Raw genomic sequence first — 56,040 nt, forward strand, 5'->3', positions numbered from 1 at the left:
AGGAGTCTGCACGAGCCCGACATCATCGACGCCAAACGTAGTGCCGCCCAACAGTTGTTGGATACGGTGCCGGCCAACGGCGGTCGCCTGGAGCTCACCGAAGAGAGCGCCAACGCATGGGTCTCGGCTGTCAACGACCTGCGGTTGACCCTCGGGGTCATGCTCGAGATCGGTCCGCAGGGCCCCGAACGGCTGCCGGCCGACCATCCGCTGGCGGCGCATTTCGATGTCTACCAATGGCTGACGGTCTTGCAGGAGTACCTGGTCCTGGTGCTGATGGGGTCCAGATGACCTTGTTGGCCGCGCAATGAACTCCATCACCGATGTCGGTGGCATCCGCGTCGGACACCACCACCGGCTGGACCCCGATGCCTCGCTGGGTGCCGGGTGGGCGTGCGGCACGACGGTGGTGTTGCCGCCGCCGGGCACCGTCGGAGCCGTCGATTGCCGGGGCGGTGCGCCGGGGACGCGGGAGACCGATCTGCTCGACCCGATCAACAGCGTGCGCTACGTGGACGCGGTGCTGTTGACCGGTGGCAGCGCCTACGGGCTGGCCGCCGCCGACGGCGTGATGCGCTGGCTGGAGGAACAGCAGCGTGGCGTCGCCATGGAGGGCGGCGTCGTGCCGATCGTGCCGGGCGCGGTGATCTTCGACCTGCCGGTGGGCGGTTGGGGGTGCCGACCGACAGCCGAATTCGGTTATGCCGCATGCGAAGCCGCCTCGGACGAGGTGCCGGTCGGGACGGTCGGTGCCGGGGTGGGCGCACGGGCGGGCGTGCTCAAAGGCGGCGTGGGAACCGCGTCGCTCACCTTGCCGTCCGGTGTGACGGTCGGTGCGCTGGTGGTGGTCAACGCCGCCGGCGACGCCGTCGACCCGAGCACCGGTCTGCCCTGGATGGCCGAGCTGATCGGCGAGTTCGGTCTGACGCCCCCGCCGCCCGCAGAGATCGACGCGCTGGCGCAGCTGCCGTCGCCGTTGAGCGACCTGAACACGACGATCGCCGTCGTCGCAACCGACGCGGCACTGAGCCCGGCCGCGTGCCGGCGGATGGCGATCGCGGCGCACGACGGCCTGGCACGCGCCCTGCGTCCGGCGCATACCCCACTGGACGGCGACACGGTCTTCGCGCTGGCCACCGGCGCCATCGAGGTGCCGCCGTCGGCCAATACCCCCGCCGCGATGTCTCCGGAGACCGGGCTACTCACCGCGGTGGGTGCCGCGGCGGCCGACTGCCTGGCGCGTGCGGTGCTCAGCGGGGTGCTCGCCGCCCGGTCGGTGGCCGGAATACCGGCTTACCGTGACGTGGTGCCCGGGGCGTTCGGGAAGTGATCGGTGTCGGCAGAATCCCGATCGGCGACCGCCCCGGTAGCCTGGTTGATGCCGAAAACGCTCCGGAAGGGCAGCCATGGGCTTGAGGTCACGCACACCTGCGACGCAGGAGAAAAAGCCCCGATGGGTGGTCGGGGGAGCCACAATCCTCACCTTCGTCGCGTTGCTCTGGCTCATCGAGCTCTGGGACAGCCTGAGCAATCATCGCCTCGACTCCAACGGCATCCGGCCGCTCGAGGCTGACGGGTTGCGAGGCATCCTCGTCGCGCCCCTACTCCATTCGAACTGGGATCACCTGATCGCCAACACCATTCCGGCGCTGGTGCTCGGTTTCCTGATGACGCTGGCGGGCCTGTCGCGGTTCATCTTCGCCACGGCCATCATCTGGATCCTCGGTGGCTTCGGCACGTGGCTGATCGGCAATGTGGGCGCGCACTGCCCGTATGTCGGTGTGCGGTGCGAGACCAACCACATCGGCGCGTCGGGCCTCATCTTCGGCTGGCTGGCGTTCCTGATCCTGTTCGGGTTCTTCACGCGCAAGGTGTGGGAGATCGTCGTCGGCATCATCGTGATGTTCATCTACGGCGGCGTCCTGCTCGGCGTGCTGCCCGGCACCCCCGGCGTCTCGTGGCAGGGACACCTGTGCGGCGCCATCGCCGGGGTGGTCGCGGCGTACCTGTTGTCGTCTCCGGAGCGCAGAGCCCGCGAGCGCAAGCGAACGCCGCACGTCAAGCCATGAGTTCACCGCTGTCACCCGTCGGGATCTTCGACTCCGGCGTGGGCGGACTGACCGTCGCCCGCGCGATCATCGACCAATTGCCCGACGAGGACATCGTCTACGTCGGTGACACCGGCAACGGTCCCTACGGGCCGCTGGCCATCCCCGAGATCCGCGCGCACGCGCTGGCCATCGGGGACGACTTGGTCAGCCGCGGCGTCAAGGTTCTGGTCATCGCCTGCAACTCCGCGTCGGCGGCATGCCTGCGCGACGCGCGGGAACGCTACGACGTGCCCGTCGTCGAAGTGATCCTTCCCGCGGTGCGGCGCGCGGTCGCCGCAACCCGCAACGGCCGCATCGGGGTGATCGGCACCCGGGCAACCATCGCGTCGCACGCCTATCAGGATGCGTTCGCCGCGGCCCGCGACACCGAGATCACCGCGGTGGCCTGCCCGCGGTTCGTCGACTTCGTCGAGCGCGGGGTCACCAGCGGACGTCAGGTACTCGGCCTTGCCGAGGGTTATCTGGAACCGCTGCAGCGCGCCGGGGTCGACACGCTAGTACTCGGGTGCACGCACTACCCGTTGCTGTCGGGACTGATCCAATTGGTGATGGGGGAGGACGTCACGCTGGTCTCCAGCGCCGAGGAGACCGCCAAACAGGTGCTTCGCGTGCTCACCGAAACCGACCTGCTGCACCCGCACGACGGGTCGTCCGCAACCCGGGTGTTCGAAGCCACCGGTGACCCGGAGTCCTTCACCAGACTGGCGGCGCGGTTTCTGGGTCCGGCTGTCACAGGTGTCGAGCCCGTCCGTCACACCCACGTCCATTAGCTGTGCAGGCGACTCCGACCTTTGAATGCGGCGATGTTTTCCCCATCGTGGTAGTGGGCATGGCACAGTGGTGTCCGTGCGATTAACCGTGCTCGGATGCTCCGGTAGCGTCGTGGGTCCGGATTCGCCCGCGTCGGGCTATCTACTTCGGGCTCCGGATACCCCACCGCTGGTCATCGACTTCGGCGGAGGTGTACTCGGCGCCCTGCAGCGCCACGCCGATCCCAGCTCAGTGCACGTGTTGTTGTCGCATCTGCATGCCGACCACTGCCTGGATCTGCCGGGCTTGTTCGTGTGGCGTCGCTACCATCCGACGTCACGTCCCGCCGGCAAAGCGCTGCTCTACGGGCCGAGCGACACCTGGTCGCGGCTGGGCGCGGCGTCCTCGCCGTACGGCGGCGAGATCGACGACTGCTCGGACATTTTCGATGTCCGCCACTGGGTCGACCGCGAATCGGTGACCATCGGCGCGCTCACGATCACACCTCGGCTGGTGGCGCACCCCACCGAGTCGTTCGGTCTGCGCTTCACCGATCCTTCCGGAGCATCGCTGGTGTACAGCGGTGACACCGGTGAATGCGACCAGCTCGTCGAACTGGCGCGCGGCGCCGACGTCTTCCTCTGCGAGGCGTCCTGGACGCACTCGCCCAAACACCCACCGGATCTGCATCTGTCCGGGACCGAGGCGGGCCGGGCGGCGGCGCGGGCCGGTGTCCGCGAGTTGCTGTTGACGCATATCCCGCCGTGGACGTCGCGCGAGGACGTGATCAGCGAAGCCAAGGCCGAGTTCGACGGGCCGGTGCATGCCGTGGTGCCCGGCGAGACGTTCGAAATCCGCCGGACCGGCTAGCGCGTCGACGCGACGGCTAGGGTGGGCGTCGTGTCCAAACGAGAAGACGGCCGCCTCGACGACGAGCTCCGCCCGGTTGTCATCACCAGGGGTTTCACCGAGAATCCTGCGGGCTCGGTGTTGATCGAATTCGGCCAGACCAAGGTCTTGTGCACGGCCAGCGTCACCGAGGGCGTGCCGCGGTGGCGCCGAGGATCCGGTCTGGGTTGGCTTACCGCCGAATACGCGATGCTGCCCTCGGCGACTCACACCCGCTCCGACCGCGAATCGGTCAAGGGACGGATCGGCGGCAGGACCCAGGAGATCAGTCGGCTGGTCGGTAGGTCACTGCGCGCGTGCATCGACCTGGCGGCGCTGGGCGAGAACACCATCGCCGTCGACTGCGACGTGTTGCAGGCCGACGGCGGCACCCGCACGGCGGCGATCACCGGCGCCTACGTGGCGTTGGCCGACGCGGTCACCTACCTGTCCGCGCACGGGAAGTTGTCCGACCCGAGGCCGCTGTCATGCGCGATCGCGGCGGTGAGCGTCGGGGTGGTCGACGGTCGGGTGCGCGTCGACCTGCCTTACGAAGAGGACTCACGGGCCGAAGTCGACATGAACGTGGTCGCCACCGACACTGGGACGTTGGTCGAGGTGCAAGGCACCGGCGAGGGTGCGACGTTCCCGCGCTCGACCCTGGACAAGCTGCTGGACATGGCGCTGGGCGCCTGCGACTCGCTGTTCGCCGCGCAGCGTGAGGCCCTGGCGCAGCCGTATCCCGGTGTGCTCCCCGAAGGGTCGTCGCAGCCGAAGGCGTTCGGAAGCTGAGCGGGTTGCTGGTCGCCAGCCGCAACCGCAAGAAGCTGGCCGAACTGCAACGGGTGCTGGACGGAGCCGGGCTGTCCGGGGTGACGCTGATGTCGCTGGACGACGTGCCGCCGTTCGACGAAGCACCCGAGACCGGTGCCACCTTCGAGGACAACGCGCTGGCCAAGGCCCGCGATGCGTTCGCCGCGACCGGCCTGCCCAGCGTCGCCGACGACTCCGGGTTGGAAGTCGCCGCGCTGAACGGGATGCCGGGGGTGCTGTCGGCGCGCTGGTCGGGCAAGCACGGCGACGACTCCGCCAACACCGCGTTGCTGCTGGCCCAGCTTCGTGACGTGCCCGACGGGCGGCGCGCAGCGGCCTTCGTCTCAGCCTGCGCGCTGGTCTCGGACGCCGACGAGGTGGTGGTGCGCGGGGAGTGGTCCGGGTCCATCGCCCGGGAGCCGCACGGCGACGGCGGGTTCGGCTACGACCCGGTGTTCGTCCCCGACGGTTCGGGCGGGCGCACCGCCGCGCAACTCAGTCCGGCTGAAAAGGACGCGGTATCGCACCGCGGCCGCGCGCTGGCTTTGCTGTTGCCCGCGTTGCGTAGGCTGCCGGGCTGAGCGCGCTCAGAGCGCGAACTGCGCTTTGATGTCGCGGGTCTGGCGTTGCTCGACGACGATCCCCAGGATCGGGATGGTGCCGGCGAGCAGCACGCCGACCGTCTTTCCGATCGGCCAACGGACCTTGATGGCGAGATTGAACGCCGCCAGCATGTAGACGAAGTACATCCAGCCGTGCACGACCTCGATCCAGCGGATCTCGCGATCGAACACCAGATGCGAGACGATCTCGCCGCACAGTGCGATCAGCCAGATGCCGGTGATCCACGCCATGATCCGGTACGCGGTCAGCGCGGTGCGGATCTTCTCGACGGGGAACACCGAGGTGCCGCGTTCTGTGTCGGGGTTGCTCATGCGGTTGTCCTGTTCTGTTTTTCGGCGTCGTTCTTGGCGAGTTCGGCCAGGTAGGCGTTGTATTCGCGCAACGCGGGATCGTCAGACGGTGGCGGTGGCGGCTTCGGGCGTTCGGGCAGCAGCCCGGGAGGTATCTCGTTAGCCGTGTGGCGCGGCTCCGGCGGCGTGTCCTCGTACCGGACGAAGTTGCGGTACGCATAGACCCAGAACCAGGCGAACAGCGGCCATTGCAGCGCGTAGCCGAGGTTCTGGTAGCCGCCCGACACCGACTGGAACCTGGTCCACTGCCACCAGCCCAGCGCCAGGCAGGCACAGGCCGCGAGGATCACCAGAGCGATCAGCGCGGGCCGGTGGCGGCGTCGTCGAGGAGCCTGGGTGGACACAACATGACGGTACCGCGCGGCGCCCCGCCGACGGCTCCGTCGGGTAGCCGGAGCGGTACCATCGGCAAGGCGCGCGGGCGTGATGAAATTGGCAGACATGCCGGCTTTAGGTGCCGGTGCTCGAGAGAGCGTGTGGGTTCGAGTCCCTCCGCCCGCACAGATCTTTGCTCCTGCATCGACTTCGAGGGAGGGCGATTTGTCCGTCGCACGACGTGAGCGTGCCGCTCTGGTGGAAACCATTCTCGCAGCCGGACCCGAAGCGCCCACCTTATGCGAAGGCTGGACCACCCGGGATCTGGCCGCGCACCTGGTGATTAGGGAGTACCGTCCGGACGCCGGACCCGGAATCCTGATTCCGTTCTTCGCCGGTCACACCGAACGACTGCAGAACAAGGTCGCTGCGGAGACCGACTGGGAAGACCTGGTGGACAAGGTCGCTTCCGGTCCGCCGCCCTACTCGCCGTTCAAGTTGCTCGATCCGGTGGCCAACGTCGGTGAGATGTTCATCCACCACGAGGACGTGCGCCGCGCCCGGCCGGGCTGGGAGCCCCGCGAACTCGATCCCGAGCTGGCGGCCAGGTTGCGGCGCAACCTGTCGCTGATGGGCCGGTTGACGTTGGCGAAGGTTCCCGGACGGGTCGCGCTGCGCACCACGGACGGCAAGACGGTGCTGATCGCCGGACGCGGGCCAGCGGTGACGGTGACCGGGCCGCCCGAGGAGTTGCTGCTGTTCGCGGTCGGCCGGGAAGCGCGGGTGGACTTCGACGGTGACGAGGCGGCGATCCGCGCCGTTCGCGAGGCGCCCAAGAGCCTGTAGCCGCCACCAGTTTGACCGGCGGTAAGGTAACCCTTAGTTTGTGGGGGTAACTTACTAGCTCGGAGCGTGGCATCAGATGAAAACCGTGTCCCGGGTGGTGAGTGAAACCGCCGCGGGAGAGGACCGTTGATGGCACGCGGATTTTCCGGCGTGATGATGAAGGGCTTCGGCGCGCGCGACCACATCGCGACCGTGCTCGAAACCTTCGAGATCGCACCGCATTTCGTGCGGATCCGGATGGAGTCACCGACGTTGTTCGGTGAGGTCGAGCCGGAGCCGGCCGCGTGGCTGCGGTTCTGGTTCCCCGACCCGAAGGGCTCCAAGACCGAATTCCAGCGCGGCTACACCCTTTCCGAAGCCGACGCGTCCACCGGCAGGTTCGCCGTCGACGTGGTGTTGCACGAGCCTGCCGGACCCGCCTCCACGTGGGCCCGAAGCGTGCAACCCGGGACGACGATCGCGGTCATGGCACTGATGGGCTCCTCGCGCTACGACAGCCCCGACGAACAACCGGCCGGCTATCTGCTGATCGGCGACTCGGCGTCGATCCCGGGCATGAACGGGATCATCGGAACCGTCCCGGACGACGTGCCGATCGAGATGTACCTCGAGCAACACGACGAGAACGACCCCTTGATCCCCATCACGCGGCATCCCCGGCTGCAGGTGCATTGGGTCGCGCGCCACGACGACAGATCACTGGCGAACGCGATCGAAAGCCGGGACTGGTCGAACTGGTACTGCTGGGCCACGCCAGAAGCCAACGCGCTCAAGAACGTTCGCAAACGGCTGCGCGACGAGTTCGGCTTCCCCAAGTCCGAGGTCCATGCGCAGGCATATTGGAGTGCCGGCAAGGAGATGGGCACCCGCCGCGGCGACGAGCCGGACACCGCCGCCGCGGACGATTCGGCTGAAGTGGTTGTGGCGCAACCGGAATCGGTGGCCCGGGGGAGTTGGCGAGCCCAGGCCGCCGGTCAGCTGCTGGCACCGCTGCGTCCGGCGCTGATCGCCTCGGGGGCGTTGCAGGCCATCGTCACGCTGGTGCAGCTGGCGCCGTTCGTCCTGCTCGTCGAATTGGCGCGGCTCCTGGTCGCCGGCGCCGACGAGTCCCGGCTGTGGAACCTCGGCCTGTGGGCGGTTTCGCTATTGGGGTTGGGCACCGTGCTGGGGGCAGGGCTGACCCTGTGGCTCCACGTCGTCGACGCGCGGTTCGCCAGCGACCTGCGATCGCGGTTGTTGGGCAAGCTGTCCCGACTGCCGCTGGGCTGGTTCACCGCACGCGGGTCGGGGTCGATCAAGCAACTGGTGCAGGACGACACACTGTCGCTGCACTACCTGGTCACCCATGCCATTCCGGACGCGGTGAACGCGGTGGTGGCACCGGTGGCGGTGCTGCTCTACCTGTTCGTCGTCGACTGGCGGGTGGCGTTGGTGCTGTTCGGTCCGGTCCTGGTCTACCTGGTGACATCTTCGATGCTGATGATTCAATCCGGGCCGCGGATCGCGCAGTCGCAGCGGTGGGCGGAGAAGATGAGTACCGAAGCCGGCGCCTATCTGGAAGGACAGCCGGTGATCCGCGTTTTCGGCGGTGCCGCCGCGTCGAGCTTCCGACGGAGCCTGGACGAGTACATCGAGTTCCTGGTCGCCTGGCAACGTCCGCTGGCCGGCAAGAAGACCATGATGGACCTGGCCACCCGTCCGTCGACGTTCCTGTGGCTGATCGTGACCGTCGGCACCCTGCTCGTCGTCACCCACCGGATGGATGCGGTCGACTTGTTGCCGTTCCTGTTGTTGGGCACCACATTCGGAGCCCGGCTGCTGGGCATCGCCTATGGCGTCGGTGGCATCCGTGCCGGGACGTTGGCCGCCCGCCGCCTGCAGACCGCCCTTGCCGAGCCAGAACTGACCGTCACCGCGGCCGCACCCCACCCGGCCGAGGCTTCGGTGGTGTTCGACCATGTCAGCTTCGGCTACCGACCCGGCGTCCCGGTGATCCGTGACGTGTCACTGGAATTGCGGCCCGGTACCGTCACCGCACTGGTCGGCCCGTCGGGATCCGGAAAGTCCACGCTCGCAGCGTTGTTGGCGAGGTTTCACGATGTCGAGGAAGGCGCGATCCGGGTGGGTGGCAGCGACATCCGGTCGCTGAGTGCCGACGAGCTCTACGCCCGGGTCGGATTCGTGCTCCAGGAAACACAACTCGTGCACGGCACCGTCGCCGAGAACATCGCGCTGGCCGTCCCGGAAGCCGACCTCGAGCAGATCCAGACCGCGGCGCGCGACGCGCAGATCCACGACCGGATCCTGCGGCTGCCCAACGGCTACGACACCGTGCTGGGCGCAAGCACCGCGTTGTCGGGTGGCGAGCGGCAACGGCTGACCATCGCCCGCGCGATCCTCGCCGACACGCCGGTGCTCATCCTGGACGAGGCCACCGCCTACGCCGACCCCGAGTCGGAATACCTTGTGCAGCAAGCCCTCAACCGACTGACCCGAGACCGCACCGTGCTGGTGATCGCACACCGGCTGCACACCATCACCGGGGCGGATCAGATCGTCGTGCTCGACCACGGCCGCATCACCGAACGCGGTACCCACGACGAACTGCTGGCCGCCGACGGCCGCTACCGCCGGCTCTGGGAAATGGGTCGGCCCCGGGCGACGGTGGGCGCGGGGCAGGAGGTCACCGGATGATCCGCACCTGGCTTCGTCTCGTCCCGGCCGATCGTCGCGGCAAGGTGGCTGCTTATGCGGCAATGACTTTCGTCTCCGTCGTGCTACGTGCGGTGGGTGCGGTGCTGCTCGTCCCGTTGGTGGCGGCCTTGTTCGGCGACACACCCCAACGCGCGCTGGTGTGGCTGGGCTGGTTGACCGCCGCGACCGTGATCGGCTGGGTCATCGACACCACCACCGCGCGGATCGGATTCGACCTGGGGTTCGCCGTTCTCGACCACACCCAGCACGACGTGGCCGACCGGTTACCGGACATCCGGCTGAACTGGTTCTCCGCCGAAAACACCGCGACGGCAAGGCAAGCCATCGCTTCGACCGGACCCGAACTCGTCGGTCTGGTGGTCAACCTGCTGACGCCGCTGATCAGCGCCATCCTGCTGCCCGCGGCCATCGCGTTGGTGTTGCTGCCGATCTCCTGGCAGCTCGGTGTCGCCGCGCTGGCCGGGGTGCCGCTGTTGCTGGGGGCGCTGTGGGCTTCGGTGCGCCTGTCGCGCAAAGCCGATGCGGCCGCCGGTGCGGCCAACAGCAGGCTGACCGAGCGCATCATCGAATTCGCCCGCACCCAGCAGGCGCTGCGTGCTGCGCGACGCGTCGAACCGGCCCGCAGCCTGGTCGGCAATGCCCTCAGCGCCCAGCACAGCGCGACGATGCGGCTGCTGGGCATGCAGATCCCCGGCCAGTTGCTGTTCAGCATCGCCAGCCAGTTGGCGTTGATCCTGCTCGCCGGCGTCACCACGGCCCTGACCGTGGGCGGCACGTTGGGTGTGCCCGAAGCCATCGCGCTGATCGTGGTGATAGCCCGCTACCTCGAGCCGTTCACCACCGTCAGCGAACTGGCGCCGGCGTTGGAGAGCACCCGAGCCACTCTCGACAACATCCGCTCGGTGCTGACCGCGCCCGCTGTGGACGTCGGGACGGCCCGGTTGCGCCCGACAGGCTCGGCGCCGCGCATCGTCTTCGACGACGTCACCTTCAGCTACGACGGCGGAACTCATCCGGCACTGGACGGGGTGAGTTTCTCGCTGGAGCCGGGAACCGCGACGGCGATCGTCGGGCCGTCGGGCTCCGGCAAGAGCACCGTCCTGGCGCTGATCGCCGGCCTGCATCAACCCACCCGAGGGCGGGTCCTGATCGACGACCTGGACGCGGCCACCCTGGACGCCGACGCCCGGCGCAACGCCAGCAGCGTCGTCTTCCAGCATCCCTACCTTTTCCACGGAACGATCCGCGAGAACGTGCTGGCCGGCGCCCCGGATGCGGACGAGGACCGGTTCACCCGCGCCGTCGGTCTGGCCCGGGTCGACGAGCTCACCGGCCGGCTGCCAGACGGCGCCCAGACGGTGGTGGGCGAAGCCGGCTCGGCACTCTCGGGCGGCGAACGTCAGCGGGTCAGCATCGCGCGTGCGCTGCTCAAGGGTGCCCCCATCCTGCTGGTCGACGAGGCGACCAGCGCACTGGACAACGAGAACGAGGTCGCGATCGTCGACGCGCTCACCGCCGACCCGCAGGCGCACACCCGGGTGATCGTGGCCCACCGGCTGGCCAGCATCCGGCACGCCGACCGGGTCCTGTTCGTCGAGAACGGTCGGGTGATCGAAGACGGCGCGGTCGACGACCTGCTGGCCGCCGGCGGCCGGTTCAGCGAGTTCTGGCGCCAGCAGCACGAAGCCGCGGAATGGCGGATCCTGGCCGAGTAGGACAGGCACACCGAAAGTCCTGCGGTATGGCTTACAGTCGAGTGCTGTGAGCGTCTTGATGTCGATCCCGAGGTACCCCGCCGACGTGACCGCCGAATGGCTCTCGGCGGTGCTCAGCCAAAGTGGCGCGCCCGTCGAGGTGACCGCAACCGACGTGACTCCGATCGGCACCGGGCAGACCGGCGCCACCTACCGCGTGACGGCCACCTACGGCGGCGATCCGGGCGGTTTGCCGCCCACGTTCGTGATCAAGCTGCCGGCCCAGGACGACGCCGTGCGGGATCGCGTCGTCATCGGGTATCGCAGCGAATGCGCGTTTTATGCTTCGGCCGCCCACCGCGTGCAGGTACCGACGCCGCGCTGCTTCTACTCCCAAATCAGCGACGACGCAATGAATTACGCGCTGCTGCTGGCCGACCAGGCGCCGGCGGTGCAGGGTGATCAGCTGCTGGGCTGCGGGGAGCAGGAGGCGCGACTGGCGGTGGTCGCACTGGCCGGACTGCACGGACCCAGCTGGTGCGATCGGTTCTGGTTGGACTTTCCCGGTGTCGCGTTCGGCCGTCCCGACGAAGCCGGCGCCCAGGGCATGGGCGAGGTGGCCAAGATGAGCGCCGACATCACCCTGGAGAAGCTCGGCGATCGGCTGAGCGCCGAAGACCGCGACACTTTCGCTGCCACAATGGGTTTGGTCGCACCGTGGCTGATGGCCGAGCACGACCGGTTCGCGCTGCTGCACGGCGACTACCGGCTGGACAACATGTTGTTCGATCCCGACCACACCCGCATCAGCGTCGTTGACTGGCAAACGCTGGGGGTGGGTTTGCCGGCGCGCGATCTCGCCTATTTCACTGCGACCAGCCTGAACTCGCAACTGCGGGGGACCGTCGAGGAAGACCTGGTGACCGAGTACCACCGGGCGCTGCTGAGTTACGGTGTCCGCGACTACGACCGCGAAACATGTTGGCGCGACTACCGGCTCGGCGTGTTGCAGGCGCCGCTGATCTCGGCGCTGGGGTTCGCCTTCGCCACCTCCACCGAACGGGGTGACGACATGGTGCTGACCATGCTGTCGCGAGGCTGTCAGGCGATTCGCGACCTGGGCACCCTGGAACTGATCTCGGGCTAGGGCGTCTCCTGCGCTGAGGGCGCTTTGCTCCCGTTCGCTGCTTAGTGCGTTGATTCTGCGCTCAGGGCGCAACCTACTCGCACTTTGTCGCCCTAGGCGCAGAGTCAACGCGCTAATCAGTACTTCGTCGACCCCTGATCCACCGGGATCTCCGCTGCTGTGACGTAACGGGATTCGTCACTGGCCAGCCAGCAGACCGTGTCGGCGATGTCTTCCGGTTCGGCCGCCCAGGTCGGCAGGAACGGCGTGATCATGTTCGCCAGTTGAGGATTGGTCTCGATGGCCTTGCCCATGGCCTCGATCATCTGCCCGCTGCCCATCGGAGAATTGACCGGTCCGGGATGCACGCTGTTGACCCGGATCGAGTGCTTGCCCAGTTCGGCCGCGAACGCGCGGGCCATGCCGGTGACGGCGTGCTTGCTGGCGGTGTAGTGCACCATGAACGGCTGCAGTTTCGCTCCGGCGGCCGAACTGATCAGGATGATCGAGCCGCCACGGCCGCCGTCGATGATGTGGTGCGCTCCGGCCATCACGGTGTTCCAGGTGCCGGTCACGTTGATGTCCAACACGTCCCGGAATGACTCGGGGGAGATGTCGTTCCAGGCCTGCGGAGCCGAGATCCCGGCATTGGCCACGATGATGTCCAGGCGCCCCAATTCCGCGACGCCGGCCTCGACGATCCGGCGCAAACCGTCATGGTCGCGGGTGTCGGCCACCGTGGCGATGATGCGACGGCCCGTCTCTTCGACCAGGCGAACCGTTTCGGCCAAGTCGTCCGGGGTCGCCGAATCGTAAGGGACACAATCGGGAAGCTGCCCCGCGATATCGACGGCGATGATGTCGGCGCCTTCCCGGGCCATTCGCACCGCGTGCGCGCGGCCCTGGCCACGCGCAGCTCCGGTGATGAACGCGACCCTGTTCTGCAGCCTCATCGTTGCGCCGCCTTCACCAGGTTGGAGCCGATGATCAGTTGCTGGATCTCGCTGGTGCCCTCGTACAGTCGCAGCAGCCGGACATCGCGGTAGATGCGCTCGACCGGGACCCCGCGCATATAGCCGCTGCCGCCGTGCACCTGGACCGCGAGATCGGCGACCTTGCCGGCCATTTCGGTACAGAACAGCTTCGCCGCCGACGGCGCGATCCGGCGGTCTTGGTCGTCGACCCAGGCCCGCGCGGTGTCGCGGACCAGCGCGCGCCCGGCCAGCACCCCGGTCTGCATGTCGGCCAGCATCGCCTGCACCAGCTGGAAGTTGCCGATCGGGGTGCCGCCCTGGGTCGCGGTGGCGGCGTAGGCCACCGACTCGTCCAGGGCGCGCTGCGCCGCGCCGACTGCGAGCGCGGCGATGTGCACCCGGCCGCGCGCCAGCGAGGTCATCGCCGCGCGGTAGCCGATGTCTTCGCTGCCGCCGACCAGGGCGCTGTCGTCGACGCGCACCTCGGTGAAGCTGACGTCTGCGGTCCAAGCACCCTCCTGACCCATCTTGGCGTCCTTGGCGCCCACCTCGACGCCGGGCGCATCGGCCGGCACCAGGAACACCGCAATCCCGGGACCTTTCTCGTCGGCCGGGCGGGTGCGTGCGAAGACCACGAACAGATCGGCGACCGGTGCGTTGGTGATGAAGCGCTTCTGCCCGTCGATCACCCAATCTTGGCCGTCGCGAACGGCTTTGGTCTTCAATCCGGCCGGATTGGATCCCGCGCCGGGTTCGGTCAGGGCGAAGGAGGCGACGACGTCGCCGGAGGCGATCGACTCGAGCCAACGCGACTTCTGCTCGTCGGTGCCGAACCCGACGAGAACCTGTCCGGCGATGCCGTTGTTGGTGCCGAACATCGACCGCAGCGCCAACGAGGTGTAGCCCAACTCCATTGCCAGCTCGACGTCTTGGCTCAGGTTCAGGCCGAGGCCGCCCCATTCCTGGGGGATCGCGTAGCCGAACAGGCCCATCTTCTTGGCGTCGTCGCGCAGTTCGTCGGGCACCCGGTCCTCATCGAGGATCTCCTGCTCACGCGGGACGACCGCGGTGCGGATGAAGTGGCGGGTCTGCGCCAGCATCTCCCGGAAGTCCTCGTCAGAGACCTCGCTCATCGCTACTGCTCCTTCGGCTCAGTTGTTGGGCGCGAACAGACGTAAAAGCCCCTCATTTCCCCCGGAAATGGGGGCTTTTACGTCTGTTCGCGGGTGGGGTGGCGGGTTGATAGGGTAGGCCAAGATCATATATGAAATACGATATTTGAGTTGACGGTGCTCGCTCGGGCGCCCCGAACAGAAGGCGTGATACAGGTGTCGTTGTTGGACGGTCAGACCGCGGTGGTCACGGGTGCTGCGCAAGGTCTTGGTTACGCGATTGCGGAGCGATTCATTGCCGAAGGTGCGCGGGTGGTGCTCGGCGACGTGAACCTCGAGGCGACCGAGGTCGCGGCGAAACAACTGGGCGGTGAGGACGTCGCCGTCGCGGTGCGCTGCGACGTCACCCGATCCGAAGAGGTCTCCAACCTCATCCAGACCGCCATCGAGCGGTTCGGTGGTTTCGACATCATGGTCAACAACGCCGGAATCACCCGCGACGCGACCATGCGCAAGATGACCGAGGAGCAGTTCGACCAGGTCATCAACGTGCACCTGAAGGGGACGTGGAACGGTACCCGGCTGGCCGCGGCCGTCATGCGGGAGAACAAGCGGGGCGCCATCATCAACATGTCGTCGGTCTCCGGCAAGGTCGGAATGGTCGGCCAGACGAATTACTCGGCAGCCAAGGCGGGGATCGTCGGCATGACCAAGGCGGCCGCCAAAGAGCTTGCGTACCTGGGTGTCCGGGTGAACGCCATCGCTCCGGGGCTGATCCGGTCGGCCATGACCGAGGCCATGCCGCAACGGATCTGGGATTCGAAAGTGGCTGAAGTTCCGATGGGGCGCGCCGGCGAACCCAGCGAGGTGGCCAGCGTCGCCCTGTTCCTGGCATCCGACCTGTCCTCCTACATGACCGGCACGGTCATGGAGATCACGGGCGGCCGGCACCTGTGACGGAGAGCGCCGCGAGCAGACGCAAAAGCCCCCAATTCGGGACGAATTGGGGTGCTTTTGCGTCTGCTCGGCAGCACGAGGCGGTCATCTGCGAACCGGTACGGACGCCGATCGGCCGGTACGGCGGCATGTTCAAGTCGCTCAGCGCCGTCGACCTCGGCGTCGCAGCGCTGCGCGGCCTGCTGGACCGCACGGGGATCGCCCCGGACGCGGTGCAGGACGTCATCCTCGGGCACTGTTATCCCAGCAGCGAGGCGCCCGCGATCGGGCGGGTGGTGGCGCTGGACTCCGGTCTGCCGGTGACCGTTCCGGGTATGCAGGTCGACCGCCGCTGCGGGTCGGGTCTGCAGGCCGTGATCCAGGCGTGCCTGCAGGTGAGCTCCGGCGACAACGATCTCGTCGTCGCGGGCGGCTGCGAGAGCATGAGCAACGTCACCTTCTACTCCACCGACATGCGTTGGGGCGGAGGCCGTTCCGGTGTCCGGGTGCACGACGCGCTGGCCCGTGGTCGCAGCACCGCAGGCGGCCGTCACTACCCGGTGCCGGGCGGGATGCTGGAGACCGCTGAGAACCTGCGCCGGCAGTACGGGATCTCCCGGCAGGAGCAGGACGAGCTCGCGGTGCGGTCGCACCAGCGGGCGGTGGCCGCGCAGCAGGACGGCGTGCTCAAAGACGAAATCGTTCCGGTCACCGTGGCGACGCGGCAGGGCGAGCAGGTGATCGACACCGACGAGCATCCCCGCGCCGATACCACGGTGGAGTCCCTGAGCAAACTCAAACCTGTTCTGCTGAAGGATGATCCGGAGTCGACGGTGACGGCGGGCAACGCCAGTGGGCAGAATGACGCCGCGTCGATGTGCGTGGTGACCACCGCGGAGAAGGCGAACGAACTCGGGTTGAGGCCGTTGGTGCGGCTGGTGTCGTGGGGCCAAGCGGGGGTGGCGCCCAACATCATGGGAATCGGCCCGGTGCCGGCGACGGAGGTGGCGCTGGCCAAAGCAGGCCTGCGGCTGAGCGACATCGACCTGATCGAACTCAACGAGGCCTTCGCCGCCCAAGCGCTTGCGGTGATGCGAGAGTGGAATTTCGGTGCCGCCGACCACGATCGGACCAATGTGCTCGGTTCGGGGATCTCCCTGGGACACCCGGTGGGAGCGACGGGTGGCCGGATGCTGGCCAGCCTGGCCCGCGAGTTGGACCGGCGCCAGGCGCGTTACGGCTTGGAGACGATGTGCATCGGTGGCGGGCAGGGGCTGGCCGCGGTCTTCGAGCGGGTCACGTGACCACGCTGCCGCTGGCCGGCGTCCGCGTCGTCGAGGTGTCCAGCTTCGTCGCCGCACCGCTGTGCGGATTGACGTTGAGCCAGCTTGGCGCACAGGTTATCCGTGTCGATCCGATCGGTGGCGCCTCCGATGTGCAGCGTTGGCCGCTGACCGAGGGTGGCACGTCGATCTACTGGACGGGACTGAACAAGGGAAAGCGTTCGGCCACAGTGGATTTCCGGGCGCCCGAGGGGCAGGAGTTGGTTCAGCGCCTGATCGTGGAGGGCGACGGCATCGTCGTCACCAACTCGGCTGGCCTGTCCTGGCTGAGCCATGAGGCGTTGGCGGCCAAGCGTTCCGACGTCATCCATGTCCAGTTGCTCGGGCGCGGTGACGGATCCACCGGCGTGGACTACACGGTCAACGCGGCCATCGGATTTCCGCTGGTCACCGGTCCGGCCGACCACGCCGCGCCGATCAACCATGTGCTGCCGGCCTGGGACGTCAGCTGTGGCCTGTACGCCGCGCTGGCCGTCGTCTCCGCCGTGCATCGTCGCGACCAATCCGGGGCAGGTGCCCGGGTCAGTCTGGCCCTGGAGGATGTCGCGTTGGCCACCGCCGGAAACCTCGGGTTACTGACCGAACCCCAGGTGCTCGGGACGCAGCGACCACGGGTCGGCAATGCCGTCTATGGCCAGTACGGGCAGGATTTCGTCAGCCGGGACGGCGCCCGGTTCATGGTCGTGTTGTTGACGCGCAGGCACTTTCGTGACCTGGTCGACGTGACCGGTACCGGTGCGGCGGTCACGGCGCTGGCCGAAGCGCTGGGTGTGGACTTCGGTACCGAGGGCGACCGCTACCGCTACCGCGACGTGTTGTCCGGTCTGTTCGGCACCTGGTTCGCCGATCACACCGCCGACGAGATCGGTGCGGCGTTGTCGGGCACCACGGTGCTGTTCGAACGGTACCGCACCTTCGCCGAGGTGGCCCGCGACCCGAAAGTGACTGCGAATCCGCTGTTTTCCCGACTGCACCAACCGGGCGTCGGAGACTATCTGGCCCCGGCCATGCCGACCGCGTTCGACGGGGTGCATCCGACCAGCGCGGCGGCGCCGGTGCTGGGGGCCGATACCGCCGACGTGCTCGCCGAGTACCTGGGACTGACGGACGACGACATCGCGCGTCTGGCGACCGCGAAGACGATAGGGACGAACAGCGCATGACCAGACTCGCCCAGACTCTCGGCCTCACCGAGATCCAGACCGAAATCGTCGCCACGGTACGGCAATTCGTCGACAAGGAGATCATTCCGACCGCGCCCGAACTGGAACGCAGCGACACCTACCCGCAGGCCATCGTCGACGGCCTGCGCGAGATGGGGTTGTTCGGCCTGATGATCCCGGAGGAGTACGGCGGGCTGGGGGAGTCGCTGCTCACCTACGCGCTGTGCGTCGAGGAACTCGCGCGCGGCTGGATGAGCGTGTCCGGGGTGCTCAACACCCACTTCATCGTCGCGTACATGCTGCGTCAGCACGGAACCGAGGAGCAGAAGCAACGGTTCCTGCCGCGGATGGCCACCGGCGAGACCCGCGGCGCGTTCTCCATGTCCGAACCCGAGTTGGGCTCCGACGTGGCCGCGATCCGCACCCGCGCGACCCGCAACGACGACGGCACCTACACCATCGACGGACAGAAGATGTGGCTGACCAACGGGGGCAGCTCCACGCTGGTCGCGGTGCTGGTGCGCACCGACGAGGGAGCGGACAAACCACATCGCAACCTGACCGCTTTCCTGGTCGAAAAGCCCACCGGCTTCGGCGAAGTGGTGCCCGGCCTGATCATTCCCGGCAAGATCGACAAGCTCGGCTACAAAGGCATCGACACCACCGAACTCATCTTCGACGGCTACGGGGCGAGCGCCGGCGACATCCTCGGCGGCAAGCCGGGCCAGGGCTTCTTGCAGATGATGGACGGCATCGAAGTCGGCCGGGTCAACGTGTCCGCGCGCGCCTGCGGTGTCGGCATCCGGGCCTTCGAACTGGCGGTGCGCTACGCCCAGCAGCGGCAGACCTTCGGCAAGCCGATCGCCGAGCACCAGGCGATCGCGTTCCAGCTCGCCGAGATGGCCACCAAAGTCGAAGCCGCGCACCTGATGATGGTCAACGCAGCGCGACTGAAGGACTCCGGCGAACGCAACGACGTCGCGGCCGGAATGGCGAAATACCTTGCCAGCGAGTTCTGTTCGGAGGTCACCCAACAGAGCTTCCGGATCCACGGCGGCTACGGCTACTCCAAGGAGTACGAGATCGAGCGGCTGATGCGCGACTCACCGTTCCTGCTGATCGGCGAGGGCACCAGCGAGATCCAGAAGCAGATCATCAGCAAGCGCCTACTCGACGAGTATCGGATGTGAGGCGATGACGGTTCCGGATTTCGGTTCGCGGCCACAGCTTTCCGAGGACGTCGCGGCCTTTGTCCGAAAGAGGATATTCGAGGGCACTTACGCGGCCGGCCAGTATGTGCGGCTGGATCAACTGGCCGCGGAGTTGGGGGTCAGCGTCACGCCGGTGCGGGAGGCGTTGTTCGCGCTGCGCGCCGAAGGTCTGGTCGCTCAACAGCCCCGGCGCGGCTTCGTGGTGCTGCCGCTGACACGGCGGGACCTGGCCGACGTCGCCAATGTGCAGGCCCATGTGGGCGGTCAATTGGCAGCGCGGGCCGCGCTGCATATCAGCGATCAGCAGCTCAGTGATCTCAAGGACATTCAGGCTCACCTGGAGAAGGCGTACGCCGCCGCCGATGACGAACAGACCATCCGGCTCAACCACGAATTCCATCGGGCGATCAACATCGCCGCGGATTCACCGAAGTTGGCGCAGATGATGTCGCAGATCACCCGCTATGCGCCCGAGTCGGTGTTCCCGATGATCGAGCACTGGCCCGAGCGGGCCGTCAAGGACCACCGCCGGGTGCTGGCGGCGCTCGACGCGCACGACGAGGAGTCTGCGCGCGTAGCGATGTCCGATCACCTTGCGGCGAGCGCGGTTCCGCTGATCGAGCACCTGATCGAGCGTGGTGTGGTCGTGCAGGCATCGCACGCATCGGATTGAGGCGCCGCTTCCCGGCGGATACGAACAACGGCGAGATTCCGAAAGTGCCATTCCTGGTCGCGGGTCTAGACTGCCGCTATGCGTATCACGCGAGCGTCCCGCGCCGTCGCCTTGATAGTGACCGGCGTGTCGGCGATTGCGCTGTCCCCACCGGCCGCGGCCGATCCGATGGACCCGATCCCGGGCAACGGAGTCTTCGTCGTCGGACCTGACATTGCGCCGGGCCTCTACCGCACGGCGGGGTCGGCCTCGGTCATCGGCGTGTGGATCAACAATGTGCCGACCCAGGATTCGATGTGCGCATGGTTCACCTACAGCACACCCGACGCCAACAAAGAGCATGTCCTGCAGACGAATATCTCCGTCGGTCCGATGTTCGCGAACATCAACACGTCGGTGAAGGCATTCGAGTCGCAGAACTGCCAACCCTGGGAGCGCGTCCCCTAGGAAGCCTCCTGCGCCAACATCTTTCGTAAGGCCCGGACGTCCACTTTGCCGGTACCGCCGCGGGGCAGCCCATCGTCGGACTCCAGCAGCATCCACACCGTCGGCACTTTGAAGGCGCTCAGCAGTCCGCGGACGGCGCCGCGCAGCTGGTCCACGGTCAGTGTGCGGCAGACCACCGCCGCGCCCACCTGTTCGCCGGTCACCCCGGGAACGTTGGTGACGTAAGCACTTTCGACACCCTCGATCATGCGCAGCGCCCGCTCCACCTCGCTGGGATAGACCGTGGCCCCGCTGACCTTGAACATGTCGTCACCGCGGCCGTGGTAGAACAGGAACCCTTCGGGGTCGAGGCGCCCGAGGTCACCGGTGGGGTAGAAGCCGTCGGCGGTGAACACCTCTTCCCTGCTGCGGCGACAGATGCCGCGCAACGTGTGCGGTCCGCGGATCTGGATCATGCCGACTGTGTCCGCCGGCAGCGCTGCGCCGGTGTCCGGATCGGCGATGCGAACCTCCATGCCGGGAAACGGTTTTCCGCAACTGCCCCATGCCGTCTTGGGCATATCGGTGTCAGCCGGGAAGCCGCAGTACGGCCCGAACGCTTCGGTCATGCCAAACAGGGACGCGCGTGCGCCCGGTTGCGCGCGTTGCTCGGGCGGCAGCAGCGCATCCAGGCTGCCCGGTCGCAGCGCGGACAGGTCGACGTCGGCGCGGCTGGAGTGACGGGCCAGTGCCTGCGCCTGGTCGGGCCAGCCGCGAAACAGCGTGACCCGTTCACGTTCCAGTAACCGCAGGGTGGTTTCGGGCTGCGGCGCGGCTTCGGTCACCAGCGTCGCGTCCGCCACTAGCGCCGACAGAATCCCACTGCCGAACCCACCCACCCAGAAGAACGGCATCGGCAGGTACAACCGGGTCTCGGCGCTGATACAGCGGGCCGCGAGCCCCGACCGCACCGCACCGAGCGCGCTGCCATGCGAGTGAATGACTCCCTTGGGTGCCCCGCTGCTTCCCGAGGTGAAGATGATCACCAGCGGGTCGGCCGGGGTGACCGTGGCGCCCATCGCCTCGATGCGTCCGTCATGCGTGGCCGCCCCGGATAGCTGGTCTGCTGACCAGATACGTTGCAGCGCAGGCAACTCGAACTGTGAGACGGCTGCGACATCGTCGATATAGCGATGCCCGCGAAACTCGGTCACGCTCACCAGCACCTGCACCGCGGCCATGCGCAGCTGCGCGATCAGTTCAGCGCGCTGTAGCAGGGTGCTCAACGGAACCAACACCGCGCCGATGCGGGTGACGGCAACCGCGATCTGTACCCAACGCACGCTGTTGGGCATGATCAGGCCCACCCGGGTGCCCTTGCCGACCCCGGCTTCGATCAGGGTGTTCGCCAATTCACTTGTGGTCGAGTCGAGTTCGCTGTAACTGACCCTCTCTGAGGGGTCGATCACCGCAGGCTTGGCGCCCCGGCGGACGGCGTGCAGGCGGACCAGCCCGTCGATGGTGTCAGCCATCGAACAACTTCTTCAGCTGCTGCATGTCGACCTTGCCGCTGGACAGCAGCGGCACCTGGTCAGCTGACACGGCTACGAACCGTTTGGGAATCTTGTACGACGACAGTTCGGACTCCAGTCGCGTGCGCAGCGCCGCTTCGTCGAAATCGTCGGCACCGTCGGGCATCACGACCGCGGCCGCCACCACCTGACCGCGGCGGACGTCCGGCAAACCCACGACATGGGCCGCCAGGCCGATCCTGCGGAAGGCTCTTTCCACTTCCGCGGCAGACACATTCGCGCCGGCGGTCTTGATCATCCCGGTTAGCCGCCCCACGAAGTACAGGTAACCGTCGTCGTCGGCGCGCACCAGATCTCCGGTGTGGAACCAGCCGTCGCGGTCGAAGCATTCCTCGCGACTGCGCTTGTGATATCCCTGCATCACGTACGGTCCGCGGATGCACAGTTCCCCGACACCGTCGACCGGGCCGGCGATCCTGGTTTCGAAGCCGGGCGCCGGGCGGCCGTAGGAGCCGCGGCGGGCCTCGGGTTGCTCGGATTCGTCTTCGCTGATCAGCAGCACGCTGCCGGCTTCGGTCATCCCCAGCATGTTGTGCCGCAGTTCTGAGTCGGCGGGTCGGACCTCGGGCGCCATGATCGGATACAGGTTGCCCCGCCGCAACGACGACAGGTCACGGTGCGGGTAACTGGGATGCTGCGTCAGATGCATGATTCCGGTGACGAATCCGTTTGTGACGGTGGGCTTCTCGGACTCGAGCAGGTCCAGCGTCACGGCCGCGTCGGTGGCATTGGAGCACACCAGCGTGGACCCGGCCACCAACGTGGCCAGCAACCCGAACGCCAACCCACCTATCCAGAAGAACGGCGAGTTGCAGAACAGTTTGTCCGACCGCTCCAACCTGCGGATCTCGTTGAGGTTGCGCTGGTGTCCCAGCAACGCGGAGTGGGTGTGCACCACACCCTTGGCTGTGCTGGTGGAACCGGACGTGTAGACGATGGCCAGCACGTCGGAGCCCTCGACGTCGTCTTCCAGTGCGGTCAGCAGCGCGGGTTCGACGTTGTCGTCGGGCAGGCTATCCCAGTCGAACACGACGTGGCGCAACTGCGGCGCGGCCGCGGTCGCGCCGGTGAGCCTGTGTGCGTAGTCGTGGGAACGAAAAGAACGTGTACTCAACAGGATTGCGGTGTCGCTGGCAACCAGCTGCTCGAGCAACTCCGGCGCGGTGGCGAAAGTCGAGAAGGGCACGACCACCGCGCCGATTCGCGCGGCGGCCAGCATCGCGACGACGAACTCGGTGCCATTCGGATACAGCAGTCCGACATGGGTTCCCTTCCCGGCACCCAGGCCGATCAGCCCGCGCGCCAGGCCAGCCGAGCGAGCGTCGGCTTCGGCGTAACTGATCCGGTCGTCGTCGCACACCAGCAGCGGATGCTGTGCTCGCGCGCCGGCCTGTTCCCGCAATAGCGCAGGGACGGTGCGGCAGTCACCGGGCATGTTCGGCACTGAAGAAGGAGCGAACCGCGCCCAGATCGGCCTTACCGGACGGTGTGCGCGGTATCGCCTCGACGATCACGATCCGGGTGGGAATCTCGTAGCCCGCCAGCTGAGTTCGCAGATGGTCCACCAGTTGGTCGACGGTCACCGCTTCGCGCAACTCGACCATGGCCACCGGCGTCTCCCCGAGACGTTCCTCGACATGCCCGACCACGACGGCGCCCTCGACCGCCGGGTGCGCCTCCAGGGCGGTACGCACGTCGTCGGGCATGATCTTGAATCCGCCGCGGATGATCGCCTGGTCGGCGCGACCGAGGATCCAGACGAAGCCGTCGTCGTCGATGCGCGCCAGGTCGTTGGTCTGCATCCAGTCGGCCGCGGGCCCCAGCTGGGCTGGTTTGACCTCGAGCCGGCCGACTTGATCGGGTCCGAGCGGCGCGCCACCGTCGCCGGTCACCCGCAGTTGCGCACCGGGATTGGCCCGCCCGACGCTGCCCCGTTTGGCGGCCCAGAAGCGTTGGTGGTCGGCCAGCGTCCACCCCGCCACCCCGCCGCCGAATTCGGTTGCAGCATAAGAAGTCAGCACGGGGATGCCGAACTTCACGGTGAATGCGTCGGCATCGTCGGCCGATAACGGCGCGGTGCCGCAGGTGACGGCGCGGATGCCGTCGAGGTCGGTTCGCGTCAGATCCGAGTGCAGCACCGTGCGCAGCGCAGCGGGCACCAGCGACACCGCGCGGGGGCGGTGTCTGCGGACCGCGTCGGACCAGGTGTTCAACTCGAATCGTTCCAGCAGCACAAAGGGTCTCGCCTCGGCGACGCATTGCAGCACCCGGAACACCCCGCCGATGTGCACCAGCGGCGAGTTCACGATCGCCACCCCGCGCCGCAGCTCGGTGGGCGCGGGCGCCTGCCGGTACCCCGAACCCATCACACTGTGCGCCAGCATGTCGTAGCTGAGGTCGATGCGCTTAGGCGGCCCGGTGGTGCCACTGGTCAGCATCACCACCGCGACGTCGGCGCCGGCTTCATCGACGGCGGACCCGGATGGTTGCGCGCCGTCGTCGAGCGTGCCCGAGATCGCCACCGTGGCCGTCTCGGGCGCGACGAACGTCGCCAGGTCCTCGGGTTCACCGATCACCAACGGCAGTCGCAGCCCGGCGATGTCGGCCCTGGTGCGCTCGTCGCCGCGTGACGGGTTGATGGTGACGACGGTTCCCCCGCCCAGCAGTGCCCCGAGGAACGCCGACACGTGCCCCGGCCGATTGCGCAGCAGCATACCGACTTTGGAGTGGTGCGCGGCCAGCGGAGCGGTGCGTCGCGCGGCGTCGGCGATCTGTGCCCACGAGAACCATTGGCCGGCGTACTCGACGGCGTGCGCCCCCGGCTGCAGATCCAGTACGTCACCGATGCGCCGACTCAGAGCATGCATTACCGGACCTTGGGTTCCCCGGGCCTGGACGACTTCGGTTGTGCGGCAAGCTCGGCGGTGCCCAGCGGATTGCCCAGCCGGGTGTAGATGAGTCCCTGCTCCATCGCGGCCCGGTACGGTTTGTCCAGGGACTCCCAGATCGCCTTCACCGTACCCTGGGTCGCCGACGGCGGTTTGGCCGCTATCGTGGCCGCAATTTCGTGGGCGCGGTCCCACAGCCGTTCCGGGGCAACCACTTCCGACACCAGTCCGATGCGCAGCGCGGTGTCGGCACTGACCCGTTCGTCGTTGCCCATCAACGCGATCCGCAATGTCTCACCCAACCCGATGCGACGCATCAGTCCGATCGGCTCCAGCGCACAGACCAACCCGGCCGAGACGTGCGAGTCGAAGAACGTCGCGTCCGCCGCGCAGATCACCACGTCGGCCTCGTTCAGGAAGTAGTAGGCACCGGCGGTGCACATGCCCTGCACCGCACAGACCACCGGCTTCCACATCTTCTGCCATTTGGGGCTCAACAGTTCGCCGGGATCTTCGTGGTTCCAGACATTGTCGGGCTGGCCGTAGGGACTCTTGATGTCCAACCCGGCGCTGAACGCCCGCGTGCCGGCGGCGCGCAACACCACCGCGTGCACCGAGTCGTCGACTTTGACCCGGCGCCAGGCCTCGGCCATCTCCGCGCACATCGTCCGGTTGAACGCGTTGAGTTGTTGCGGCCGGTTCAGGGTGATGGTCGCGACGTGGTCGGTGGCGTCCACGTCGAGCAGGATCGTTTCGAAGGTCATCGACATTGCCAATCCGGCTTACGCTTCTCCACGAACGCCCGCGGCCCTTCCTGCGCATCCTCGGTGCGCAGCACCCGCTCGCGGAATGTCTCGGCGAGGATCTCGGCCTCGTGCAGCGGCACGTTGAGCCCCTTCAGAATGGCCAACCGGGTTCCCCGGACCGCAAGCGGCGCATTGGAATTCACGATGTCGGCGATCTCGCGGGCCCGGTCCAGAAGGTGGTCGTGCTCGACGACCTCGCTGACCAATCCGAGTTCGTAGGCGCGCTGGGCACTCATCCTTTCGTGCTTGCCCATCAACGCCATTCGCAGCGCGATCGATCGGGGCAGCACCCGCGACACCCGCACCATCTCCCGGCCGGCCACCAGCCCGATGCTCACATGCGGGTCGAAGAACGTCGCCCGGTCCGAAGCGATCACGATGTCGGACGTGGTGACCCAGTCCATGCCCGCACCGCAACACAGACCGTTGACAGCGGTCACCACCGGCTTGGCCATGGTGCGAAACGGTGGGGTGCCCTCCTGCGGTGCCTCCCACTGGTCATAGGTCGACAGGTAGGGCCGTTCGTAGATCACCTTGCCGTCTTCGGGAATGGCCTTGACGTCGGCTCCCGTGCAGAAGGCCCGTCCGGTGCCGGTGACGACGGTCAGCCACACCTTGTCGTCGTTCTCGGCCTCGTCGTAGGCGGCCCGCAGCTCGGTGATCATGTGCGGGCTGAGCGCATTGAGAGCCTCTGGGCGGTTCAGCGTGATGGTGGCGGTATGCCCGTCGACGTCGTAGCCGATGGTGTCGAATGCGGGCATCGAAGTTCCTTTGTCTCGGTGGATGATGTCGGTGCTCAGCGACCGTCGAAGTCCGGCGCACGCCGATCCCGGAAAGCCTGCAGGCCCTCCTTGAAATCTCTGGTGCGGCAGGCCAATTCGAGGTTATACAATTCCTGCGTCATGGACTCGGCCAGGGTCGCGCGCTGGCCGTGGTGCAATGCCTGTTTGGCCAAACCCATCGCCACCGTCGGACCTTTGGCGAGACGCGCCAGGAGTTGCGCGGCGGTGTCGTCGAGCTCGGCCGGGCTGACCGCCTGGTGGATCAAACCCCAGTCCGCCGCCTGGGCGCCGCTCACCTTTTCGCCCAGCAGCAACATCCGTTTCGCGCGTGCCAGGCCGACCAGGCGGGGCACCAGCCAGCTGGACCCCGAATCCGGGCTGAACCCGCGGTCCACGAACGGTTCCCAGAACGTGGCTCCGTGGGCGGCCACGGTGAAGTCTGCGGCCAGCGCGAGGTTGCACCCCATCCCAACCGCCCACCCGCGCACGCTGCAGACGACCGGCAACTGGATGGTGTGGATCAGTTCGATCACCCGGTGCGCCGCGTGCGGCACTCGTCGCACCAGGTCCCCGCTGCGCGGCCGTTGCCCGTCGGGCCGGTTGGCCGCCACCCAGTCCGAGCCGGCGCAGAAGTCGTCGCCGGCCCCGCGCAGGTGCACCGCACGTAACGAGTCGTCGGAGGCGGCATCGGTCAATGCATCGACGAGAGTCTCGATCATCAACGGGGTCAACGAATTACGCCGAGCCGGCCGGTCCAGGGTGATCTGCAGCGTCGCATCGGCACGGGAAAGCGCCACCGTACCTTGGGCGTCGGCCGCCTCGGCCTGGTGACTCACGCTGGAATCCGACCCTTCCCGTCCATACGGTTACCCATACAGTATGCAATACGATTGCTAACGTGTATAAGTTAGCAAGAAACCCTACCGGCCAAAACGGGGCCGGTGGAACCGGCGACAAAAGAGGAAACATGGCCGAGGGCACCAGCCCTGCGAGCACCGGAAACGCTAGATTCGGCGAGGCCCCCCTTGCCCAGACGATCGCCGCGGCCGCTGCCATGCGTCGGCTCAGTTCCCTGCTGCTCTCGTTGGAGAGCCCCCATCCGACCGTCGAGGCGATGTTGGCCAGATTCGCCGAATGGGAAACCGAGCTAGCCGCTGCCGCGCCCGCCGACAGCGCTCCGCGCATCGGTGTCGTCGAGAACGACCCGAGGCGGGTGTACCTGAACCACGCGACCGACATCGGTTCCTACAACCCGTGCTTCCCCGAGTACCGATTCGACGAACTGGATCCCGACGCCGCTGCCGGCCGGGTCACCTTCCCGTTGCTCTACGAAGGGCCGCCGGGGCTGGTGCACGGCGGCTTTCTGGGAGTGTTCTTCGACTGCGTGATACAGCACCACAACTGTGTCACCGGGCTGTCCGGCAAGACGCGATCGTTGGGCGTGACGTTCCGCCGTCCGACGCCGCTCTTGACGGAGCTGAGGTTCGAGATCGTTCGGTCGCAGGTGGAGCGGGGCATCACGTCGACGGCGCGGCTACTGCTCGACGAGGAAGTGCTGTGCATCGGTGAGGTGAACACGTTGGCTTCGCGCCCCGATCAACTTGCCACGACCCAATTCGGCAGGCGGAGAACGGAGACCGGCGCATGACCGACCCGAACGCATCCGACGACCGCGTGCTCTTCGAGGTCGACCCCGACCGCAGGATCGCCACGATCACGCTGAACAATCCGCGACAACGCAACTCCTATGACGCAGCGATGCGAAACGCGGTGTCGCGCTGTCTGGATCGTGTTGCCGACGACGACGACATCACGGTGGTCCTGCTGCGCGGGGCGGGTGGAGTGTTCAGCACCGGCGCGGACATGAACAACGCCTACGGCTGGTACGGCGAGTCCGGCGGGCAGCCCAATGCGAAGCGGCGCCCCAGTCAGCGTCGCCGACTCACGGTGGACCGCAAGTCATTCGGCTTCTACCACAACCTGATGGGTTTCCCGAAGGTGACGGTGGGGGAGATCGCGGGCTACGCCCTGGGCGGCGGTTTTGAGATGGCACTGATGACCGACATCTCAGTGATCGCCCGCGACACCAGAATCGGGATGCCGGCGACGCGATTCCTGGGACCCGCGTTGGGCAGCTTGCACCTGTTCTTCCATCGTCTGGGGCCGGTGCTGGCCCGACGGCTCCTGCTGACCGGTGACATCATCGATGCCGGCCAGCTGGAGCATCTCGGAATCTTCACCGACACATGCGATTCCGAGTCGGTGACGGCACGTGCGCGCTATTGGGCCGAGAAGGTCGCCAAGATGCCCGCCGACGGAGTGGTGATCGCCAAGGAAGCATTCCGTCTCGTCGAGCAGACCCAGGCGTATAACGGCGAGGAAGTCGCCAGCTATCTCTTTCACGCGTACGGCACCAACCTGCAGTTCGGGCCCGACGAATTCAATTTCGTCAAGACCCGCGCACAGCACGGCACCAAGGAAGCTTTCCGATTGCGCGACGAGCACTTTCACGTGCCCGAACCTGACGGGTCTTAACGGCTGGGGGTCGACTTGGTCCGTCGGGGGGCCGTCGACTTGGCGGCCTTGCGCGGCCTCGTCTTCCCGCTTTTCTCGATCAGCCGGCCGGCGTGGTCGAGGATGCAGTCGAGACCGTATTCGAAATTGGTCTCGTCCGGAGCCCCGATGCGGTGACCCTGCCCGGTGACCTGTGCGATCAGCGGGGTGGTTTGCGGATCGATACCCACGGCGTCCTCGATGGTGCGTGGCCCGCTGTCGGCCGACTGGTTCTTCTCGAAGAGGCGCTGTAGCACCACCGAACCTCGGACATGCAGGGAAATCGCGGAATAGGTGTCGAAGGCGTCTTCGGGTGACAACCCCGCCTCTACCAGATTGGAGATGGCGCGCTCCATTTCCTGGGCACCCATGCGCGCCGCCTTCGGGCTGAGCGCCGCCCGGATGAGAATCAGGTCGCACAGAATCGGGTTGCCCATGAACGTCTTACGCATCGAGCGGGCGTGATTGCGCAATGTCTCGCGCCAGTCGCTGGCTTCGACGTAGGGGGTGGAGAACACGTACTTGCCCAGGGCGCGGTCGGTCATCGCGTTGAGCAGATCGTCCTTCTTTCGGAAGTACCAGTAAATGCTGGTCACACCGACGCCCAAGTGTTTGCCCAGCAGCGGCATGCTCAGATTGTCGATCGACACCTGCTCGGCGAGTTCGAATGCACCGCTGATGATGTCGTCGGGATTGATGGAACCGCGTTCGCGTCGCTGACGCTTTTCAGCGGTTGCCTGCTTTGCCACCGCGGGCACCTCCATGACGATCTGTCCTGCGTGATCTACCAGCAGCTCTACCCTGAACTGCGACCCACAACCTTACCGGTAACCGTCGATTGAGCTCGTTTCAAGCGTCGTTACTTCTGTTACTGTAACCGCTATCGTAGGCATTTTGGTAGGGTGCGCGAGCAGACGCAAAAGCCCCCCGAAATGTGCCATTTCGGGGGCTTTTGCGTCTGCTCGCCACAAAAACTCGCCACGAAGGAGTGGGTCATGGCGACGGCTGCTGAAGCACGCACCTGGGCGCCCGAAGTTTTGCGGGGGATCGGCAACTCGCTGTACACCCCGTTCTGCGGCGAGGACGGCGACGACATCGACTGGGATGCCTATCGGACGCTGGTGCGTTACTGCGTCGCGGATCTCGGACACCCGATGTTGTGGTGTACCAGCGGAATCGCCGAGTTCTGGGCGTTGACCCTCACCGAACGCAAACGTTTGCTCGAGGTGGCCATCGAGGAGGCGCGGAATTTCAACCCGGACGTCGTCGTACAGGCCTGCACGGCGGCGATCACGGCCAAGGACTGTCTGGAGCTCACGCTGCACGCGCAGCAGGTGGGAGCCGACATCGCCTACATCCAGACGCCCATGATGGAAGTGCACGGCGGTGCGGGCGTACTCAAATTCTTCAAATACATCGCGGCGCGCACCGATATCGCGTTGGGCATGTTCAACTCTCCGTCCTCGGGATATGTGCTGACTCCGGCCGAAAGTGCGCGGATCTACGACGAAGTGCCGGCGGTCTGCGCCACCAAAGAAGGCGCGTTCCGGCCGGCGGCCAGCCGGCGACTGCATGACTTGGCCCCCGGTCTGGTGCTGTGGGAATGCGACAAGACCGTGTACCGCGCCGGCTGGTTGCGCGAGGGGATCGTGTGCCCGGCGCAGTTGGGTACTGCGGGCTATCTGTACGAAACTCCCTCGCGGCGAATATTTTCCGAGTACTGGGATCTGATCCAGAGTGGCAAACTGCTGGAAGCGATGGACTACGCTCGCGATTCCGGGTTGGACCAGTTTGAGCTGGACATAGCGTCCTGGTTTACCTGCTACCCGGGCCGCCCCGACTATTTCACCCACTGGGGTGGCGGGTTCAAGTACGCCGCCTTTCTGCTCGGGCTGCCGATCGGCGCCTACCCGCATTCCCGGCCGCCACAGGTCGAACTGCCGGAGGAAGCCAAGACCCAGATGCGGGCCGCCTACCGTCGCCTCGGACTCGTCGACCCATAGCCGTCGAAGTCGGACCTTTACCCGGGTTGCGCGGTCGCGGTGACCGCGAACTCAGGCTATGGCGCCCGAGTCCTTGAGTTCAGCGATGCGGTCCCAGTCCATGCCCAGCTCCATCAGGACGATCTCGGTGTGCTCGGAGGCTTGCGGTGCCCGCGTCGTCACCAATGGTTCGTGGTTGAACTGGATGGGTCCGCGGACCACCCTGAACGGTGCACCGCCGCCGGCGAGTTCGACTTCGGCGATCATGTCGTTGGCCAGGGCCTGCTCGTCACCGGCCAGATCGATGAAGCTCTGAAACGGTGCCCATTGTCCCTTCATCGTCTTGAGGTGCCGGCGCCAGTAGTCAAAAGGCTTGCCCGCGAACGCCTCCGCGATCAATTCCGCTGCCGCGTTGGCGTTCTGGATCAGCGGAAGCACCTCGGAGAAGCGCGGATCGTCGGCGGCCTCGGGAATGCCCAGATGTTCGAAGGTGTCACGGATCAAACCAGTCGGACTGATGATGCACAAGTTGATGGTGCCGCCGTCGGACGTCTGATAGTTGCCCATGAACGGATTCACCAGGAACGCCTCGGTGCCCGGCATGGGTGTGCGCATCGTCTCGCCGGCTTCCATGCCCTGCGTCATGCTTGCGCCCGCGGCCCACCACGCGGTGCTCAACAACGACACGTCGAGCTCCACCGCCTCACCGGTGCGCTCCCGATGCAGCAGCGCTGCCGAAATGCCGCCCGCGATGAACATGCCGCCGATCGAATCCCCGAACGCGGGAATCCCTTGCGACAGAGGCGCTCCCAACTCCTCTGGCGTCAACGCGTGACCGATGCCGCTGCGTGTCCAGAACACCGTCCCGTCGAATCCGCCGACGTCACGTTCGGGTCCTTTGTCGCCGTACGCCGTGCCGCGGGCGTAGACGATGTCCGGGTTCACCGCGCGGATGTGTTCCACGTCGAACTTGTTCTTCTGCCGCACCCTGGGCATGTAGTTGGTGAGGAAGACGTCGGAGGTCTTGGCCAGTTCGTAGATCACCTCCTGGCCACCGGGCGTCGACACGTCGATCCCGACACTGCGTTTACCCCGGTTGGGGTGCTCCATCAGTGGATGCCGTTCCGGGTCGACCTGAATGCCGCCCATGTTGATGAAGCCGCGTTGGGTGTCCCCGCGCAACGGGTGTTCGACCTTGATGACGTCCGCGCCCCAGTCGGCCAGGATGGCGCCCGCCGCCGGGACGAACGTGAACTGCGCGACCTCCAAGACCCGAAAGCCCTGCATCACTTTGATCATTGGCGACCAATCGGTGCTCGATGGTGGGTGAGTGGCGTCGAGAATCGCCCGGGGTCACCGGGCGTGCCACGTGAAAAAGCGTACTGCAATCCGGCACTGTTGAGACAACAGTAAACAGAACGGCGCCCGCCCGGTGAGCGGTTTGACGGTTGTCAGAATTCATTGACTCACGTCAAAAACCAGTGTTAGCCTCCGGCAATGCGCGCTTCGGCCAAGCGGCCCCGTACCGCGGTCATCGGTGCCGGTATCAGCGGCCTGACGGCCGGCAAGATGCTCAAGGACTACGGGGTGCCCTACACCACCTTCGAGATGTCCGACCGGATCGGCGGCAATTGGGCGTTCGGCAACCCCAACGGTCACAGCAGCGCCTACCGGTCGCTGCATATCGACACCTCGAAACATCGGTTGTCTTTCAAGGACTTTCCGGTACCGGAAGACTTCCCGGCGTTCCCGCACCACACCGACATCAAGAACTATCTCGACTCCTACGCCCAGGCGTTCGGTCTGCTCGAGCACATCGAATTCGGCAACGGCGTCGTGCACGCCCGTCCGGCCGGATCGGGCTGGGAGATCGAGGATCAGTCCGGCGCCAGGCGTGAGTTCGATCTGCTGGTGGTGGGTAACGGTCACCATTGGGATCCGCGGATGGCCGATTTCCCGGGCGAGTTCACCGGCGAGACGATCCATTCGCACCATTACATCGACCCGCACACTCCACTGGAGTTGACGGGCAAGCGGATCCTGGTCGTCGGCATCGGCAACAGCGCCGCCGACATCGCCGTCGAGTTGTCTTCGCGGACACTGCAGAACACCGTCACCTTGTCGACGCGGTCCAGCGCGTGGATCGTGCCGAAGTACCTCGCCGGTCAGCCGGGCGACAAGTTCTTCCGCACCACGCCCTATCTGCCGCTGGCCTGGCAGCGCAAAGCGGCGCAGCTGATGGCTCCGATGCTCGGCATAAATCCCACGCTGTACGGGCTCCCGCCGGCTAATCACAAACTGTTCGAGGCGCACCCCACCCAGTCGGTGGAACTGCCGTTGCGCCTCGGGTCCGGGGACATCACGCCCAAACCCAACGTCGCTCGACTCGACGGCGACACAGTACATTTCGACGACGACACCAGCGACGTCTTCGACGCGATCGTCTACGCCACGGGCTACAACATCACTTTCCCGTTCTTCGACCGCGACTTCGTCAGCGCGCCGGACAACGCGATCCGGCTCTACAAGCGGATGTTCAAACCAGGCGTGGAGAACCTGGTCTTCATCGGTTTCGCCCAGGCGATTCCGACGTTGTTCCCGTTCGTCGAGTGCCAGTCGCGGCTGCTGGCCGCGTATGCCGTCGGACGCTACGCGCTGCCCTCGGTCGCCGAGATGGAACGGGTGATCGACGCCGACCAGCGGCTCTACACCGGGCACTGCGTCGACCGGCCGCGGCACACCCAGCAGGTGGACTACTTCTACTACGAGCACGATCTGCGTGCGCGCGAGATCCCGGCGGGCATGAAGCGCGCGGCGGCAGGAGTCGGGCGGTGACCAGGGCGCGCACCGATCGCAGGTCGGTGCAGCGCGGTGACCAGCGGCGCGACGCCATCCTGGATGCGCTCGAAACCACTTTGCAGGACCATGATTTCGACGACGTCAACATCGCGGAGGTGACCGCGCGGGCCGGCGTCACCCGGCCGGCCTTCTACTTCTACTTCGAGAACAAGGCGACCGCCGTCGCCGCTTTGATGGAACGCATGGTCGACGACACCATGTTCGTCAACGACGTCTTCACCATGAGTGACCGCTCTCCGCAGGAACGGGTCCGCGGGATGCTCGAGGGGTTGTTCGACACCTGGGAGCGGCACCGGTACATGTTCAAAGCCGCCCTGCAGGCTCGTGGCCGCAGCGCCGCGGGACGCGAGATCTGGGACGAGGCCCGTGCGTCGTTCGTCGGCCCGGTGGCCGACATGATCCGCGGCCAGCGCGCTGCCGGTGTCGCACCGGACGGGATCGACGCGACCGTGTTGGCGACCGTCCTGCTCGAGGTCAACGATCGGCTGCTGGAACGGATGACCTTCGGTTGCGCACTGTCCCGGTCCGAATTGCTCGACGGCGCCGCCGCGGTGTGGCTGGGCGCGGTGTACGGGATCGTCGGAAACACCGACCGATGAGGAGAATCAGATGCCATACCAGGAGCTGACGTTCCAGTCGCACGGGGTGACGTGCAGTGCGTGGCACTTCCCCGGCCGGACAGACGGCACCGCCGGACGGCCGGTGGTGGTGATGGCCCACGGGTTCGGTGGCACAAAGGATTCCGGTCTGCAGTCGTTCGCGGAGGAGTTCAGTGCCGCCGGCTTCGACGTGTTGGCCTTCGACTACCGGGGCTTCGGTGCTTCCGAAGGTCTTCCTCGGCAGTCGATCTCGATCACACGGCAGGAACAGGATTTCCGATCGGCGATTGAGCTGGCCAAGACGCTTCCCGGGGTGGACCCGAAACGGGTTGTGCTCTGGGGTGTTTCGATGTCGGGCGGCCAGGTCATCAGGGTGGCTGCGGGTCGTGAGGACGTCGCGGCGGTGATCGCGATGACTCCGCTCACCGATCCGTTGGCCACCAGCGTGGCGGTGCTCAAGCAGTACACCATCGGGACCGCGCTGCGCGCGACCGTCGACGGCGTCAGAAGCCGATGGGCGGTGCGACGCGGGCGCACCCCGATGCTGATGAAGCTGACGTCCCGGCCGAGGGAGCATGGCGCGCTGTCCCTGGACGGCGCGTACGAAAACTACCTGTCGATCGCGGGACCGTCCTGGCGCAACGAAGTTGACTCCGCGGTCGGATTCGAACTGGCCAAGATCAGGACCAGGACCGCCGCCAAGCAGTTGCGGATCCCGCTGTTGATCCAGATCGCCGATTTCGACCGCTTCGTGCCCGCGGCCTCGGTCGCCCGCACCGCCGTGCACTGCAGGGCGCAGGTGCATCACTACCCGTGCGACCACTTCGACGTATGGCCGGGCCACGAGTGGTTCCAGCAGGCCTGCGACGACCAGATCCGCTTCTTGGCGCGGTTGCCGGGAACGGCGGCGTCGGGGTCGGCGAACATCGGCGGACTAGCCCGCTGATCAGGCATTTGATGAGCCGACGAGGCCTCCGAGGCACTTTGCAGAAAGATGTACCGATAGGTATACAGTATGTACTGCGCGGGCGTGCGCCGATGGCCCGTCGAAGGAAGGGGCGGCTCCGATGAGCACCGATGGCAACGTGGTCGCCGAGCGGCCGACCGCGTCCAGCGAAGCCGTGCTCTACGAAGTCTCCGACACCGGCGTCGCGGTGATCACGCTCAACCAGCCGAAGCGGTTGAACGCCTGGGGTCAGCCGATGATGTCGATGTTCTACCGCTACTTCGAGGAGGCGGAGGTCGACCCCGCCGTCCGCGTCATCGTGCTGACCGGCAACGGACGGGCGTTCTGCGCCGGTGCGGACATGGGTGGCCTCAACTCGATCTCGGCGACGACGGTCGAGTCGGCGAGCAAGACGGACGTCAGTTCGTTGGTCGCCGAGAAGCACCCGTACTTTTTGACCCAACTGCGCAAACCGGTGATCGCGGCGATCAACGGATCCGTCGCGGGCATCGGACTCTCGCTGGCGTTGATGGCCGATGTCCGGTTCGCCGCCGCCGGTGCCAAGTTCACCACCGCGTTCGCGCGACGAGGGTTGGTCGCCGAGTACGGCATCTCCTGGATCCTGCCGCGCCTCGTGGGGTGGGGCGCCGCCACGGATCTGTTGCTGTCCGGCCGGACCTTCCTGGCCGAGGAGGCCGCTGAACTGGGTCTGGTCAAGGAGGTGGTGGCCGGCGACGAGCTGCTGGAGCGCGCCACGGCTTACGCCGACGACATGGCCCGCAACTGCGCGCCGAGTTCGCTTGCCGCGATGAAACAACAGCTCTACGCCGACGCCGGCTTGCCGATCGTGGAGACCAGCAACAAGGCCGAGCGGCTGATGCACGAATCCATGACGCGCCCCGACTTCATCGAAGGCATTACCGCGTTCTTCGAGAAGCGCGCCCCGAATTTCCCACCTCTTGCAGCCCGAGACTGAGAGGACGTCCGCGATGAGCACGTTGGACTACCAGGCGATCGACGTCGACAACCACTACTACGAACCCATCGATTCGTTCACCCGGCACCTGCCCAAGGAGTTCAAACGCCGCGGTGTGCAGATGTTGCAAGACGGGAAGCGTACCTGGGCGGTGATCGGCGAACGGATCAACCAGTTCATCCCGAACCCGACCTTCGACCCGATCATCGAGCCGGGTTGTCTGGACCTGTTGTTCCGCGGCGAAATTCCCGAAGGTGTCGACCCCGCTTCGCTGATGAAGGTCGACCGGATGGCGAACCATCCCGAGTACCAGAATCGTGACGCCCGGGTGAAGGTGATGGACACCCAGAACCTCGAAACGGTGTTCATGCTGCCAACTTTCGCCTGCGGCGTAGAGGAGGCCCTCAAGCACGACATCGACGCCACCATGGCCTCGGTGCGGGCGTTCAACCTCTGGCTGGACGAGGACTGGGGCTTCGATCGTCCCGATCACCGCATCATCTCGGCGCCGATCATCTCGTTGGCCGACCCCGAAAAGGCAGTCGAGGAAGTCGATTTCGTGCTGAGCAAGGGTGCCCGCATGGTGCTGGTCCGTCCCGCGCCGGTGCCGGGAAGGGTCAAGCCGCGCTCACTGGGCGATCCGGTGCACGATCCGGTCTGGGCGCGGTTGGCCGAGGCCGGCGTCCCGGTCGGGTTCCACCTCAGCGACAGCGGCTACCTGGCGATCAACGCGCTGTGGGGCGGCAAGGCCACCTTCGAGGGATTCGGCAAGAAGGATCCGTTGGACCAGGTACTCCTGGACGACCGGGCAATCCACGACACCATGGCTTCGATGATCGTGCACCAGGTCTTCACCCGTCATCCGAAGTTGAAGGTCGCCAGCATCGAGAACGGCTCGTATTTCGTGTACCGGTTGATCAAGCGGCTCAAGAAGGCCGCCAACACCGCCCCGTACCACTTCAAGGAAGACCCGGTGGAGCAGCTGCGCAACAACGTCTGGATCGCGCCGTACTACGAGGACGACGTGAAGCTGCTGGCCGAGACGATCGGCGTGGACAAGATCCTGTTCGGTTCGGACTGGCCGCACGGGGAGGGGCTCGCCGACCCGATGGCGTTCACCGCCGACATCCCGCAGTTCCCGGAGTTCAGCGCCGAGGACACCCGAAAAGTGATGCGGGACAACGCGCTCGAGCTGCTCAACGCGAACGTCCCGGCGTCGGTGTAGCGCATCCGATGGGCGAGTGGACGATCGGATCGGTGCTCGACGCGGTCGCCGATGCCGTGCCCGATCGGCTGATGACGATCTGCGGCGACCGCCGCAGTACCTTCGCCGAGTCCACGGAACGTACCCGCCGACTGGCGAACTATCTGGCGGACAACGGTTTCGGCGCGCATACCGAACGGGACGCGCTGGGCAATTGGGAGTGCGGGCAGGACCGCGTCGCGCTGATCATGCACAACGACCTGTATCCCGACATGGTCATCGCGTGCCTGAAGGCCCGGGTGGTGCCGGTCAACGTGAACCACTACTACACGCCGCGGGAAGTCGCCGACCTGCTGGCCTACGTCAAGCCCCGCGGCGTCATCTACCACCGCGCGCTGGGCGCAAAGTTCGCCGATGTGCTGCCCGGTGACGATGTCGAGTTGCTGATCTCGATCGACGACGGGAGCGACCTACCCGACTTGCCGGGTGCCGTCGCGCTGGAAGACGCTCTGGCACAAGGCGGTTCCGATCACGAGAATGCGCCGCGACCGGACGACGTGCTGATGATCTGCACCGGCGGGACGACCGGACGGCCCAAGGGTGTGATGTGGCGGCAGTCCGACATGTATGTCGCGTCGATGAACGGCGACGACCATTCGGGCGTCGAGGAGATCTATCAGCGGGTGCAGAACGCCGGCGCGCCGTGGTTCGCGGTGTCCCCGCTGATGCATGCGGCGGGGCTGTGGACGGCCTTCTCGGCGATCCTGAACGGGCAGACCGTCGTTCTGTACGACACCCGACGCAACTTCGACCCCGTCACGGTGCTCGAGACCGCCGAGCGCGAGAAGGTCGGCCTGATGACCATGGTCGGCGACGCGTACGCCGCGCCACTGGTGGACGAACTCGGCCGGCGCGAGTACGACCTGTCCAGCATGTTCGCCATCGGTACCGGCGGGGCGGCTACCAATGTCAAACATCAGCAGGCATTGCTGCGTTACCTGCCGCACATCACGTTGATCAACGGCTACGGGTCCTCTGAGACCGGCAACATGGGTTACGGCCACAGCCGGCAGGGCACTCAGGTCGACACCTTCACGATCAGGCCGGGCGGACTCGTGCTGGCCGAGGACTACAGCCGATTCCTCGACCCGGGTGAAGCGCAGATCGGCTGGGTGGCCCGGGCCGGGCGAATTCCGTTGGGCTACTTCGACGACGAGGCCGCCACCACCAAGACGTTCCCGGTGGTGGACGGGCAACGAGTGGTGATATCGGGTGACCGTGCTTCGGTGGACGACGATGGCACGCTTCGGCTGTTCGGCCGAGACTCCCTGGTGGTCAACACCGGTGGGGAGAAGGTGTTCGTCGAGGAGGTCGAAGAGGTGCTGCGCGCGAACCCCGCCGTCGCCGACGCGCTGGTGGTCGGCCGGGACAGCGAGCGTTGGGGCCAGGAGCTGGTGGCTCTGGTCGAGTTGCGCGACGGGGCCGAGCATGACGAGCAGGCGCTGCGCGCGCACTGTAGCGCCGCGCTGGCCCGATTCAAGACGCCCAAGGCGTTCATCGTGGTCGACCGGGTGCGCCGGCTGGGCAACGGCAAGGCGGACTATCGATGGGCCAAACAGCACGCCACCGAACCCGCGAGGACGGCCCGGCAATGACACCACCACGCAAGGTCATCGACTGCCTGGTCAACGTCCACTTCGGGGAAACCGAGACACAACCGGAGTTCATGAAGAGGGTCCGCGACGATTACTTCAAGGGACCCAAGTCGATGTTCGACCCGGTGGACCTCACCGAACTCCTCGACGAGATGGACGAACACGGGGTGCAGAAGGCCATCCTGATGGACAATCTGGTCAAGCCCTCGGTCACCGCACGCAAGTTCGCCGAAGCCCGTCCGGACCGCTTCGCCCTGGCGATCGGCGGTGTCAACCTATTGCGTCCGGTGGCGTCGCTGCGGGAGCTGACCGCGACGGTCGCCGACCTTCCGGTCGCCTACACCGCTGTGGGACCGAGTTTTTGGGCCGACGGGATGTATCCGCCGAGCGACGCCGTGTATTACCCCCTGTACGCCAAATGCGCCGAGATCGAGCTGCCGCTCTGCGTCAACACCGGCCTCCCCGGACCGCCGATTCCCGGCGAGGTGCAGAACCCGATCCACCTGGACCGGGTCTGTGTGCGGTTCCCGGAGTTGAAGCTGTGCATGATCCACGGTGCGGATCCGTGGTGGGACGTCGCGATCAGGATGCTGATCAAGTACCGCAACCTGCGCCTGATGACATCAGCGTGGTCGCCGAAACGGTTGCCGGACAGCTTGATCCACTACATGCGTACGCGTGGGCCGAACAAGGTGATCTTCGCCTCCGACTGGCCGGTGCTGCGCCAGCATCGGGTGGTGCCGGAAGCCAACGCCCTCGACCTGCCCGCGGACGTCCTGGACAACTACCTTTACAACAACGCCGACGAATTCTTCTTCAGGAGCACCGATGGATCGCTATGAACTGCGCCGGATCGACTACAGCTTGACCGACGACCATAAAGCGCTGCAGGCCGCCTACCGGCAACTCTTGGAAACCCACTGTCCCATCGAGACGGTTTGGGCCGCACAAGAATCCGGGTTCGACAAGAGCCTGTGGGAGCGACTGTGCGCGACGGGTGCCACCTCGATGGCGGTTGGTGAAGACGTCGGCGGTGACGGCGCGACGCTGGTGGATCTCGCGTTGGTCGCCGAAGAGCTGGGCCGCGCGCTTGCCCCGGTGCCGTGGATCGAGCATGTCTGTGCCGCGCGGCTCGCGGAACGGCTGGGCGGCGTCGAGACGGACGTCGTCGAGGGCAACCGTATCCTCGGGCTCGACATCGCACCGGAACCCGTTGCGGGCTCCCGCCTTATCGCTTCGGCGGCCATCGCCGACGCCTTGATCGTCGCCGACGGTGACGACGTGGTGCTGCTCAGGTTCGCCACCCGGCCGGCGCGGGTGCCCAACCTGGGGCAGCTGCCGATGGCCTGGGTGGACCCCGGCACCGCGGATTCGCGGACGGTGCTGGGTTCCGGCCCGGAGGCGGTCACGGCCTACCGCCGGGCGGTCGACGAGTGGCGGGTGCTGACCGCGGCGGCGCTGACCGGCCTGATCGAGCAGACCATGACGATCGCCGCCGAGTTCGCGAAATCGCGCTACACACTTGGCGTCCCGATCTCGACCCTGCAGGCGATCTCACATCCGTTGGCCAACATGGCGATCGTGGTGCAGGGCGGTCGCAACCTGGCCCGCCGTGCCGCCTGGTACCTGGACAACGAGCCCGACGTGCGTCCCGAACTGCCCGGGTGCGCGTTCGTGTTCATGGCCGAAGAAGCGCCCAAAGCGGCCACCATGGCAACGCACATCCAGGGCGGGCTCGGGGTCTCCGTGGAGGCCGCCGCGACCGCGTACCTGGTGCGGGCCCGCGGCTGGGCGCTGGCCGGCGGCGATCCGGGCATCACCGCCAAACAGATCGGACAGCTCGTAGCCGAGCGGGAAAGCGCCTGACACAATGGATTTCACACTTGTAGACCTGGAAGACGACGACCAGGCCTTCCTGGCCGAGGTGCGTGCCTTTCTGGCCGAACACGTCACCGACGATGTGCGCCGGCGTGACCGCGACACCGGGGACAACTTCGACGAAGCCGTGCATCTGGCGATCGGCGCGGCCGGCTACCTGCAGAAGGAGTGGACGCCGTCCAGCGAGGGCGGTTTCAGCCGGGTCCGGCGTCGCATCTGGGAGCTGGAAAAGCGCCGCGTGCACACGCCATGGGTGACCTGGGGTACCACCGCGATGGTGGCCCGGGCCGTGGCCGCGTTCGGCAAGCCCGAACTCGTCGAGGAGGTCATGCCCAAAGTCTTCACCGGTGAAGTGCGAATGTGCCTGGGCTACACCGAACCTGAAGGCGGGTCCGACGTCGCGACGTGCAAGACGCGGGCGATACGCGACGGCGACCAATGGGTGATTAACGGATCCAAGATGTTCACCACCGGCGCGCACAACTGCCAGTACGTGTTCCTGATCACCAACACCGATCCAGACGCCCGGAAACACAAGAGCCTCACCATGTTTCTGGTTCCCCTCGACCTGCCCGGCATCGAGATCCAGGGCATCCGTACCGTCGACGGCGACCGGACCAACATCGTGTACTACAGCGACGTCCGGGTCGACGACAAGTACCTACTCGGTGAGGTCAACGGCGGCTGGACCGTGCTGCGCGGGCCGCTGGACGCCGAGCACGGCGCGGTCTCCGCGGCGCCCGACGGCCTGCAGGACGTCGCGATCATGGCGCATCAGACCGGTTTCATGTCCGCCGCGGTCGACGCCGTCGCGGCCAACGTCGGCGCCCCGGGTCCGGATGGGAAGCGCCGGATCGACGACGGGTCGGTGGCCTACCGGCTCGGGCGCAGCGCGGCCCGGTTGGAGGCGGCGCTGTCCACGCCCAGCATCTTCGGTCGGGTCGCGCAGGCGCAGACCATGCGTGACATCGGACCCGACCTGATGGACATCTCCGGACCCGCCTCGGTGCTGCCGATCGAGACCGACGGTGCGGCCGACGACGGGACGTCGGAGTATCTCTACCGATTCGCCCCGCTGGCCGGCATCTACGGCGGCACCCTGGAGGTGTTCCGCAATATGATCGCCCAGCATGTGCTGGGGCTGGGCAAGCCGGCTTACGCGCCGCCCGCCACGAAGGTGTCCTAGACCTGCGGGGTGGGACTCTGCCCCGATTCCCATTTCGCTGCCAGCGACCTCTTGACAGTGCTGCCCGCCGCAAAATCGACCTGGAACGTTTCCCCTTCGTCGCCTTCGAACGTGACGAGGTATCCGGTGTCGGTGGCGTCCTTGAACACCACTTTGTGGGACTCTTCGCCCGAGCCGCGGTCGACGGCGATGATATCGCCGGGGGCGACGTCGTCGATGCGATCGTTTCCGGAGATTTCAGCCATGCCGTCGACGGTAGCCGACTGACCGATAGTGACCTGTCACACGGTCCGTAACGGGTCGTCGCCGGGACATGGCCTGGGGCCCCAAGTCGTCGACCGCCAAGAATCCTTTGAGAATCCTCCAAAGCGGGGCGTCCAGCATTGCTGTCAGCGCACGAGATCACGGCCGACAGACCTGGAGATTCCACGAATGACTACGGACGCCATTCCGAACGTTCAACAGCCTGACCCCGACGCATCCCATTCCCGCGGACGCCTGCTCGGTTATTGCGCGGCACTCGCGCTGACCGCCGGCTTCGTCAACGCGGTCGCGCTGCTCGTCTTCGCCGTGCCGGTCGGCAACCTCACCGGGGTCACCACCCAGCTGGGGATGGACACCGCCCATCCCTGGCTCTACGAAACCCACGTGCTGGCCGGGATCCTGCTGGGGTTCCTGCTGGGGGCGGCCGTCGCCGGGACATTGCTCGGCCACACCCACGCCGCCAAAACCAAAGGACATGCCCTCGTGCTGATCATCGAGGCGGCGTTGCTGCTACTTGCCGCCGGGGGAGTGGAACTGGCCGCGGTGCGGGCGCAGATCTCCGCGCTGGGCATCGAGGAGACCGCGGTACAGGCGTTGCTGGCCGCGGCGGCCCTCGGTCTGCAGAACGGCCTCACGTCGAGCTACCGCGGCATGTCGGTCCGCACCACTCATTTCACCGGCACCGTCACCGATCTGGGACTCATGCTCGGCCGCAGCCGCAAACACGGGGTCGACAAGTGGAAGGTCGCGATCCTCACGGTGACTCTGCTGCTGTTTCTCACCGGCGCGGTAGCCGGGTTGTTGGCCGGCTCTTGGCTCGGCGGACACGCACTGCTGGTGCCGGCGTCGATGTGCGTGGCTGTCGCAGCGACCAAGGTGCTGCACGGCGCCGAGCCCATGCCGGCGCGAGCAGTCGCATAATCGCATCGAATCGCTTGTGTCCGTGCGATTCTGCGTCTGCTGGGATCGCTAGGTGGTCAGGACGCTGGCGGCAGCGGTGCCCGGCGCCCCGTACAACTGGGTGAAGCCGACCTTGGGTTCGCCCGGAACCTGACGGTCACCGGCCTGGCCGCGCAGTTGCCGGACGATCTCGTGGATCTGGCGCAGACCCGAAGCGCCGATCGGCTCGCCGTTGGCGATCAATCCGCCGTCGGTGTTGACCGGCATCGAGCCGCCGATCTCGGTGGCGCCGTCGGCCAGCAGCTTCTCCTGATCTCCGTCGGCGCAGAAGCCGCATTCGGCCATGTGGATGATCTCCGCGCCGGCGTCGGTGTCCTGCAACTGGATCACGTCGACGTCGTCGGGGCTGACCCCGGCCTTCTCGAACGCGGCACGGGCGGCATAGACGGTGGGTGAGACGTCCTCCTCGACCGGTGCGAATGTGGTGTTCACCTCGTAAGCCCCGTATTTGCGGGTCCGCACCTCGACCGACCTCAGGTAGACCGGCTTGTCGCAGTAGCGGTGTGCGAGGTCGGCCCGGCACATCACCACCGCCGCCGCGCCCTCGTCCGGCGCGCAGAACATGTACTGGGTGAGCGGATAATTCAGCATCGTCGAGTTGAGGATGTCGTCCTCCTCAATCGGCTTGCGGCGGAATGCGTTCGGGTTGAGCACGCCGTTGCGGAAGTTCTTGGCGGCCACCCTGGCCAGGGTGCGCTGGGAGATGGCATGGTCGTGCAGGTACCGGTTGGCCTTCATGCCGAAAAATTGCGTGGTGAGGTACTGGCCGTTCTCGGCGTACCAGCGGGGCATGCCCACCAGCGCCGGATCCTCGGTGAACGCGCCCCGCGGGTGCTTGTCCAGGCCGACGGCAATGCCGATGTCGTAGTCCCCCAGGCGAATTCCGTCGGCGCAGGCCTTGGCGGCACTGGCCGCGGTGGCGCACGCATTGAAGACGTTGGTGAACGGAATGCCGGACAGCCCCACCATCCCGACGATCGCGTCCGGGTTGGCCACCGTCCAGCTGCCACCGGTGGCGGCCTGGATGTCGCGCCACTGCACGCCGGCGTCGGCGACCGCGGCGACGATGGCGTCCACACCCATCTGCATCGCGGACTTGCCCTCGAACCGGCCGAAGGGGTGGAGACCTACCCCGATGATGGCAACCTCGTTCACTTCGCAACACCCTTCCTGCCCCGAAAGGAGGGAAACCTATGCCCGACGACTTGTCTATACTACTGTAACCATTACCGTTGATCGTTCCGAATGTGTGGACCGGGGAGAGGTTGCGCCACGTGGGCAAGTTGGACGCGTTGCCTGTCGGCAATGCCGAAACCGTCCTCGACGACGGGATGCGGGTCCTGCTGACACGGCAGGGACCGAAGCCATGACTACGGCGACGGTGGTATTCGACCCGTTCTCCGAGGATTTCTTCAACAGTCCCTACGAGATCTACCGCCGCATGCGCGAGGAAGCTCCGGTCTATTACAGCCAGGAGTACGACTTCTATGCACTGACCCGCCACCAGGATGTGGCGGCCGCCTTCAAGGACTACACGACGTACTCGTCGGCCTACGGGGTGGACCTCGCCCAGGTTCGCAAAGGGCACGTGACCGAACACGGGTCGATCATCGCCATGGACCCGCCCGCGCACCGCCGCATGCGGGGTCTGCTCAACAAGGTGTTCACCCCGCGCGCGATCCAGGCACTGCGGCCTCTGGTGGCGGAGTTGGTGGACAAGCACCTGTCCGCCGTCGACCCAACGGGTTTCGACTTCGTGCAGGACTTCTCCGCACTGTTCCCGGTCGACGTGATGACGACACTGCAAGGCGTTCCGGAGCAGGACCGCCAGCAGATCCGGCTGTGGATCGACGATCTGCTGCACCGCGGCCCCGGCGAGGTCGAGATGGGTGAGGTGGGACAGAAGTCGGCCGTTGACATGGCCATCTACTACTACCGGCTGACCAAGAAACGTCGCGACAACCTCGGTGAGGATCTGCTGAGCCGGCTGATCGAGGCCGAGATCGAACGCGACGACGGCGAGATGGCACCGCTGACCAACATCGAGATCACCGAATTCGCAACGCTTTTGGGCGGCGCCGGCGCCGAGACCGTGACCAAGCTGCTGGGCAACGCCGCGGTGGTGTTCGCCAGGTTTCCGGGCCAGTGGCAGAAACTGTTGGACGACCGCAGCAAGATCCCGCTGGCCGTGGAAGAACTGCTGCGCTACGAGGCGCCCGCACAGTACAACGTGCGGCGCTCCACCCGCGATGTCACGTTGCACGGCGTGACTATTCCGGCCGGCAAACCGGTTTTCCTGGTGGGTGCGTCGGCCAACCGCGACGAGCAGGCCTGGACCGACCCGGACACCTTCGACATGGAGCGCGACCGCACCCAGGCGCAGAATCTGGGATTGGGCTACGGCATCCACAGCTGCCTGGGGGCCGCCCTCGCGCGGTTGGAGAGCGTGATCGCATTGGAGCGCATGCTGGACTTCATGCCGCGCTACGAAGTGAACTGGGCCGGTTGTAAGCGGGTCAACATGCAGAACGTGGCGGGCTGGAGCAACGTGCCGGTGCGGGTGCTCTAAACCGCCGGGTCCCGTCGCCAAACCAGCGTGCTGTGAACGGCTTTGCCGCGGGCGGAGGTCTGGGACGCCGACAGCGTCAACCGGTCGCCGTCGATGCGTGCCTGCCGGATCTGCGGCTGCTGCAACAACTCTGGCATCGTCGACACCAGCACCAGATGACGCACCGTCGCCGCGGCATCGTCGACGTCGAACCTGCCGCCGTAGGAGACGAATTCGCCGTCCGGCCCCGAGGTCAGCTGTGCGGACATGTGACCGTCGGCGGTGTAGAGGATCAGCCCCGAGGGATGCTCACCGAACGGGTGCCGCAGTTCATCGCTGTCCGGGTAGCGCGAGACGAACGACTCCAACAGCCAACCGCCCAACAGTGCCTGCCGTAACTCACTCACCCGGTTGACCCTACCGAATCGATTACAGTAACGTCCACGCTCATGAGCTGTGGGTGTCTGCGGCGATGATCGCCGGATCCGGCTCCCGGATCAAGATCGACGGCGGCATCCCCATGGAGCTGACCCGGGTGCCCCCCGCGGCGGCCGAACTGGAAGGCCGTGGCTACGACGGCGGCTGGACCGGGGAGATCAACCACGACCCGTTCCTGCCCATGCTGTTGGCTGCCGAACACACCTCGACTCTCGAACTGGGCACCAGCATCGCGGTGGCGTTCGCGCGTAACCCGATGACGGTCGCCAACGTGGCGTGGGATCTGCAGTCCTACTCCGGCGGCCGGTTCATCCTCGGCCTGGGCACTCAGATCCGGCCGCACATCGAGAAGCGGTTCGGCATGCCGTGGAGCCGGCCGGTGGCCAGGATGCGGGAGTTCGTCGCGGCGCTGCGGGCCATCTGGGATTGCTGGCAGCACGGCAGCCGGTTGAGCTTCGAAGGCGACTTCTACACGCACCAGCTGATGACGCCGATGTTCATCCCCGAGCCCTTGACCTGCGCGCTGCCAAAGGTTTTCGTGGCCGCGGTCGGGGCGGTGATGACCGAGATGTGCGGTGAGGTCGCCGACGGCCTAATCGCTCACGCGTTCACCACCCGGCGCTTCCTGGACGAGGTGACCCTGCCGGCGTTGCAGCGCGGGATCCGGCGTGCCGGACGTGAATGTGCCGACGTCGCGGTGTCCTGCCCGGTCTTCGTCGTGACAGGCCGCACCGAAGCCGAGATGGCCGGTGCCGCAGCGGGAATCCGAAAGCAGATCGCCTTCTACGGCTCGACGCCGGCGTATCTGAAAGTGCTCGAGCTGCACGGCTGGGCGGAGCTGCACACCGAACTGCACCGTCTGTCCCGACAAGGCGAATGGGATGCCATGGGCACTTTGATCGACGACGACGTGCTGGACGCGTTCGCCGTCGTCGCGCCCGTCGACGAGTTGGCCGCCGCGCTGCGCACCCGCTGCGCAGGTGCGGTCGATCGCGTGCTGCCGGCCTTCCCCGCCTGCCTGCCGCGGGGCACAATCGTGTCGATCCTCGATCAGTTGCGCCAGGAGGTTCAGCCATGGACAGGGTGAGAGGCAGAACGGTGGTCGTCACCGGCGGCGCCCGCGGCATCGGATTCGCCACTGCGACAGCGTTATTGGCGCGCGGTGCGCAGGTGGTGATCGGCGACCGGGACGGTGCGGCGCTGGACGCGGCCGTCGCGGCGACGGGGGGTGCGGTTTGCGGTCACCTGCTCGACGTCTCCGACCGCGACTCCTTCGCCGGGTTTCTCGACCGGGCCAGGGCCGACGGCGGCGGACGCATCGACGTGCTGATCAACAATGCCGGAGTGATGCCGGTGGGCTCGTTCGTCGACCAGACGCCGCAAGCCATCCGGTCCTCCATCGAGGTCAACCTCTACGGAGTGCTCAACGGGTGCCAGCTGGTGTTGCCCGAGATGGCGGCGCGCCGGCGCGGCCACATCGTCAACATCGCGTCGATGGCCGGCGTGATGGCCATCCCGGGACAGGTCGTCTACGCCGCGACCAAATTCGGTGTGGTCGGACTCAGCGTGGCGCTGGCCGACGAATTCGCCTCCCGCGGTGTGGATGTCACCGTGGTGATGCCGCCCTTCGCCCAGACCGACTTGATCGCCGGGACGAAGGCGTCGGGCATCGGCAAACCGGTCAAGCCCGACGTGGTGGCCGCGGCGATCGTTGGCGCGCTGGACAAACCCCGGACCCACGTGGCGCTCCCGCAGCCGACCCGGTTCGTCGGTCCGGTGGTGGCGATGCTGGGTGCGCGGGGGAGGCGCTGGTTCAACAAGAGGATCGGCGCGGACAGACTGTTCCTCGACGACATCGACCATGCCGCACGGGCGTCCTACGAACGGCGGGCACAGTCGGCGGTCGGCGTGGTGGATGAGGCCGTCGAGCGTCACGCCAGCGTGGCATCGGGCGACGAGCGTCGCGCCAGCGTGACGCTCGATGCGGGCTACGAATCCTCGGCCTGAGCCCGCGCCCATCGGTAGTCCGCCTTGCCCGAGGGGCTGCGCTGGATGACATCGCGGAAGACGATCGCTTTGGGAAGTTTGTAGCGCGCCAACGAGTTTGCGGCGTGCGCGATCAACTCGTCAGCGTCGGTCACGGCTCCCTCGGCCAATGCCACCACCGCCACCACTTCCTGACCCCACCGTTCGCTGGGACGTCCGGCGACCACCACGTCGGCGACGGCCGGATGGGAAGCCACCGCGGTTTCCACTTCCTCGGCGAAGATCTTCTCGCCGCCGGAATTGATGGTCACCGAGTCGCGGCCCAGCAGTTCGATGTGGCCGTCCTCGCGATGCCGGGCCCGGTCACCGGGGATCGCATAGCGGACGTCGTCGATGACCGGGAAGGTCGCCGCGGTCTTGGTGGCATCGCCCTTGTAGCCCAACGGAACATACCCGCGTTGCGCCAGCCACCCGAGTCCGTCGTGACCCTTCGGCAGGATCGAGCTCAGATCCTCGGCCGCCACGAACGTGTCCGGCCCGGCGTTGAAGGTGCCCGTCGACACCGCACCGGACATGGACATGTGGTGCATCTGCGCGCCGGTTTCGGAGGACCCGACGCCGTCGATGATGATCGCGTTGGGCAGCACCTCGATCAGTTTTTGCTTGACGTACGGCGTCAACAGCGCTCCGCCGTTGGCGACCACGGCCAGCGACGATACGTCGGCGATCCCCTTCTCGATGGCGGCGACCAGCGGCCTTGCAATCGCATCACCGACAACCGTCACCACCAGGACCTTCTCGCGTTCGACGGTGCGCACCACCTCCTCGGTGTCCAGGCGCTCGACCGTCGAGGGGAACACCACCGACTGCCCGGTGGTCAACGCCGTCATCACACTCCACTGCGCCGCCCCGTGCATCAACGGCGGCAATACCATCAGCTTGGTGCCCGGCCCGGCCGTCACCCGGGCCACCACGTCGTCGACGGAACCGACCGGCTGACCGGTGACCAGGTCGCGGCCGCCGAAGGAGGTCATGAAGATGTCGGCCTGGCGCCACAGCACGCCTTTCGGCATGCCCGTCGTGCCGCCGGTGTAGAGCACGTACAGATCGTCGGGGGAGTGCTGCACCGGTGGCGCGTCCGGACTGGCCGATGCCAGCGCTTCCTCGTAATCGACTGCGCCGTCGAGCAATTCGTTGCCCGAGTCGTCAGCGATCTGAATCAGCACCTTCAGGTCAGGCAGGTCCGGCAGGATTTCGGCCACCCGGGGCGCGAACGCGGCGTGGTAGACCAGCGCGGTGGCACCGGCGTCGGCCAGCAGATACTGCAGCTCTTGCTTGACATAGCGGAAGTTGACGTTGAACGGGGCGACCCGGGCCGCGAACGAGCCGAGCAACGTCTCGACGAACTCGTTGCCGTTGTAGGCATAGATCCCGAGTAGGTCCTGCCCGGCTTCGTGGCCGGCCAGCGCGGAGCGTTCGGTGTGGCAGCCCAGCCCGCGGGAATGCAGATAGTCGGCAAGGCGGTTGGACCGCTCGAGGATTTGCGCGTAGCTGAACCGGCGGTCCCCCTGAATGACCAGGTCGCGGTCGGGAATCGCGGCCGCGACGGCGGCCACTACATCGGGAACGGTGAATTCGGTGCCGGGCACGAGAGTCCTTTCCGCCGAGCAGACAGAGAATCGCACGAATGAGTGTGCCGCAGTGCGATTCTGTGTCTGCTCGCGGCCTCAGGGTTGGTGGGGTAGCAGGCCGGCTGCGGCATCGACGCGCGGCGGCACGTCATAGAACTGAGTCGCCCATTTCCGGAGCGCCATATACCCTTTCGCGTCGGTCTTGGACAGCGCCGGACGCTCCACGTACTTCTGATAGCGCCAGATCTGCAGGTCGTCGAAAACGGTGGACAGGAACTGCTTTTCGATCAGGTCACGCAGCTTGCCCTCCGGTACGGGGGACTCGTCGCCCGGGACGCGGGGCCACCAGATCGAGTAGAACAGATCCGAAGTCTCGTCGTCGACCGGCGTGCAGGTGAAGATCAGCCGATGGTTCTGCGCGCCCTCGAAAACGCTGATCGCACCGCCGAGCCCGAACAGGTGGCTGTGAAACACCAACGCCAGGTCGTCGGGGTCGTCGCTGCGCGCGTCCGGCCAGCCCGCGGTGAACTGCCATTCGTGCTCGACGATCTTGTAGTCCAGCACCCGCGGCGTGACGGTGGCGTGGTGCACATACTCGAAATGCGCACTGTCCGGGGCATTTTCGGCGACGATCTGCGGGTGCACCGGTTCGCGCTCGGCGCGCCGGGAGAACTCCGGGTAGGCGCGGTAATAGGCCGACGGGTCGGTCTCGAACTGCGGGAATTTGCGGAAAATGTCGGGCATCTCCCACTGCGGCTCCTTGCCGTCCGGATGATGCCAGACGAACACGCAGTCGTACTGCTCCTGCACCGGATACACCTTCAGCGTCAGCGCACGGTTCGGCCGGTCCGGCTGATACGGGATGTAGCGGTTGGTGCCGTCGGGTCCCCAACGCCACCCGTGAAACGGGCACTGGACGCAGTCGCCCACCACCGTGCCGCCGTGGCCCAGATGGGCGCCCAGGTGTTTGCAGTGGGCTTCCAGCACATGCAGGGCGCCGGACTCGTCACGATAGGCGACCAGGTCCTCGCCGAAGTACCGCAGCGGGCGAACCTCACCCACCGGGAATTCGGGGGACCACCCGATCATGAACCACCCGGTGACCTTCCAGGTGAACGGGACCTTCACGTCAGTGCCTTTCGACAACGGCTGATACTTAATGCTTTACAGTATAGATTTCAGCAGACCGGCGATACATCGTCCAGCGCGGCAAGGAGCTCTATGGCCGAGGATGGCTTGCGGGGAGCTGACGAATTCGGGGCGATTCGGCAGCTCAAGGCACGCTATTGCCGGTTTCTGGGCACCACGGACCTGGATTCCTGGCGCGGCGTGTTCACCGACGACGTGACGCTCGACATGGCTGTGGGCACCGGCGCAGCCGATCCGCAGACGGCGCCGCCCCTGGTCGGTCTGGACAATTTCGCTGTGCTGGGCGGGTGACCGGTGGATCTTGAAGTTCTGGTGATCGGCGCCGGGTTCTCCGGGCTGTACATGTTGCATCGACTGCGTGAGTTGGGGCTGCGGGCCCGGGTGCTCGAGATGGCTGACGGAGTCGGCGGCACCTGGCTGGTCAACCGGTATCCCGGCGCGCGGTGTGACATCGAGAGCATCGAATACTCCTACAGCTTCTCCGAAGAGATTCAGCAGGAATGGGTTTGGACGGAGTCGATGCCGGCCCAGCCCGAGATCGAGGCCTACCTGAACTTCGTCGCCGACCGGTTGGACCTGCGTCGCGACATCGCGTTCAACACCAAGGTCATCGCGATGGACTTCGACGAGGAAGCCGCGGTGTGGATGGTACGGACTGAAGCGGGGGAGACGCTCACGGCGCCGTTCGTGGTGGCGGCATCGGGCATTCTCTCGGTCCCACTGGAGCCCGATATCGCAGGGATGGCGTCTTTCGCCGGAACCTCGCTGTATACCAGCCGCTGGCCGCGCGAGGGTTTCGATCTGACCGGAAAGCGGGTCGGCGTCATCGGCACCGGGTCCACCGGAGTCCAACTCATTCCGGTGGTGGCTCGGGAAGCTCAGCAGCTGACCGTATTTCAGCGTTCGGCACCCTACACACTGCCGTGGCGCGTGCACCGGTTCGAACCCGGTGAGCTGGACGAGATGAAAGCGCGTTACGGCGAGATCCGCGCCGCCCAGCGCGCGCACCCGATCGGTGCGGCACGGTTGAGCGCGTTCTCGGTGCTGCTGGAGATGCTGACCAGCCCGGCGCTGAAATCGGCAACCCGCGAGCAGCGGCTGCAGGCCATTGAGGAGAACGGCGTGCTGGGCGCACTGAATTGGAGCGACGTCTTCTTCGACATCGAGGCCAACCGGACGGCCGCCCAGCTCTACGGCGAAGCCGTGGCCCGCATCGTTGAAGATCCCCGGACCGCCGCCGCCCTCGTGCCCCGACATCCGTTCGCCTGCAAGCGCCCGATCATCGACCAGGGCTATTACGAAACGTTCAATCGGGACAACGTCACACTGGTCGACCTGCGCGACGACCCGATCCGGGAAGTGACGTCGGCTGGCATCCGGACCGTGGATGCGGACCACGAACTGGACGTGATCATCTACGCCACCGGATTCGACGCGATGACAGGTGCGTTGAGCCGCATCGACATTCGCGGTCGCGACGGGGTGTCGCTGCGTGATTTCTGGGCGGAGCAGGGCCCACTGTCCTATCTCGGGCTGGCGGTCGCCGGCTTTCCCAACCTGTTCACCGTGCAGGGCCCCGGCAGCCCCAGCGCGGCAACCAATTTCGTGGCGGCGCTGGAGCAGCACGTGGAGTGGATCGGCGACTGCATAGCCCACCTGCGGGCCAATGGAATCCGCGCCATCGAGGCGCTGGACAGCGCGCAGCAGGAGTGGATAGACCATGCCACGTCACTCGTGGCGCCGACGGTGCTGGTTCACCCGTCCTGCAACTCCTGGTACAACGGCGGCAATGTTCCCGGTAAGAAGCGGATGTACATGGGGTATACCGGCGGCATCCCCGAATACCGCCGTCGGTGCGACGAGATCGCGGCCGCCGGGTACACCGGGTTCGAACTGAGGTAGGTGATTGGTCGTGTCTTTGGCAACGCGCGGACTGGGCATAACCCGGGAGTTGAGCCTGATGCTGCCGCGTACGGTGGCCGGCGTCCGGGGTGGTCCGCTCGGGGTACGTCAGTTCGGCGAGGTGTTCCTGGACGAGTTTGTGCTGACCAGCTTTTCGATTCTCAACAACGGTGTGTTCAAGACGGTGCGATCACCGCAGACGTGCGCCGCGGCGGCCGAGGAGTTGTCGGCGCTGGGCATCGACGGGGCGCACGGCGACCCGGCGCCGTTGCGGGTGCACGGCATCAGGCGCCGGCGTATCGCCGGGTTGAACTATGAGCGGATGACATTCGAGCACGAACCCGCGCTGCCGCGGACCCTGGTCGAGCAGAACTTCGGCGGCCCGTCACGAGCCGCGGTACACCTGGTGCGGCACCGAGACGGTCCGCGTCCCTGGCTGATCTGGATCCACGGCGCCGGCCAGGGCGGTGCGGAAGACATGCTCCTGTCGCGCATCAACCGGATCCACCGCGGATTGGGATACAACGTCGCGATGCCGGTGCAACCCGGCCACGGCAGCCGGCGCGGGCATTGGCCGGCGTATCCGGACATGGATCCGCTGGGCAACGTCGCGGGCATGATGCGCTCGGTGTCGGAGATCCGTGCCATAGTGCGCTGGGCGCGCAGGCAGGCGACCGCCGTCGTGGTAGCCGGGGTGTCGATGGGCAGCCCGGTGGCAGCGCTGGTTTCCCACCTCGAGCGGGACGTCGACGCGGTCGCGCTCTACACGCCGATCCTGGGGCTCAACTCGATGATCGCCCGCCACCTGGGCAGGTCGGGTGCGTCGCGCAGCGACTACCGGAGATTGCTGCGGTCCGACGCGGTTTCACAGCTGACCTCGGTGATCGATCCACTGCAGGCCGACCCGGCGCCACCACCGAACCGGCGGTTGATCGTTGCCGCGCGGCACGACCGAATGGCGATGCTAGAGCCCGCGCTGGTGTTGCAGGAGAAGTGGGGTGGCCAGCTGTACTGGTATGCCGGGGGCCATGTCAGTCACATCTTCTCGCGTCGCGTGCAGGCGGTCTCCGAGCGGTTCCTGCGCGAAGTGCTTGTGTAGCCCTCGTAACGGCTTGCGCTCTGCGCGAGGGTCCCCAAAATGCCGGTGAAAGCGCCGTATTGCCGTGCATTTGAGGACACTCGCGCCACAAGCGGCTCGCGCCACAAGCGGCTCGCGTCAGCAGGCCTACGGCAGGATCACGGTGCGAAGCACGGGCTCGGCGACCGCCTGCCGCGTGGACAGCCCCCGCCGCAACGCATCGAGCAGCGCGTCGCGCGTCTCGCGCGGATCGATGAGCTCGTCGAACCCCATGTTCGCGGCCGAGCGATAGGACGCCTGCAGTTCGGCGTTGCGCAGCTTGGTGGACAGGTCCTCACCGGCGTGCGAGGCGCGGGTCAGCGCAGCCGCGCTCATCGCCCCCATGGTGGCACCGGGATAGGCGAAAGTGGCTGTCTGCTGGTCGAATCCGAGCAACGACATCACCATTGAGCCGAAGCCGTACGCCTTGCGCAGCGTCACGTGCAGCTTGATGGTCGTCGCCGCGGTCTGCGCGGCGAACATCCGCGCCCCGCTGCGCAGTACCCCCTGGCTCTCCGAACGGCTGCCCGGCAGCATCCCCGGATTGTCGGCCAGGAACACGATCGGCAGGTGGAACGAATCGGCCACCAGGATGAAATGTGCCGCCTTGTCGGCTGCGTCGGCATCGATAGACCCGGCCAACACCTGCGGCTGATTGGCGACGACGGCGACCGGGTGCCCGCCGAGGTGCGCCAACGCGCAGATGATCGCCTTGCCGAACGCCGGTTGAATCTCGAACCAGTCCGGGCGGTCGAACACCACGTCGAGCACCGCCCGCATGTCGTAGACCCGGCGGTTGTCGCGGGACACGATGCTCAGCAACTCCGGCGTCGGCCGGGGTTCGGAGTTTTCGTCGGGTTCCAGGGACGGCGGGTACGACCACGCGCTGGACGGGAAATACGACAGATAGCGCCGGATGTCGTCGAGCACGGCCTCGTCGTCCTCGCCGACGTTGTGGATCACCCCGCTGGGCAGCGCGACCGAGGGGCCGCCCAGGTCTTCTTTCGAAATGTCTTCGCCCGTCGACTCTTTGACGACCGGCGGACCCGCGGTGAAGATGGTGCCGTTTCGGCTCATGATCCGGAAGTCGCACACCGGGGCGACCAGGGCACCGTGTCCGGCGGACGGCCCGAGCACCGCGGCCACCGTGGGAACCCGCCCCGAACACTGCGTCTGGGCGAGCAGGTCGGTGGGACTGCGCCCGTAGTGCCCGCCGGTCGGGCGGAAGCCGGCGCCGTCGAGCAACATCACCATGGGCACCTTGTTGCGCAGCGCCAGTTCGGCGATCCGGTGGCGTTTGGAGTTTCCGCCCGGCCCGATGCTGCCGGCCAGGGTGGTGAAGTCCTCGGCGCCCACCATCACCGGTGCGCCGTCGATCAGGCCGGAGCCGGTGACGATGGCGTCGGCGGCTGTGTCACCTCCGACCAGGGTGCCGATTTCCCGGAACGTGCCGGGGTCCAGCAGCCGCTCGATTCGGGCGCGTGCGTCCAATTTGCCCTTGCCGCGGTGCTTGTCGAGACGCTCCGGTCCGCCCATCGCCCACGCGTGCTGTCGACGTCGGTCGAGGTCCGCGAGGGTCTCGTCCCAATCCTCGGGCTTGCCCATCCTGGTTACTGTAGTGGGTGCTGCCGGGCGTGACGTTGACCCTACCGAATTGCTTACTGTAACTTTTCCCTCATGTCGCGTGGGGGCCTCAAGATCGACGGAGGCATCCCAGCCAGACTGGACCGGACGGTCGAGGCCGCCGTCGCTCTGGAACGTAACGGCTATGCCGGAGGCTGGACGGCGGAAACCAGCCACGACCCGTTCCTGCCGTTGCTGCTGGCCGCCGAGCACACGTCGCGCATCGAACTCGGCACCAACATCGCGGTGGCGTTCGCGCGCAGTCCGATGACCGTCGCCAACGTGGGCTGGGATCTGCAGGCGTACTCCCAGGGACGATTCATCCTGGGCCTCGGCACTCAGATCCGACCGCATATCGAGAAGCGGTTCGGCATGCCGTGGAGTCATCCCGCCCGCCGGATGCGTGAGTTCGTCGCGGCGCTGCAAGCGATCTGGTCGACCTGGAA

The 56,040-nt window shown here is 66.5% G+C and carries 56 protein-coding genes and 1 tRNA gene (2 of these 57 only partly in view); 39 read left to right on the forward strand and 18 right to left on the reverse strand.

The window, feature by feature from the left end:
• From aosR to rdgB, 7 genes are all read left to right on the forward strand, one after another.
• Positions 1–291, forward strand: partial view of an oxidative stress transcriptional regulator AosR gene (gene aosR, locus AC5Y46_RS10705; RefSeq protein WP_499941029.1) — the 3' portion only. The gene continues 291 nt to the left of window position 1, outside the view; 291 of the gene's 582 nt are visible here — the last part of the coding sequence; the start codon falls outside the window, past its left edge; it ends in the stop codon at positions 289–291.
• A gap of 16 nt (positions 292–307) precedes the next feature.
• Entirely contained in the window at positions 308–1,330 is a 1,023-nt protein-coding gene (locus AC5Y46_RS10710; RefSeq protein ID WP_499941027.1) for a P1 family peptidase, read from the forward strand.
• Between the two features lie 76 nt (positions 1,331–1,406).
• Positions 1,407–2,069 (forward strand): rhomboid family intramembrane serine protease, encoded by a 663-nt coding sequence (locus tag AC5Y46_RS10715; protein ID WP_499941025.1) that lies wholly within the window; start codon positions 1,407–1,409, stop codon positions 2,067–2,069.
• On the forward strand, positions 2,066–2,881 hold the full coding sequence (gene murI, locus AC5Y46_RS10720; protein WP_499941023.1) for a glutamate racemase: 816 nt from the start codon (positions 2,066–2,068) through the stop codon (positions 2,879–2,881). The genes AC5Y46_RS10715 and murI overlap by 4 nt, the downstream gene beginning before the upstream one ends.
• Positions 2,882–2,951: 70 nt before the next feature.
• Positions 2,952–3,731 (forward strand): cyclic nucleotide-degrading phosphodiesterase, encoded by a 780-nt coding sequence (locus tag AC5Y46_RS10725; protein WP_499990985.1) that lies wholly within the window; start codon positions 2,952–2,954, stop codon positions 3,729–3,731.
• A gap of 30 nt (positions 3,732–3,761) precedes the next feature.
• Positions 3,762–4,541, forward strand: a complete 780-nt coding sequence (gene rph / locus AC5Y46_RS10730) for a ribonuclease PH (protein WP_499941020.1) — start codon at positions 3,762–3,764, stop codon at positions 4,539–4,541.
• Positions 4,538–5,143, forward strand: a complete 606-nt coding sequence (rdgB, locus tag AC5Y46_RS10735; protein ID WP_499941393.1) for an RdgB/HAM1 family non-canonical purine NTP pyrophosphatase — start codon at positions 4,538–4,540, stop codon at positions 5,141–5,143. The genes rph and rdgB overlap by 4 nt, the downstream gene beginning before the upstream one ends.
• A 6-nt stretch (positions 5,144–5,149) precedes the next feature.
• Here the strand turns inward: rdgB and AC5Y46_RS10740 are convergent, their stop codons facing one another.
• Complete coding sequence (locus tag AC5Y46_RS10740; RefSeq protein ID WP_499941018.1) at positions 5,150–5,497, reverse strand: DUF3817 domain-containing protein; 348 nt, start codon at positions 5,495–5,497, stop codon at positions 5,150–5,152.
• Positions 5,494–5,880 carry a hypothetical protein gene (locus AC5Y46_RS10745; RefSeq protein WP_499941016.1) on the reverse strand — a complete coding sequence of 129 codons (387 nt, stop codon included), beginning with the start codon at positions 5,878–5,880 and terminating at the stop codon, positions 5,494–5,496. Before AC5Y46_RS10745 ends, AC5Y46_RS10740 begins: the two co-directional genes overlap by 4 nt.
• A 73-nt stretch (positions 5,881–5,953) precedes the next feature.
• On the opposite strand from AC5Y46_RS10745, the gene AC5Y46_RS10750 reads away from it, so the two are divergent.
• From AC5Y46_RS10750 to AC5Y46_RS10770, 5 genes are all read left to right on the forward strand, one after another.
• A tRNA-Leu gene (locus tag AC5Y46_RS10750) sits at positions 5,954–6,037 on the forward strand.
• A 39-nt stretch (positions 6,038–6,076) separates the two neighbouring features.
• Entirely contained in the window at positions 6,077–6,697 is a 621-nt protein-coding gene (locus AC5Y46_RS10755; protein WP_499941014.1) for a TIGR03085 family metal-binding protein, read from the forward strand.
• Between the two features lie 129 nt (positions 6,698–6,826).
• Complete coding sequence (locus tag AC5Y46_RS10760; RefSeq protein WP_499941013.1) at positions 6,827–9,391, forward strand: ABC transporter ATP-binding protein/permease; 2,565 nt, start codon at positions 6,827–6,829, stop codon at positions 9,389–9,391.
• Entirely contained in the window at positions 9,388–11,127 is a 1,740-nt protein-coding gene (locus tag AC5Y46_RS10765) for an ABC transporter ATP-binding protein (protein ID WP_499941011.1), read from the forward strand. The genes AC5Y46_RS10760 and AC5Y46_RS10765 overlap by 4 nt, the downstream gene beginning before the upstream one ends.
• A gap of 55 nt (positions 11,128–11,182) precedes the next feature.
• Positions 11,183–12,253, forward strand: coding sequence for a phosphotransferase family protein (locus AC5Y46_RS10770; RefSeq protein ID WP_499941391.1), 1,071 nt, complete (start codon positions 11,183–11,185; stop codon positions 12,251–12,253).
• A 116-nt stretch (positions 12,254–12,369) separates the two neighbouring features.
• Here the strand turns inward: AC5Y46_RS10770 and AC5Y46_RS10775 are convergent, their stop codons facing one another.
• Both AC5Y46_RS10775 and AC5Y46_RS10780 read right to left on the reverse strand, forming a co-directional pair.
• Positions 12,370–13,185: a mycofactocin-coupled SDR family oxidoreductase gene (locus AC5Y46_RS10775; protein ID WP_499941009.1), complete on the reverse strand. Its 816-nt coding sequence runs from the start codon at positions 13,183–13,185 to the stop codon at positions 12,370–12,372.
• On the reverse strand, positions 13,182–14,339 hold the full coding sequence (locus AC5Y46_RS10780; RefSeq protein ID WP_499941007.1) for an acyl-CoA dehydrogenase family protein: 1,158 nt from the start codon (positions 14,337–14,339) through the stop codon (positions 13,182–13,184). The genes AC5Y46_RS10775 and AC5Y46_RS10780 overlap by 4 nt, the downstream gene beginning before the upstream one ends.
• Positions 14,340–14,525: 186 nt before the next feature.
• On the opposite strand from AC5Y46_RS10780, the gene fabG reads away from it, so the two are divergent.
• From fabG to AC5Y46_RS10810, 6 genes are all read left to right on the forward strand, one after another.
• Complete coding sequence (fabG, locus tag AC5Y46_RS10785) at positions 14,526–15,275, forward strand: 3-oxoacyl-ACP reductase FabG (RefSeq protein WP_499941389.1); 750 nt, start codon at positions 14,526–14,528, stop codon at positions 15,273–15,275.
• An 86-nt stretch (positions 15,276–15,361) separates the two neighbouring features.
• On the forward strand, positions 15,362–16,558 hold the full coding sequence (locus AC5Y46_RS10790; protein ID WP_499941387.1) for an acetyl-CoA C-acetyltransferase: 1,197 nt from the start codon (positions 15,362–15,364) through the stop codon (positions 16,556–16,558).
• Positions 16,555–17,760 (forward strand): CoA transferase, encoded by a 1,206-nt coding sequence (locus AC5Y46_RS10795; protein ID WP_499941005.1) that lies wholly within the window; start codon positions 16,555–16,557, stop codon positions 17,758–17,760. Before AC5Y46_RS10790 ends, AC5Y46_RS10795 begins: the two co-directional genes overlap by 4 nt.
• Positions 17,757–18,950 carry an acyl-CoA dehydrogenase family protein gene (locus AC5Y46_RS10800; protein ID WP_499941003.1) on the forward strand — a complete coding sequence of 398 codons (1,194 nt, stop codon included), beginning with the start codon at positions 17,757–17,759 and terminating at the stop codon, positions 18,948–18,950. Before AC5Y46_RS10795 ends, AC5Y46_RS10800 begins: the two co-directional genes overlap by 4 nt.
• 4 nt (positions 18,951–18,954) lie before the next feature.
• On the forward strand, positions 18,955–19,644 hold the full coding sequence (locus AC5Y46_RS10805) for a GntR family transcriptional regulator (protein ID WP_499941001.1): 690 nt from the start codon (positions 18,955–18,957) through the stop codon (positions 19,642–19,644).
• A 78-nt stretch (positions 19,645–19,722) separates the two neighbouring features.
• Positions 19,723–20,091, forward strand: a complete 369-nt coding sequence (locus AC5Y46_RS10810) for an Rv1352/Rv1906c domain-containing protein (RefSeq protein WP_499940999.1) — start codon at positions 19,723–19,725, stop codon at positions 20,089–20,091.
• Here AC5Y46_RS10810 and AC5Y46_RS10815 read toward each other — a convergent pair.
• The 6 genes from AC5Y46_RS10815 to AC5Y46_RS10840 are packed head-to-tail and all read right to left on the reverse strand — an operon-like array spanning position 20,088 to position 26,974.
• Entirely contained in the window at positions 20,088–21,602 is a 1,515-nt protein-coding gene (locus AC5Y46_RS10815) for a class I adenylate-forming enzyme family protein (protein ID WP_499940998.1), read from the reverse strand. The two genes, AC5Y46_RS10810 and AC5Y46_RS10815, sit on opposite strands and share 4 nt — an antisense overlap.
• Positions 21,595–23,097, reverse strand: coding sequence for a class I adenylate-forming enzyme family protein (locus AC5Y46_RS10820; RefSeq protein ID WP_499940996.1), 1,503 nt, complete (start codon positions 23,095–23,097; stop codon positions 21,595–21,597). The genes AC5Y46_RS10815 and AC5Y46_RS10820 overlap by 8 nt, the downstream gene beginning before the upstream one ends.
• Positions 23,087–24,529 carry an AMP-binding protein gene (locus AC5Y46_RS10825; RefSeq protein WP_499940994.1) on the reverse strand — a complete coding sequence of 481 codons (1,443 nt, stop codon included), beginning with the start codon at positions 24,527–24,529 and terminating at the stop codon, positions 23,087–23,089. Before AC5Y46_RS10825 ends, AC5Y46_RS10820 begins: the two co-directional genes overlap by 11 nt.
• Positions 24,529–25,314 carry an enoyl-CoA hydratase/isomerase family protein gene (locus AC5Y46_RS10830; protein WP_499940993.1) on the reverse strand — a complete coding sequence of 262 codons (786 nt, stop codon included), beginning with the start codon at positions 25,312–25,314 and terminating at the stop codon, positions 24,529–24,531. The genes AC5Y46_RS10825 and AC5Y46_RS10830 overlap by 1 nt, the downstream gene beginning before the upstream one ends.
• Entirely contained in the window at positions 25,311–26,117 is an 807-nt protein-coding gene (locus AC5Y46_RS10835; RefSeq protein WP_499940991.1) for an enoyl-CoA hydratase/isomerase family protein, read from the reverse strand. The genes AC5Y46_RS10830 and AC5Y46_RS10835 overlap by 4 nt, the downstream gene beginning before the upstream one ends.
• 35 nt (positions 26,118–26,152) lie before the next feature.
• Positions 26,153–26,974 carry an enoyl-CoA hydratase/isomerase family protein gene (locus tag AC5Y46_RS10840; RefSeq protein ID WP_499990992.1) on the reverse strand — a complete coding sequence of 274 codons (822 nt, stop codon included), beginning with the start codon at positions 26,972–26,974 and terminating at the stop codon, positions 26,153–26,155.
• 131 nt (positions 26,975–27,105) lie between these two features.
• On the opposite strand from AC5Y46_RS10840, the gene AC5Y46_RS10845 reads away from it, so the two are divergent.
• On the forward strand, positions 27,106–27,786 hold the full coding sequence (locus tag AC5Y46_RS10845) for a hotdog family protein (RefSeq protein ID WP_499940988.1): 681 nt from the start codon (positions 27,106–27,108) through the stop codon (positions 27,784–27,786).
• Positions 27,783–28,673, forward strand: a complete 891-nt coding sequence (locus tag AC5Y46_RS10850; RefSeq protein WP_499940986.1) for an enoyl-CoA hydratase/isomerase family protein — start codon at positions 27,783–27,785, stop codon at positions 28,671–28,673. Before AC5Y46_RS10845 ends, AC5Y46_RS10850 begins: the two co-directional genes overlap by 4 nt.
• Here AC5Y46_RS10850 and AC5Y46_RS10855 read toward each other — a convergent pair.
• Positions 28,670–29,455 carry a TetR/AcrR family transcriptional regulator gene (locus AC5Y46_RS10855; protein ID WP_499940984.1) on the reverse strand — a complete coding sequence of 262 codons (786 nt, stop codon included), beginning with the start codon at positions 29,453–29,455 and terminating at the stop codon, positions 28,670–28,672. The genes AC5Y46_RS10850 and AC5Y46_RS10855 overlap by 4 nt on opposite strands.
• Positions 29,456–29,686: 231 nt before the next feature.
• Between AC5Y46_RS10855 and AC5Y46_RS10860 the strand changes: the two genes are divergently transcribed.
• The gene (locus AC5Y46_RS10860) at positions 29,687–30,694 is read left to right on the forward strand and encodes a dihydrodipicolinate synthase family protein (protein ID WP_499940982.1); all 1,008 of its coding nucleotides are present in this window, start codon (positions 29,687–29,689) and stop codon (positions 30,692–30,694) included.
• A gap of 51 nt (positions 30,695–30,745) precedes the next feature.
• Here the strand turns inward: AC5Y46_RS10860 and AC5Y46_RS10865 are convergent, their stop codons facing one another.
• A complete protein-coding gene (locus AC5Y46_RS10865; RefSeq protein ID WP_499940980.1) occupies positions 30,746–31,960 on the reverse strand; it encodes a CaiB/BaiF CoA transferase family protein in 1,215 nt (404 codons plus the stop codon).
• Positions 31,961–32,170: 210 nt separating this feature from the next.
• Here AC5Y46_RS10865 and AC5Y46_RS10870 point away from each other — a divergent pair, with 210 nt between their 5' ends.
• The 9 genes from AC5Y46_RS10870 (at position 32,171) to AC5Y46_RS10910 (ending at position 41,976) form a co-directional block, all read left to right on the forward strand.
• Entirely contained in the window at positions 32,171–33,508 is a 1,338-nt protein-coding gene (locus tag AC5Y46_RS10870; protein WP_499940978.1) for a flavin-containing monooxygenase, read from the forward strand.
• Positions 33,505–34,131 carry a TetR/AcrR family transcriptional regulator gene (locus AC5Y46_RS10875; protein WP_499940976.1) on the forward strand — a complete coding sequence of 209 codons (627 nt, stop codon included), beginning with the start codon at positions 33,505–33,507 and terminating at the stop codon, positions 34,129–34,131. Before AC5Y46_RS10870 ends, AC5Y46_RS10875 begins: the two co-directional genes overlap by 4 nt.
• 10 nt (positions 34,132–34,141) lie before the next feature.
• Complete coding sequence (locus AC5Y46_RS10880) at positions 34,142–35,077, forward strand: alpha/beta hydrolase (protein ID WP_499940974.1); 936 nt, start codon at positions 34,142–34,144, stop codon at positions 35,075–35,077.
• Positions 35,078–35,198: 121 nt separating this feature from the next.
• Positions 35,199–36,053, forward strand: a complete 855-nt coding sequence (locus tag AC5Y46_RS10885) for an enoyl-CoA hydratase (RefSeq protein ID WP_499940972.1) — start codon at positions 35,199–35,201, stop codon at positions 36,051–36,053.
• Positions 36,054–36,066: 13 nt separating this feature from the next.
• Complete coding sequence (locus tag AC5Y46_RS10890) at positions 36,067–37,278, forward strand: amidohydrolase family protein (protein WP_499940971.1); 1,212 nt, start codon at positions 36,067–36,069, stop codon at positions 37,276–37,278.
• Positions 37,279–37,286: 8 nt separating this feature from the next.
• Positions 37,287–38,912 (forward strand): acyl-CoA synthetase, encoded by a 1,626-nt coding sequence (locus AC5Y46_RS10895; RefSeq protein ID WP_499940969.1) that lies wholly within the window; start codon positions 37,287–37,289, stop codon positions 38,910–38,912.
• Positions 38,909–39,754, forward strand: coding sequence for an amidohydrolase family protein (locus tag AC5Y46_RS10900; RefSeq protein WP_499940967.1), 846 nt, complete (start codon positions 38,909–38,911; stop codon positions 39,752–39,754). The genes AC5Y46_RS10895 and AC5Y46_RS10900 overlap by 4 nt, the downstream gene beginning before the upstream one ends.
• Positions 39,741–40,778 carry an acyl-CoA dehydrogenase family protein gene (locus tag AC5Y46_RS10905; protein WP_499940965.1) on the forward strand — a complete coding sequence of 346 codons (1,038 nt, stop codon included), beginning with the start codon at positions 39,741–39,743 and terminating at the stop codon, positions 40,776–40,778. The genes AC5Y46_RS10900 and AC5Y46_RS10905 overlap by 14 nt, the downstream gene beginning before the upstream one ends.
• Positions 40,779–40,782: 4 nt before the next feature.
• Positions 40,783–41,976 carry an acyl-CoA dehydrogenase family protein gene (locus AC5Y46_RS10910; RefSeq protein WP_499940963.1) on the forward strand — a complete coding sequence of 398 codons (1,194 nt, stop codon included), beginning with the start codon at positions 40,783–40,785 and terminating at the stop codon, positions 41,974–41,976.
• Here the strand turns inward: AC5Y46_RS10910 and AC5Y46_RS10915 are convergent.
• Positions 41,973–42,221 carry a hypothetical protein gene (locus AC5Y46_RS10915; RefSeq protein ID WP_499940961.1) on the reverse strand — a complete coding sequence of 83 codons (249 nt, stop codon included), beginning with the start codon at positions 42,219–42,221 and terminating at the stop codon, positions 41,973–41,975. The two genes, AC5Y46_RS10910 and AC5Y46_RS10915, sit on opposite strands and share 4 nt — an antisense overlap.
• A gap of 187 nt (positions 42,222–42,408) precedes the next feature.
• Here AC5Y46_RS10915 and AC5Y46_RS10920 point away from each other — a divergent pair, with 187 nt between their 5' ends.
• Positions 42,409–43,161, forward strand: coding sequence for a YoaK family protein (locus AC5Y46_RS10920; RefSeq protein WP_499940959.1), 753 nt, complete (start codon positions 42,409–42,411; stop codon positions 43,159–43,161).
• Between the two features lie 48 nt (positions 43,162–43,209).
• Here AC5Y46_RS10920 and AC5Y46_RS10925 read toward each other — a convergent pair whose 3' ends face one another.
• Entirely contained in the window at positions 43,210–44,355 is a 1,146-nt protein-coding gene (locus tag AC5Y46_RS10925; protein ID WP_499940957.1) for a thiolase family protein, read from the reverse strand.
• Positions 44,356–44,432: 77 nt separating this feature from the next.
• Between AC5Y46_RS10925 and AC5Y46_RS10930 the strand changes: the two genes are divergently transcribed.
• Together AC5Y46_RS10930 and AC5Y46_RS10935 are read left to right on the forward strand one after the other, a co-directional pair.
• Positions 44,433–44,570 carry a hypothetical protein gene (locus tag AC5Y46_RS10930; protein WP_499940955.1) on the forward strand — a complete coding sequence of 46 codons (138 nt, stop codon included), beginning with the start codon at positions 44,433–44,435 and terminating at the stop codon, positions 44,568–44,570.
• Entirely contained in the window at positions 44,567–45,769 is a 1,203-nt protein-coding gene (locus tag AC5Y46_RS10935) for a cytochrome P450 (protein ID WP_499940954.1), read from the forward strand. The genes AC5Y46_RS10930 and AC5Y46_RS10935 overlap by 4 nt, the downstream gene beginning before the upstream one ends.
• Here the strand turns inward: AC5Y46_RS10935 and AC5Y46_RS10940 are convergent.
• Complete coding sequence (locus AC5Y46_RS10940; RefSeq protein WP_499940952.1) at positions 45,766–46,155, reverse strand: lipocalin-like domain-containing protein; 390 nt, start codon at positions 46,153–46,155, stop codon at positions 45,766–45,768. The two genes, AC5Y46_RS10935 and AC5Y46_RS10940, sit on opposite strands and share 4 nt — an antisense overlap.
• A 65-nt stretch (positions 46,156–46,220) precedes the next feature.
• On the opposite strand from AC5Y46_RS10940, the gene AC5Y46_RS10945 reads away from it, so the two are divergent.
• Together AC5Y46_RS10945 and AC5Y46_RS10950 are read left to right on the forward strand one after the other, a co-directional pair.
• Positions 46,221–47,273: an LLM class F420-dependent oxidoreductase gene (locus tag AC5Y46_RS10945; protein WP_499941385.1), complete on the forward strand. Its 1,053-nt coding sequence runs from the start codon at positions 46,221–46,223 to the stop codon at positions 47,271–47,273.
• Positions 47,261–48,193 (forward strand): SDR family oxidoreductase, encoded by a 933-nt coding sequence (locus AC5Y46_RS10950; RefSeq protein WP_499940950.1) that lies wholly within the window; start codon positions 47,261–47,263, stop codon positions 48,191–48,193. Before AC5Y46_RS10945 ends, AC5Y46_RS10950 begins: the two co-directional genes overlap by 13 nt.
• On the opposite strand, the gene AC5Y46_RS10955 is transcribed toward AC5Y46_RS10950, so the two are convergent.
• Together AC5Y46_RS10955 and AC5Y46_RS10960 are read right to left on the reverse strand one after the other, a co-directional pair.
• Entirely contained in the window at positions 48,175–49,821 is a 1,647-nt protein-coding gene (locus tag AC5Y46_RS10955) for an acyl-CoA synthetase (protein ID WP_499940949.1), read from the reverse strand. The two genes, AC5Y46_RS10950 and AC5Y46_RS10955, sit on opposite strands and share 19 nt — an antisense overlap.
• A 78-nt stretch (positions 49,822–49,899) precedes the next feature.
• Positions 49,900–50,931: a Rieske 2Fe-2S domain-containing protein gene (locus AC5Y46_RS10960; protein WP_499940947.1), complete on the reverse strand. Its 1,032-nt coding sequence runs from the start codon at positions 50,929–50,931 to the stop codon at positions 49,900–49,902.
• Between the two features lie 93 nt (positions 50,932–51,024).
• Here AC5Y46_RS10960 and AC5Y46_RS10965 point away from each other — a divergent pair, with 93 nt between their 5' ends.
• The 3 genes from AC5Y46_RS10965 to AC5Y46_RS10975 are packed head-to-tail and all read left to right on the forward strand — an operon-like array spanning position 51,025 to position 53,953.
• Positions 51,025–51,243 (forward strand): nuclear transport factor 2 family protein, encoded by a 219-nt coding sequence (locus tag AC5Y46_RS10965; RefSeq protein WP_499940945.1) that lies wholly within the window; start codon positions 51,025–51,027, stop codon positions 51,241–51,243.
• Between the two features lie 3 nt (positions 51,244–51,246).
• Positions 51,247–52,854: a flavin-containing monooxygenase gene (locus AC5Y46_RS10970; RefSeq protein WP_499940943.1), complete on the forward strand. Its 1,608-nt coding sequence runs from the start codon at positions 51,247–51,249 to the stop codon at positions 52,852–52,854.
• 10 nt (positions 52,855–52,864) lie between these two features.
• Entirely contained in the window at positions 52,865–53,953 is a 1,089-nt protein-coding gene (locus AC5Y46_RS10975) for a PHB depolymerase family esterase (RefSeq protein ID WP_499940941.1), read from the forward strand.
• 126 nt (positions 53,954–54,079) lie between these two features.
• On the opposite strand, the gene AC5Y46_RS10980 is transcribed toward AC5Y46_RS10975, so the two are convergent.
• Entirely contained in the window at positions 54,080–55,576 is a 1,497-nt protein-coding gene (locus AC5Y46_RS10980) for an acyl-CoA carboxylase subunit beta (RefSeq protein ID WP_499940939.1), read from the reverse strand.
• A gap of 72 nt (positions 55,577–55,648) precedes the next feature.
• Here AC5Y46_RS10980 and AC5Y46_RS10985 point away from each other — a divergent pair, with 72 nt between their 5' ends.
• Positions 55,649–56,040, forward strand: partial view of an LLM class F420-dependent oxidoreductase gene (locus AC5Y46_RS10985; protein WP_499940937.1) — the 5' end (the start) only. Its footprint extends 625 nt past the window's final position; only the first 392 of its 1,017 coding nucleotides appear in the window; it begins with the start codon at positions 55,649–55,651; its stop codon lies off the right edge, out of view.

It is taken from the genome of Mycobacterium sp. NGS59 (assembly GCF_059812345.1).

Excerpts from the sequence above, each read along its gene's own strand:
- AC5Y46_RS10710 (WP_499941027.1), top strand. The coding sequence starts at position 308 with ATGAACTCCATCACCGATGTCGGTGGCATCCGCGTCGGACACCACCAC.
- AC5Y46_RS10715 (WP_499941025.1), top strand. The coding sequence starts at position 1,407 with ATGGGCTTGAGGTCACGCACACCTGCGACGCAGGAGAAAAAGCCCCGA.
- murI (WP_499941023.1), top strand. The coding sequence starts at position 2,066 with ATGAGTTCACCGCTGTCACCCGTCGGGATCTTCGACTCCGGCGTGGGC.
- AC5Y46_RS10740 (WP_499941018.1), bottom strand. The coding sequence starts at position 5,497 with ATGAGCAACCCCGACACAGAACGCGGCACCTCGGTGTTCCCCGTCGAG.
- AC5Y46_RS10760 (WP_499941013.1), top strand. The coding sequence starts at position 6,827 with ATGGCACGCGGATTTTCCGGCGTGATGATGAAGGGCTTCGGCGCGCGC.
- AC5Y46_RS10765 (WP_499941011.1), top strand. The coding sequence starts at position 9,388 with ATGATCCGCACCTGGCTTCGTCTCGTCCCGGCCGATCGTCGCGGCAAG.
- AC5Y46_RS10775 (WP_499941009.1), bottom strand. The coding sequence starts at position 13,185 with ATGAGGCTGCAGAACAGGGTCGCGTTCATCACCGGAGCTGCGCGTGGC.
- AC5Y46_RS10780 (WP_499941007.1), bottom strand. The coding sequence starts at position 14,339 with ATGAGCGAGGTCTCTGACGAGGACTTCCGGGAGATGCTGGCGCAGACC.
- AC5Y46_RS10800 (WP_499941003.1), top strand. The coding sequence starts at position 17,757 with ATGACCAGACTCGCCCAGACTCTCGGCCTCACCGAGATCCAGACCGAA.
- AC5Y46_RS10805 (WP_499941001.1), top strand. The coding sequence starts at position 18,955 with ATGACGGTTCCGGATTTCGGTTCGCGGCCACAGCTTTCCGAGGACGTC.
- AC5Y46_RS10810 (WP_499940999.1), top strand. The coding sequence starts at position 19,723 with ATGCGTATCACGCGAGCGTCCCGCGCCGTCGCCTTGATAGTGACCGGC.
- AC5Y46_RS10815 (WP_499940998.1), bottom strand. The coding sequence starts at position 21,602 with ATGGCTGACACCATCGACGGGCTGGTCCGCCTGCACGCCGTCCGCCGG.
- AC5Y46_RS10820 (WP_499940996.1), bottom strand. The coding sequence starts at position 23,097 with ATGCCCGGTGACTGCCGCACCGTCCCTGCGCTATTGCGGGAACAGGCC.
- AC5Y46_RS10825 (WP_499940994.1), bottom strand. The coding sequence starts at position 24,529 with ATGCATGCTCTGAGTCGGCGCATCGGTGACGTACTGGATCTGCAGCCG.
- AC5Y46_RS10830 (WP_499940993.1), bottom strand. The coding sequence starts at position 25,314 with ATGACCTTCGAAACGATCCTGCTCGACGTGGACGCCACCGACCACGTC.
- AC5Y46_RS10835 (WP_499940991.1), bottom strand. The coding sequence starts at position 26,117 with ATGCCCGCATTCGACACCATCGGCTACGACGTCGACGGGCATACCGCC.
- AC5Y46_RS10845 (WP_499940988.1), top strand. The coding sequence starts at position 27,106 with ATGGCCGAGGGCACCAGCCCTGCGAGCACCGGAAACGCTAGATTCGGC.
- AC5Y46_RS10850 (WP_499940986.1), top strand. The coding sequence starts at position 27,783 with ATGACCGACCCGAACGCATCCGACGACCGCGTGCTCTTCGAGGTCGAC.
- AC5Y46_RS10855 (WP_499940984.1), bottom strand. The coding sequence starts at position 29,455 with ATGGAGGTGCCCGCGGTGGCAAAGCAGGCAACCGCTGAAAAGCGTCAG.
- AC5Y46_RS10860 (WP_499940982.1), top strand. The coding sequence starts at position 29,687 with ATGGCGACGGCTGCTGAAGCACGCACCTGGGCGCCCGAAGTTTTGCGG.
- AC5Y46_RS10865 (WP_499940980.1), bottom strand. The coding sequence starts at position 31,960 with ATGCAGGGCTTTCGGGTCTTGGAGGTCGCGCAGTTCACGTTCGTCCCG.
- AC5Y46_RS10870 (WP_499940978.1), top strand. The coding sequence starts at position 32,171 with ATGCGCGCTTCGGCCAAGCGGCCCCGTACCGCGGTCATCGGTGCCGGT.
- AC5Y46_RS10880 (WP_499940974.1), top strand. The coding sequence starts at position 34,142 with ATGCCATACCAGGAGCTGACGTTCCAGTCGCACGGGGTGACGTGCAGT.
- AC5Y46_RS10885 (WP_499940972.1), top strand. The coding sequence starts at position 35,199 with ATGAGCACCGATGGCAACGTGGTCGCCGAGCGGCCGACCGCGTCCAGC.
- AC5Y46_RS10890 (WP_499940971.1), top strand. The coding sequence starts at position 36,067 with ATGAGCACGTTGGACTACCAGGCGATCGACGTCGACAACCACTACTAC.
- AC5Y46_RS10895 (WP_499940969.1), top strand. The coding sequence starts at position 37,287 with ATGGGCGAGTGGACGATCGGATCGGTGCTCGACGCGGTCGCCGATGCC.
- AC5Y46_RS10900 (WP_499940967.1), top strand. The coding sequence starts at position 38,909 with ATGACACCACCACGCAAGGTCATCGACTGCCTGGTCAACGTCCACTTC.
- AC5Y46_RS10905 (WP_499940965.1), top strand. The coding sequence starts at position 39,741 with ATGGATCGCTATGAACTGCGCCGGATCGACTACAGCTTGACCGACGAC.
- AC5Y46_RS10910 (WP_499940963.1), top strand. The coding sequence starts at position 40,783 with ATGGATTTCACACTTGTAGACCTGGAAGACGACGACCAGGCCTTCCTG.
- AC5Y46_RS10915 (WP_499940961.1), bottom strand. The coding sequence starts at position 42,221 with ATGGCTGAAATCTCCGGAAACGATCGCATCGACGACGTCGCCCCCGGC.
- AC5Y46_RS10920 (WP_499940959.1), top strand. The coding sequence starts at position 42,409 with ATGACTACGGACGCCATTCCGAACGTTCAACAGCCTGACCCCGACGCA.
- AC5Y46_RS10935 (WP_499940954.1), top strand. The coding sequence starts at position 44,567 with ATGACTACGGCGACGGTGGTATTCGACCCGTTCTCCGAGGATTTCTTC.
- AC5Y46_RS10945 (WP_499941385.1), top strand. The coding sequence starts at position 46,221 with ATGATCGCCGGATCCGGCTCCCGGATCAAGATCGACGGCGGCATCCCC.
- AC5Y46_RS10950 (WP_499940950.1), top strand. The coding sequence starts at position 47,261 with ATGGACAGGGTGAGAGGCAGAACGGTGGTCGTCACCGGCGGCGCCCGC.
- AC5Y46_RS10965 (WP_499940945.1), top strand. The coding sequence starts at position 51,025 with ATGGCCGAGGATGGCTTGCGGGGAGCTGACGAATTCGGGGCGATTCGG.
- AC5Y46_RS10980 (WP_499940939.1), bottom strand. The coding sequence starts at position 55,576 with ATGGGCAAGCCCGAGGATTGGGACGAGACCCTCGCGGACCTCGACCGA.